Consider the following 40,822-nt stretch of genomic DNA (forward strand, 5'->3'; position numbering starts at 1 on the left):
GAAGAAGTTAAAGCCTTTGGCATCAAAGTAACTATTATAGAGCCAGGCGCTTATGCTACTGATTTTGGAAGTAAGGATTCATTGAAATTTGCAGAAGGAATGGAAATTTATACAGAATTTAAAACAGCTTTTTTTGAAAGCCTAAGCACTATGGAAAGGGGCGATCCGAATGCGACACCCGAGGCGCTATTCAAAATTGTAGATTCAGAAAATCCTCCGCTGCGGTTCTTCCTCGGCAGCCAATGTCTACCATTGGTGCGTAATACGTACAATGAGCGTTTAGCTGTCTGGGAAGAGTGGAAAGAAGTCTCTAACTCCGCACAGGGATTCTCAAAATAATGCAATCTAAAATAACATAGCTTGTTAAAACAGGAATGATAATCGATATTTAACCAACCATTGGTTATCATTTCAATTGGCGATGAAAAAGAAAGAAAACACTCCGCAGAAAATTGCTTCCTTAATAGATGCCCATCGTGCTTTTGGATTACCTAAGCCGAAACATCCTTTGGTGAGTTTGCTCAATGGTCCTCATTCGCAGATGGTAGTCAGACCTCTTCAAAACCATGCAATCGGTTTCTATAAAATATCATACAAACCCAGGCTTGGCGGGAGGTTAAAGTATGGACAGGGTTATTATGATTTTGATGAGGGTGGTTTATTGTTTGTTTCGCCCGGCCAGGTTATTGGCAGCGAAGATGATGACGATATTGTATGTTCTGCATATACTTTGCTGATCCATCCGGATTTCTTTTTAGGTTATCCACTGTCTAAGAACATAAAGCAGTACGGCTTTTTCTCTTATTCAACAAACGAGACCTTGCATCTTTCGGAAGAGGAAAAAGCAACAGTCATAGAGATTTTCAAAATGATTGAAAATGAGCTGAACAGCCGGATCGACGACTTTAGTCAGGATGTGGTGATTTCTCAGATTGAATTACTGCTAAACTATGCCAATCGTTTTCATAAACGCCAATTCATTACCAGAAAAGCAGTAAACAGCGATTTGTTACAACAATTAGAAAAAACATTAGACACTTATTTCGAGGATGAAAGATCTTTAAGCGAGGGTATCCCTACTGTTCAACATCTTGCAGAAACACTAAATCTGTCGCCCAGTTATTTAAGCGACATGCTACGTTCCCTTACCGGACAAAATGCACAGCAGCATATCCATCAAAAGCTCATCGAAAAAGCGAAGGAAAAACTATCTACCTCCAGTTTATCAGTAAGTGAAGTTGCCTATGCCTTAGGTTTTGAGCATCCACAATCGTTTAGTAAGTTATTCAAAATAAAAACCAACCTCTCGCCATTAGAATTTAGAAAGTCGTTTATATTATGAACATTCAGCTAACATCAAAAAATGCACTGGTTGGTGCAAGTACTCAGGGTATCGGACGTGCTATAGCAGAGGAACTGGCTAAGTGCGGGGCCAATGTAACCTTAGTGGCCCGTAATGAGGCTAAGCTAGTTGAGATCACTTCTCTTTTACCTATGGTACACGAAAAACAGGTGCATCAATATCTTGTCGCCGACTTTTCAGATTTTGAAAAATATCAAATAATCATTTCTGATTTTTTCAAGAACCATACGGTCGATATTTTGGTGAACAACACCAACGGTCCGAAAGCGGGCACGGCACTAAATCAAGACACCAATTCCTATCAGCAGGCCTTTGACCTCGTATTCAAAACAGTTTGTGAAACAACATCGCTGGCGTTACCACACATGATTAAACAAAAACATGGTCGTATTATAAATGTGTCTTCCATTTCTGTAATAGAACCTATAGATAATCTGGTGCTTTCAAATGCTATTCGATCTGCAACTGCATCCTGGGCCAAAACACTATCTAATGAAGTTGCAAAACACAATATTACGGTCAATAATATTCTGACAGGCTATTTCGATACCGAAAGGATAAATGATCTTATTGATAAGCAAGCAACCTCAAGTGGTCAAACGGTTTCTGAAATCAGGAAAGTAAGAGAAAATGAAGTTCCGATGAAAAGGCTTGGTAAACCTGAAGAATATGGTTATTTGGTGGCTTTTTTGGCATCTGAATATGCTTCATATCTCACAGGAACAAGCATACCTCTTGATGGTGGCCTTGCTAAGTCACATTAACAACCCTAATAAAAAACAACATTGAGAATTAATAACAAATAAAATGGATAACACAAGAGTATATAAAATGTCTTTTGCGAGCGTTTATCCGCATTACATTCAAAAAGCGGAGAAAAAAGGGCGTACAAAAGAGGAATTAGATGAGGTCATATTTTGGCTGACAGGATATAACAAGCAATCATTGCAACAACTCATCGACAACAAAACCAATTTTGAAACCTTTTTTGCTCAGGCACCACAAATAAATCCAAATGTTTCAAAAATCACGGGTGTAATTTGCGGTTATCGTGTGGAAGAAATCGAAGACCAACTCATGCAAAAGATACGTTATTTGGATAAGTTGGTTGATGAATTGGCAAAAGGAAAGGTTATGGAAAAGATTTTAAGGAAGTAGATTATCGACCCATCCTACTATTTCAAATGGACTAGCCATAGAGAAAGATCTCGCTGAGCGCGTGTATGCATTCCAAACCCACAGTCCCTTATTATCTGTTACAAAGTACTTATTTGAAGTATAATTCTTATAATAAGACTTTACCTGTCCGATTTCAACACCCTTATATTTTAAAGTGTGCTCCATGGAATTTTCTTTGATTTCTATTGAAAAGCCGTGCTGTAAGACGGTGCAAGAATACGGGGTAAATGTTCGATTTTCAAGGTTTAGTCGGTAATAAGCACCGTTTGTTGAAGTGTAGATCAATTGGTTTTTGCCATCAACATTAAATGGGCCTCTTCGATAGCTATTTGTCACGGAATCTACAATTCTTCGCGCTACAGCACAAGCTACGGTACTAAAGCAGGCGAATTTGCAGTTGCAAATTTTAGTACACGTGTTAAAGGCTACCGCTGGATTTCTATTGAGGCAGGCATGAACAACGCTTTTGATAAAAATTATGCAATTAGCGAAGGTTTTCCGGAAGCAGGCAGAAATTACTTTGTAAATTTAGTATTAAATAATCTTTAATATGAAACCCTATAAGTTAATATTCCTTACTTCCCTATTTATTGCCTCACTGGGGTCAAATAAGTTATTTGCTCAAACTGATACAAAGCAGGCCTCGGCAGTCATCGAAGGTGAGGTCAAAACCAAACTGGCATTAACCCCCGCTGATGTGGATAAACTACCTAAAACCACTATTACGCAGAACGACCGGGCAGAAAAAGAACATACCTATACCGGCGTTGAACTTAGCTTGGTACTTAAAAATGCAGGGGTAACTTTAGCAGAAGAATTAAAAGGTGAAAACCTCACCAAATATCTACTAATAGAAGCCAGCGATGGTTATCAGGTACTTTTTTCATTACCTGAAGTTGATCCTGCATTCTCTTCGCGTAAAATTATTCTGGCCAACAGAAAGGACGGCGCCTTATTATCAGCCGATGAGGGTCCGTTCCATATCATCATTGAGGGCGAAAAAAGGAAACCGAGAAACGCGAGACAGGTTATTTCAATAAAGGTTAAATTTGCCAATTAACGAAATGAAAAAGCTATTCCTATTTCTGCTTTTAGTATTGTCTTTAGCTACACATGCGCAACCGCTCAGGGTGGCAGTTGCTGCTAATGCACAATTTGTTATAAAAGCCCTACAGGCAGATTTTAGAGAGAGAACAGGAATTGAAATAGAGGTTATTACAGGTTCTTCTGGAAAACTAACTACTCAAATAAAGAACGGCGCTCCTTACGATGTTTTTCTTTCTGCTGATATGGATTTCCCAAATGCACTTTATAAGGAAGGTTTTGGAATTAACCCGCCTAAAGTATATGCCTTAGGCAGTTTAATTGTATGCAGCACTTCTGACCTTGAACTGAAAAACTGGCGAAACTTACTAACTACCAACAAAGTAAACAAGATGGCCGTTGCCAATCCTGTACTAGCTCCTTACGGAAAGGCGGCAGAACAGGCTTTGCGTCATTATGGATTATGGAACAAAATCAATTCTAAAATGGTATTAGGCGAAAGTATCTCGCAGGTGAACACCTACATTTCCACAGGAGTAGCTAGTTTAGGTTTTACAACGGAAGCACTGATATACGAAAGTCCTGATGCTGCAAAACTCAAATGGGTGAAGGTTGATCATAAAGTTTATGATGAAATAAAACAGGGAATGCTCATTCTGACTTACGCTAAAAAGCGCAATTACGATAAAGCGTTGAAGTTTTTCAATTACCTTCAATCGCCGGCAGCTAAACAGCTTTTTAAGAAGAATGGGTATAGAATTCCGTAAGTTTAAAAAGAATGGATTTAACACCTATATTCCTTAGCCTGAAACTTGCCTGTGTGACAACGTTAATCCTTTTTGTGATTGGCTTGCCTATCGCTTATTGGTTATCTGGCCGTAGTTCCATACCTAAGCTAATCATAGAGGCAATAATTACCATGCCATTGGTGTTGCCACCTTCTGTGCTTGGATTTTACTTATTATTGGCTTTTAGCCCTAAAAATGCTTTGGGAAAATGGCTGCAGGAACACTTTGATATACACCTGGTATTTTCATTTGAGGGCTTAATCCTAGCTTCGGTTATCTACAGCTTGCCCTTTATGGTGAGCCCCGTGAAATCGGCTTTCATACATTTACCAGTCTCGATTAAAGAGGTATCCTATACTATGGGTAAGTCAAAATTTGAAACCCTATGGCATGTATTGTTACCCAATATCAAATCCTCATTATTAACAGCGGCTGTCCTTACTTTTGCGCATACATTAGGAGAATTTGGAGTTGTTTTGATGATTGGTGGAAATATTCCAGGTGTAACCAAGGTCGCCTCGATTGCCATTTATGATTCGGTAGAAAGTATGGACTATGCCAATGCCAATTACTACTCGTTGATTCTGTTTTCAATCACCTTTGTAATAGTCCTGGCTGTTTTTATCTTAAATAGAAAATCTGCAAAAAGCCCGCTTGAATGATAGAAATTAATATAAAAAAAAGAGTTAGGACCTACAATGGCACTAATCTGATTGAGATAAAGGCTTCGTTTCATCTTCAGCATATTACCCAGATTATTGGCCCTTCGGGTTCCGGCAAAACAACGCTCTTAAAAGTTATTGCCGGCTTGGTTAAACCTGAAGAAGGAAAGATAACTGTGAACCAGAATGTGTGGCTTGATACCAAAGCCAAGGTGAATCTGGAACCTCAGAAACGTGGTGTAGGCTTTGTATTTCAGGATTATGCCTTGTTTCCCAATATGACCGTTATAGAACACCTTGAGTATGGTTCAAACGATGCTCATTATATTGACCGGTTAATAGCTATAGGCAGGCTTGATGCTTTTAAATCACATAAGCCCAAACATCTTTCAGGTGGGCAGCAGCAACGCCTGGCTATTTTAAGAGCTTTATCTACACAACCTGGTCTATTACTAATGGATGAGCCATTTTCAGCTTTAGATAATGTGCTTAAAAACGATGTAATGGCCGACCTGAAAGTTTTATTTGATGAGTTARAWCTTASCTNTCTGGTTGTAACCCACCATCCCCTGGAAACGGCAGGCTTCGCTGAGTATTGTTTTTCGCTCTAAAAAACCTTATTCATCTTCTTGCAGTTCACTCATTCGATCTTTGATCACCTCTGCATGTTCCATTCCCCACTGATCTATTTTGGAAAGAATGGGCAATAAGGTTTCTCCCAGGATGGTGAGTTTATATTCAGTTCTTTTAGGATAAACATCTTCAGCGCATTTTTCAACCATCCCGTAAAAAAGTAGTTCTGCTAATTGCATTTCGATAACACGTGTGGATGCCTCAGTGATGTATCTGGCAATTTCACTGGGCCTCGAAATCCCCCTGCTGATCGCATCCAGGATACAACATTTCCATTTACCACCTAATACTTTCATCGCTAAATAGATACCACAATCTGGATCTTCTTGTATTTTCCTTGTATACATGCTTTTATTATTGCTGGTTAAAATTACTCAATACATTCCAAAGCTCACAATAACCCCATACCGAATCTTTTATCGGTTATTGTTCACCTGATATCTTTCAGGGAACTTTGTGTTATCGTTTATCGTGATTAAATAAAATCAAAAAGGAATCGGAAATGCAAAAAAAACAAAATGTAAAGGCCCAATTTAAACTTAGCTGGATAGACATCCTGCCCTTACTAATATGGATAACTGTTTTTTTTATGACCTGGTTATTCATGCATGGGGCAGATCATTACCTGCAAATGACGCCAGAAGCATTAGGCAGATACTTCCCTCAACGGTGGTTCCTCATAGCCCATATTACAGCTGGTGGTGGAGCATTAATTTCCGGTATTATTCAATTCTGGCCTAAATTACGCACCTATAGCTGGAAAATACACCGTGTGATTGGTTATTTGTACCTGTTATCGATCCTGGTAAGCAGTATCAGCGCCCTTGTGCTTGCTTCAACAACGGCACATGCAGTGAATTGGGCTTACGCATTCACTTTGCAGATCTGGGCCAGTGTTTGGATCAGTACTACTTTTATTGCGTTCTATACTGCTATGAAGAAACAATTTAAACTTCACAAAGAATGGATGATCAGAAGTTACCTGGTCACAGTAGCCTTCCTGATCTCAGGTTTTATCTACAAAATTCCATTAGTACAGCAATTGGGCAGTTTTGAAGAAGTTACAGTTCCTCTTTTTTGGATGGGTTGGGCAGTGCCGCTTTATACTTATGAAGTAATCCGCAGCACCTATTCCAGTAATAAACTTAAACATTGAACTGCCTTAAGTGATGATCTGAATGCTTATAAACAAATATGCCAATCTGCTCTCTTGTCATTTTTCCAAAGAAATCATGAATGAACCCATCGTTTGAAAAGTTTTCGAAATCAGCTAATAGGTTCATCAGGGTTTTCTTTTGAGCTTCCAGATCACATTCTTTTTGTTTTATGGTGAATGCTTTTCCTGCTGGCATATTTTTACCGATTGGCTTATCGTTTTTAGTATTGCTTTTGAGTGCCATTTTACCGAAGATTTTACCCAAAAATTCTTGCCCGTTAACGGGATTGGTGATTCCTAAAACCCATTCGTTCCATTTTGTACAATGCATAGTCATTTGATAAACGTTCATCTTACCCCAAAGTGGCTTGCTGTTTTCATCGAGTGCATTCACCCTTGCCGTCAGTTCATCTATTGTTGACTTGTCAAATATTGTTTTCATTGTCAAAATTGTTTATAGGTTGCAATGAAAAATAATTACCAGAATCATCTTTAAATAAAGCATCTGTTCCGTAAAACTCCTTGGTTGGCGGTTTTATAAATTCAACGCCCTTGGCTTTAAGTTCCTCGTAAGTAGCATGAATATCTTTACAGGTTAAAACCCCACAGCCAAATATCCCTTTTTTGATAAGGTCTATTAGGTTTTCCGCTATTTCTTTAGGAAACATTTTACTCACCGTAACCGGAAACAAAACAAGTTGCAAGTCGGGTTGTTCGGGAGGTGAAACGGTAAGCCAGCGGGTTCCAGGCCCCATTGGGAAATCGTCAACCAGTTTGAATCCTAATTTGTTTACATAGAAGTCATAGGCACTATCCTGGTCTATAACGTGAATGTTTGTAATGGTCATTTTTGTGATCATAGCTATTTACTTTAGATGTTAAACTCACTACAAACTTGAGCAATAAATCAAATATCAGTTTCTTCAAAATTGCTATTTTCGAGCCAACCATGTTGGTAGGCATAACAGCCTGGCACAAAGGCAAGAGGTGTTAAACTGATCTTCTTTTGGATTTCCTGATAATGTTTCAGGAAAGCTGACGGAGATTTGCCAACTACCTTTGAAAATAGTCCGCTGAATGATGAAAGGCTGTCGAAACCCACTAAAAAACAAGCCTCAGAAACAGGAATATCACTTTTGAGCAGCTCCTTTGCCTTTTCAATTCTCACGTATTTTAAATACTGATGGGGCGTTTTTCCGTAAGCAGATTTGAACAGTCGAATAAAATGAAACTTCGAAAAATAAGCCTCGTTAGAAATATTATTGAGGTCTATTTTGTCGGCATAGTTGTTATCGATGAATAGTTTTGCCTGAACTATTCTTCTATATAAATAAACCTTCGGATATTGCTCGGTTGTCATTTGATTTTATTTCTGCTCCATTCGCTCCAGCTCCCCACATACAATTTCGGGATTTCTAAACCGGCATAATCTATTGCCAAAAGCGTATGACAAGCTGTTACGCCAGAACCACAATGCACAATCACATTTTCAGTTTTATAATCGGCTAACGCTTTTGAATATTTCTCCTTTAGTATTTCAGGAGCTAAAAAAGCTCCGTTAGCATCCAGATTTTCAGTAAAAGGAATATTTATTGCGCCAGGAATATGGCCTGCAATTAAATCAATTGGTTCAGTTAACCCTGCATAACGATTAGCGTCGCGAACATCAATAACCACATGATGACCACTATTGCCAGCAACTTCAACTTCATTTATATCTGCTAATGGTAACTGCCATTCATTAATTTGGTATGGTTCAGCCGTTTTGGAAGTTGGAACCTCTGAACTTACTGCAAACCCAGCTTTAATAGCAGCATCGTAACCGCCATTTAAAACCTGAACCTTTTGATGTCCTATTGACTTTAACATCCACCAGAATCTGGCAGCAGCATTAGAGCCATTCTTATCGTCGTAAACAATTACATGGCTATCTTTTGTAACCCCATACTTTGTTAAAACTTCAGAAAAATGCTCAAACGTGGGTAAAGGGTGCCTGCCTCCAACAGCAAAATCCTTAATATCGGCCAGATCTGTATTTAAATCAAGATAAAAGGCACTATCTAAGTGCTGTTCATCATATCTGGCTTTCGATCCGGCACTAACATCAAATAAAATAAAATCGCTTTTACCTAGTAAAATCAATTCCCGCGGCTGTATTATAGAAGAAAATTTCATGGCATTTAAAAACCATGAATATATGAAAACTATCCCAACATTACCCTTGGAAAAGTAATTGTAAAGGTTGAACCCTGCTTAACTATGGATGTAACCTGAATATCAATATTATGATATACTGCAATACTTTTAACTATTGAAAGTCCAAGCCCATAACCCACGTTTTCAGATAAATTGGCTTTTCTAAACCGATCGAAAATAAAGTCGATATCTTCACTGGCAATGCCAATACCAGTATCTTTAATGAAAACCTGATAGTCGCCCTGCTTGTTAACAGCATCAGTAACTGTTACGCTCCCCCCCTCAATATTGTATTTAATTGCATTATTTATCAGGTTGTAAAACAATTGAAAAAGAAGATCATGATTCACATTTTTTAGGGTAACCTTATCTTTAATATCAATGATAAAAGTAAGGTCTTTATCTTCTAACCTGTGACTAATCTCTTCTTTTATGTCTTCCAGTAAATCAACAAGTTTTACAGATGCCAATTTTACAAACTGATCGTTCTCAATTCTGGAAATGAACAGCAATGAAGAAGAGATTTTCTTCAACCGGTCCAGCGTTTTCATCATTCCCACAATGCGCATTGCCACATCTTCGGTGATCTGGTCATCAGCAAGCAGATTTTCCATCTTGTTTTGGAGGATGCTTATCGGTGTCATTAGCTCATGCGAAGCATTCGCTGTAAACTCTCGCTCTTTTTCAAAGTCAACATTGATCTGATCCATCAAACTTATGAGCGACTCATCTAAATATTTAAAATCCTGGGTGGTGGTTTTTACAGGCTCACTTTGATCTTTAAAAGGAAATTTTCGGTTTAGCAGTTTGCTTTCTATGATTTTGCCAAGCGGCCTTATCAATACCCGGGTAAAAATAAGGTCTATTACAATAGTTAACGCGATTAGCCCCATCAGAACATATAAGGCTATGCGCTGCAAAGGCTTGTTATATTGATTGATACTACCTACAGTTTTTCCTATCTCCAGCAGGTAGTTTTTGTCTTTGGCTTTAAAAGTATGGTTAAGTACGCGGTAACTCAATGTATCCCCCTCTACAATACGTTCTACTGTTTTTATGGTGTCAATAAGTAGCTCCGGTGCAGCAGGCTCAATGGCAACGTATTCCTCCTTAAGCATAGTATAACTTCCATAGCTGTCATCACCCTGCAGGTAATAGTCTATACCAGCTTTATGCACTTTATCTAACGCCTTCCTCTGCTGATCTCTTAATGAATAATTGGTATATTCTGAAGCAATACTTGCTACCAAAAAAGGCATAGAAAGTATAAACAACAGAACTATTGCAAGTTTAGATCCGGTAATGAAGTAAATGAGCTTTGCAGATAGTTTCACGTTTATTTCTTTATTCTATAGCCCACACCGCGTACTGTCTCGAGCCACTCAGTAGGGGCCCATAAATTTAATTTTTTTCTGATGTTTTTTATGTGTGCATCAATGTAGTTCGAGTCATAGTCATCATCGGCAAAAGTACCCCAGATGTGTTCACTTAGCTGCATTCTTGTTAAAACACGGTTTTTGTGCAGAAACAGATAGCTTAACAAATCGTATTCCTTACGCGACAGTTCAATTTGTTCTTCTTTGTATTGAACAAGGCGCTTTTGAAGATCAATGCTAAATTCTCCAAGCGGGACAGCTTCTTCCTTAACATTAAACTTACGACGGGCAATTGCCTGCATTCTTGATTGGAGTTCCAGCAACGAAAAAGGTTTGGCAAGGTAATCATCAGCCCCAAGATCTAATCCTGTTATCCTATCCTCCAAATTGCCCCGGGCAGTTAAAATAATATATGCAGCTTCTGGATTGTGTTTTTTTGCTTTTGGCAGCAGTGATAGTCCATCGCCATCTGGCAAACCAAGATCAAGCAGAATAAAGTCGTAACTATTTATTTCAATTTTTTCTAATCCTTGTGCTACGGTATGTGCCAGGTCGCACAAGTAAAATGCCTTCTTTAAAAAGGTTTCCATTTCGTAGGCAAGTGTTTTTTCATCTTCAACTATGAGTACCTTCATTTATGCAATTAAAATTGATAATAAAAACCAAGACTAATAAAAGATTGCTGCCTTTTAGCTTCAGTAATGGCATTTGCACCTAAAATAGAAAACTGATAGCTAACCTCAGCCATGTAACTAGCTCTACTATAACTCAATGGTATTTTAAAATTGTACGACAAAAGTTCAAAATTTGTTGCCGGCAAAGTAGTGGTTATTGTAGTATTGCCATTTCCGTTCCCATTACCGTTGCTGTTGCCATTACCTTTGTTCTTTTTGTTCTTCTGTTCTGTATACGTTTTTAGAAAGTGTTGTGTACCCGCCACTATTTCTATGGAAGGTTCTATGGATAAGAGAKCTWMCTTATTAAATAGCGTACCTAGTTCTATTAGTTTTGAATTTGTTAAGCCTGCAAACACATCACTTTCTTGTCCAAAAGCATAATCAACAGATAAAGAACTCTTAAACCATGGCCAATGATAATCGGCTGTTACATTCAGATTATTCTCATTAGATGCTTGTAATAATGGAGAACTTTTTGGGTAGAATGATCGGCTATAACCTATTCCGGCTGTAAATCTTTCGTTAAAATCATGATCATAACCAACTCCTAAATCTGTTTCGGAAACGCCTGATCCAACATTTAAAAGTTTATATGTACCCGCAGAAAAGTATAGTCCAACAGGCAATCTTACCGTTGCATTTGCCAGCACATAAGGCAGCTGTTCGGCCGTTGTTTGTCCATAATAACTAACATTATTGCTATATAAAGCGGCTAGAGTCACTGTAGTTTTCTTTGTTTCGGTAGAGTCGGTATCTTTTTGAGCCTTAACTTTTATACTTAGCAAGCAAATCATTACACTAAGGGATAGTAATCTCATACAGGCTAGTGCTTTTTAATTTTGGGGCGGTTTACTTTGATGGGTTTAACATCTGGCCTCCCCTTGGGCTTAACAACCTCAGGTTTTGGTTGTTTTCTTGATTTTGGCACTTCCTTAACCTCTTGTCTTTGCCTGTCTCCTTTGGAACGATCTGCCGGTTCAGATTTACCTTTCTTTTTCTGATAATAAGATTTCAGAGATGAGGTTCCCAAAGTATTTGATAATGCGGGCGAGACAAGTAAACAGATGGCTACTGTTACAGTTAATAAGCGTCTGACCATTGTTTGTAAATATATTGAAATGCTCATCATGTAAATATAAAGAAAGTTTACCTCTTTCGAGGCAAACTTTCAACCCCTCCTAAAACATATTCATGTTCATCTGCGCCACTCAATATCTATAACAAAGGTTGTTAGCTAACATGAAATTCAGATGAAATTTGAAAAGAATTAAATTATTTTTTGAATTTCATGTTGTTTTCATGTTCAGAATTGAGCTTTGAGTTATTAATTGAAGAATTTAAAACTCTACTACTATGAAAAACAAAACAATCTACGCAACCCTGATGGTATTGGTTATTGCAATAGCATCATTTATAGGTTGTAAAAAAGACAGTCAGGCTTCTGGCACTACTAAGGTAGAAATCAGGATGACTGATGCTCCGGGAGATTTTGACGCTATCAATTTAAATGTAAAACAGGTAATTCTGCTTTCGGGTGGTAAACCTTACACCTTTGATGTAGATCATGGAATATTCAATATCCTTGATTTCCGCATTGGAACCAGTAAACCAGATATTTTAGTTGCCTCTGGCGAGATGCCATCAGGTGAAATCACTGAGATCAGACTTGTACTTTATGATAATAACACCATCGTCGTTGATGGTCAGGTACAGGATTTAAAAACGCCTAGTGCACAAAGCTCTGGATGGAAAGTAAAACTTACAGAAAATCCTGAATTGGTACCAGGGGTTACTTATTCTCTGCTTCTTGACTTTGATGCTGCTAAATCTATTGTTGAAACAGGAAATGGAAAATATATACTTAAACCTGTTGTCAGAGGTGTTACCGTTGCAACATCTGGTTTAATTTCTGGAGTAGTATTACCATTAACAGGTCACCCTGAAGTTTTGGTTATTGCCGGAACTGATACCGTTGGAACGGTAACAGATGCTACAGGGATGTTTACTGTTGGAGGCTTAGCCACAGGAAACTATACTGTAAAAATATTACCTGTTGAAGGTTTTGCAGAAACTACTATTCCTAATGTTGCTGTCACAGCTGGTCAGAATWYSWRTMTWGGNASNGTWANCNTKYACAATAATTATTATTACCATTTTTTAACACACACTTAAAACATTTGGTTATGAAAAAGCTACTATTTTTAACATTACTTGGGGCAATCGGGTTTTTGCCTAACAAATCAAAGGCTCAGGTTAGCCTTAGCGTAAACATCGGTTCTCAGCCTGCCTGGGGGCCATCTGGTTATGATCATGCCGATTATTATTATATGCCAGATATTGAAAGTTACTATTATGTTCCTACCAGACAGTTTATTTACTTAAGCAATGGGAACTGGACTTTCTCTGCAGGTTTACCTCCAAGATACAGAGACTATGATTTATACCATGGATATAAGGTGGTTATTAATTCACCTGAGCCATATCGATATTATAGAGACCACAGGGTAAGATATGCCAGATACAGATCATATCATTCTCAACCGGTTCGTTACAGCCGTCAGGTACGTTATGTAGATAGAGGTTATGACAGACACGATTCTTACAAGTATAAAAAATACAAAGGCAATGACAGAGGCTGGAAAGGTGATCGTGGAAGAGGACACGGAAACGGTCATGGACACGGAAAACATTAGAGTTCCATTTTTTAGTTAAAAGGCTTTAAACCGGATGGTTCAGAGCCTTTTTTGTTTCAACATGCTAATTCGGCTGATTATTGTGCTAAGTACACAGAGTAAAAAACCCTCAATTATTGCTCAATTGCATGTGTACTATTAACAATAAGCACCAGCAATATTAAAAAATGAGCAGCAACAAAAACATATTAAATGCATTCTATCTTATTCTGATAAGCTCTTGTTTGTTTATCTACCCCATTATTATTTCTTTTAAAAATGACCATGCTTTTTGGAAGTCAAAATTTCTTACCATAAACAAAGATGGCAGCATTACTTATATCCCTGATGAAAAAGGAAATACCATCCCCGATTTCAGTAATGTTGGCTATCATCATGGATTAATAGAAATACCCAATATAAGAATAGTTAAAACGCTTAATCCTGTTCAAGGTGATGCTGGCAAAATAATTCAACAGGTGATAGATGAAGTCGCGGCTCTAGCTCCTGATAAAGACGGATACCGAGGCGCCATCTTACTAAAAAAGGGCACCTACTCTATTGCCGGGACTATTTCTATACAAACAAGTGGCATCGTTTTACGTGGAGAGGGAGATGCTACAAAGCTTATTGCAGCCGGAAAAGGTCAAAGATCTTTAATTAAAGTAGGTGGAAAAGGAAAGGTTACAGAAGTAAAAAACAGCAGGACAAAAATTGTAGACGATTATGTACCTACAGGTGCAAAGTCTTTCGATATAGTATCATCAGAAGGCTTAAAAAAGGGCGACCGTATAATAGTTTTCAGGCCGGGAACCGAAGCATGGATTCATGATTTAAAGATGGATCAGATTATTGCCAGAGATGGCACGAAACAATGGACAGCACAAGAATACAACCTTAGTTATGAGCGACAAATAACAGCCATTGACGGAAATAAGATTTCTGTGGACAACCCGATTGTGATGTCTATGGATAAAAAATACGGTGGTGGTGAAATATTCAAATATCAATACGCAGGCAGATTAGCCGAAAACGGTATAGAAAACATACGTTTTGAATCGGAATTTGTGGGTGATACTGATGAAGACCATGCCTGGGTTGCAGTTGAATTTGATCATATTGAAAATGGATGGGTAAGGAATGTGAGTTCTTATTATTTTGGCAACTCTTGTGTAAGCCTTAGATCAGGCGCTAAAAACATAACTGTAACCAATTCTAAGTGCTTTGATGCAAAATCCATCATTACAGGTGGCAGAAGGTATTCTTTTAATAATGAAGGTCAACAAAACCTTTTCCAGAATCTGGAAACTACTGAAGGGCGCCATGATTATGTAACGGGAGCTCGCGTTAACGGACCTAACGTTTTTTACAACTGCAAATCCAGAAAAACACATGCTGATATTGGACCTCACCATAGGTGGGCTACAGGAACGTTATACGACAACATAGATACCGATGGAGAAATTAACGTACAAGATCGTGGCAATTGGGGCAGCGGACATGGTTGGTCGGGTGTAACTCAAGTATTATGGAACTGCCAGGTATCAGGCGCAGCCGTACAAAACCCATGGGTTTCAGGAAAGAACTACGCAATAGGTGTACGAGGCAAAAAGTTAAAAGGTCGCTTAGAAGGTAAAGAAAGCGGAGAATGGGAAGGCTTAAACCAATCCGGTTTAGAGCCTTCTTCTTTGTTTAAAGCACAGTTAAAAGCAAGAAGTGTAAACTAAGAATTAAACAAGTTAAATTGTACTATACTAGTACACCCTGCTTTCCTAAAAAATCACCTTCTTAGAGGAGACCTAGGAACTTTTGCCCTTTTAGCGAAGCGGGCAAAAGGTTCCAGACTCCGAAAAGAACGGTTATTTTTGCCTTTACTCTATTTTAAATACTTTGGTCATACCTTTTATCCAAGATGGGCCAATAACTTCTGTTTTCCAGAAAGGTTCATGCGCTAGTTCATCAGGCTTTAAGTATAATCCATTTTGATCCTTTTTTAGCTTAATGTCTTTAACTGTAAAGCCACTTGGAAGCTTACCAAAAGTACCATTACCAGCAATCAGGTTGTCTTTAAATTCAATTTCCACCTTATCATCGTTCCATTTTAGCGGTTCATGATCGGTTACAATAACATTTTTGGAGAAGATGGTATTTAACGGCGGCAAGTATCTGCCTGGATTATAACCAGCACTTATAGAAAAAGGCTCAACAGAATTAATGATCAGGTTGTTAATAATACTTGCGTTTTTAACCTGCCAATGGCTTTTAAGTTCTGGATTTGGTAATCCCGCCATAATAGAAATTGCTGCGCTAACACTTTTACCGGTAATACCCTGCAGGTAATTGTCATGCACGTTATGTCCTTCCGCAATTATCCTTATTCCGCCTGTACCTGGTTTATTGTTGCCTATAAAGTAGTTTCCATATACTTCTGAGTTATTGCCGTGACGCAAGGTAAGTGTTGCTTTACACTCGTAAAACAGGTTGTTGCGGATAATATTTTTGCAAGATTTTATAGATACAGCTTCCAATTCTCCATCACAATGTTCAAATATGTTGTTTTCAATAGTAGTTTTTGAATCATGAAGCGACCGGGTGCTATTTCCTATCCTTAAAGTCTCCCCGCCATTGCCTCCCAATTCAGGTCGTTCCCCAAAATAGTTGTGGTCTATTCTGTGATAATTAGGCTTGTCCGACAGCCATACCGTAAGGGTAACGCCCTGATGGCTTTTACCTTTGATAAAGCAGTGATCTACCCTGTTGTTAAAACCATTCATAGATATCCATCGGTAATCAGCTGTTTTATCGGGGTTGTTATACTCAACAATAGCAGTCTTTGTTAACCTGCACCAGATTGATTTGGTCGAGAATAATACTACATCACCCTTGTCAATGTATCCATTGGCAAAAGAAAGACCATCAACAACCAGCCATGTACCATCAATTTTAAGAGTAGAATTTCCACTTAACACAATGCCGCCTGGTTTTGCGCTGATAAGTGTAATAGGCTTATTTTTTGTGCCCGTTCCTTTAAATACCAGTTGCTGATCTTTCCATTCCCCCGCTTGCATAATTACCTTATCGCCTGGCTTTAAATTCAACACTGCCAGATCTTTGGCCGATTTTATTTGGTATTCTTTTGCGATTAAAGAGGGGTTAATCCCCAAAAAAAGAATCAGTCCTAAAATTATGGTTTTCTTCATCGCAATTAATCTAATGCACCTGTTTTCATTGCCTCTTTAGGTTTTGCCTGCATCTGATTTTCAACCAGGCCTTCAAACTCAACTCTTACCACACTCGCAGTTGAATCGGGTGCTGCCGAAGGTAATGTTATGGTTAAAGCACCGTTTTCTGTTGTAGTTTTCAACTTAGCTTTTGTGGCCAATATTGTAGCTGAAAGCACTTTATTTTTAAGATTAGGAATAACCAGTTTACCAGCTGATGGCCAGTTAAATACAGAAAAATAAAGTGTAGTACCTTTGGCTGTTTCTTTTCTGGTGCAGCGTCCCCATTCTACTGGTGGTATCGGACTGGCTTTGGTCCCGTAAATTGCTTCGCTATTTACCTTCATCCAATCACCAATGGCTTTTAACCTGTCTATACTTTCCTGCGGAAATGTCCCATCGGGTTTAGGGCCAATATTTAACAGATAGTTGCCACCTTTAGATGCAATATCCGCAAGGTTTCTGATTAATGTTTCTGTCGACTTCCATTTGTTATCTGAAGTTCTAAAGCCCCAGGTTCCGTTCATGGTCATACAGGTTTCCCAATCCATTCCGTCCAACTCTGCCTGATTGGGTATTTTTTGTTCGGGGGTTTTAGTATCTCCTGGAAAATTAGGACGTTTTAAACGGTCGTTGGTGATAATCTGAGGTTGGGTTTTTATGGCATCCTGTAATTTCAACGCGGCTTCATCTGTCATGTTTGTTGGCGTATCCCACCAAAGTACCGCTATATCGCCATAGTTGGTCATCAGTTCTTTAACCTGAGGTACCGATACTTCATCAATATACTGAGCAAAGGATTTGGTTTCCTGTGCAGGATCCCAATGTCCATGATGGGCTTCAGTATAGGCATCAACCTTTGCTGAGTCCGGATTTAGCCAGCCTTCTGTCATTACTTTTCTTGCTGCAGATCCTCCTGGGTTATTCCAATCCTGAGCCTGCGAGTAGTAAAAGCCAAGTTTCATTCCTTGCTTTTTACACGCTTCAGCTAAAGGTTTTAACAGATCTTTACCGTATGGTGTGGCATCAGTTATGTCCCACTTGCTGGCTTTTGAGTTAAACAAGGCAAATCCATCATGATGTTTTGCTGTGATGATGATATATTTCATACCTGCATCTTTGGCCATCTTTACCCAGGCATCCGGATCGTATTTTACAGGGTTAAAACTCTTGGCCATTTCCTGATATTCAGCTACCGGGATTTTAGAGCGGTTCATGATCCATTCGGCCCCACCCCTGCGTTGCTCATGACCTTTATAAATCCCTGCAAACTGCGCATAAACACCCCAGTGAATGAACATTCCAAACTTAGCCTCTCGCCACCATTTCATGCGTTCATCTTTAGACAATTGTTTTTGACTGTAGCCGGTTTGAACCAGAAAGAGAAGCGCTAATGATATTGAAAATAGTACTTTACGCATGTTGTGTTTCTTGATAAATGTAATTGAGTGATGCCTAAATTAGGGAGTAATAACTGGCAAATGATCTTTGCTTTTGGCTTATCACTCAGCCTAATTGGCCTATTTACTTAATGCTTTATATCTTAAAAGTGCTTCCAGATAATAGTAATCCGCATAAGAAATCGGCACATCAACTTCACTGTTTGATGGCTTTGAACCTGTGCTGTGCAATAAAATAAAACCCTTATTTTCTCCTTTCGGTGAAATATATTTTGTACTTAAACTCTGCAGCATCAGGTCGGCCTTACTTTTATACAGGTCCTTGTTGCTGCTGTATCCGGTTAGTTCATAAAGACCAGACGCAATTACTGCTGCAGCAGATGCATCCCGAGGCTCATTAGGAATACCAGGCGCATCAAAATCCCAATAAGGCACCAGGTCTTTTGGCATGTTCTTGTGATTAAGAATAAAGGCCGCAACATGCTCTGCCTGATTTAAATATGCTGGATCTTTGGTATAGCGATAACACATGGTATAACCATAAAGCGCCCATGCCTGTCCTCTTGCCCAAGCTGATTCATGACTAAAGCCCTGATGCGTATTCTTTTTTAAAACTGCCCCGGTGTTTGGGTCATAATCGATTACGTGATAAGAACTATAATCTGCACGGAAATGATTTTTCATAGTAGTATTGGCATGGCTTACCGCAATTTTATATAATGATGAATCGCCTGTAAGCTTAGTAGCTTCAAAAAGCAATTCCAGATTCATCATATTGTCTATAATTACCGGATTTACCCACTTATCGGTACTGTGATCCCATGATCGGATTACTCCTGTTTTAGGGTTAAATCTTTTACTCAATGTCTGTGCAGATTCGATGATCACTTCTTTATAGTGTGGGTCTTTGGTAAGCCTGTAACCCGTCCCAATGCTGCAGTACACTTTAAAACCCATATCATGGGTTACACCATTTTGCTTTTCCTTTTCTATGTCTGCAGAGAATTTCTTTGCCTGTATTAGCCAGTTTTCTTTACCGGTGTATTCGTATAAAAACCATAATTCYYMYRRNGMAMNAAACCACTTGTCCAGTCTTTGGAGGCTACCAGTTTTAAATTACCGTGGTCTAAAGTTCTTGGCGAAACCAATTCTGGTTTACCCGAAGCTGCCTTTGCCTGATCTACCTCTTTAAGTATCAACTCTGTTTGTTGTGATGCCTGCTCAAATGCCTTTTTTACATTGATCTTTTGCGCAAAGGATGGTAATTGAAATGCAGATAAAATAAGTACTGTAGAAAGATATTTGTTCATATTTGGTTAGTGCTTTATAGGTTTTATGGAACAGGAATTAGCTGTATCTCTAATAGTTTCATTAGTTCAGCTCCTTTAATTTGTGTTGGTTTAATGGTAAGCATTTGTATACCTGCCGGTGCCGAAATAACGCCTGCATCCTGTGCGGTTACCATTCCATCGGCCGGAGTAAGCACTGACGCGTTAATTTTAGCAGTACCTAATTGGATTTCATAAGCAGCTCCCGAGGTTGAGCCCGCAATATACCTGACCACTATTTTATATTTTGCAGCTTGAAGTGATTTTAATGTCCACGATAAGTATTGGTCCTTTAATTTCCACCCGTCTACATAATAGCGATCTGTTTTACCATCGCCAAAAGTAAATTTCTTACCATGCAACTGGGCATCAAAAGCCAGCAGTCTGTTAGTTGTGTTTTTAGCTAAGCGCCTTACCGTATCAGCAAGTACATTACCTTTTACTTCCAGTACAATAACAGCATCAGTAGCATCTGGTGTTTTTTGAGGTAAAGTAATTGCAACATCTTCAGGCGTTAAACGTTTGGTTGTCAATTTCTTTTTTGAATTATCTGCTAAAAGATAAGCACTCGWWRCAYTGNCKCKTTAAKYYNASCANAYAAKTNANRRWWGMMATYGRCARSCMANNGTTWAAMRCMTGMAGATRWWGCARNTTANCTTTWYSWSWAATAACACCCCATCCAGGGACAGGCAAGGCTGAACGTTTTGTACCTTTAATACTGGCTGAATTGGTTTTCATCCATACCCCTATTTCATCCAGAATCCTGGTATCCTTTTCATCAAAACTACCATCCCCTTTTGGACCAATATTCATTAAAAGGTTACCACCCCTTGAAGCACTATTTGCCAAAAGTTGTATAAAGAATTTGGGAGATTTATGACTGTTGTCATGTTTGGAGTAACCATACGACTCATTAGTTGTAGGAATTGCTTCTGAGTCGCCCTCTACCGTGCGCAATTCAGCTGGTCTGTCGCCAGTGTTTAGGTAATCACCAAAGCCGCCATAGTTACTTCTGGCAAGTCTGCCGTTAACAACGATATTTGGGTCCGTTTCTCGGATGGCTTCCAATATCCTCAGATTTTCTGAAAGCGGTAGTTTATGTGGGGTATCAAACCAAAGTATATCTGGATGATACTTATTAATTAACTCTTTTATTTGAGGAATGGCCTTTTGATTTACATATTTAACCGCTTTAGGAAGCCATTCTGGGTGACTATCGAACCAGTTTGCACCACCCAATAGTTTATCACCTCCTGGATTTTGATATTCCCAGTCGTTTCCGGGTGCATCGGGATGTTCCCAGTCAAAAGCATGAGAATAGTAAAATCCAAACTTCATGTTGTGCTTTTTCGCTGCTGCTGCCAGTTCTGCCATTGGATCTCGCTTAAAAGGGGTTTGCTGCACGACGTTGAAATCCGAGACCTTACTATCGTACATTGCAAAGCCATCATGGTGTTTAGCGGTAATGATAAAATATCCCATACCAGCATTCTTTGCTTTTAGAATCCACTCTTCTGCATTGAATTTTAATGGATTAAATTCATGAGCCAGATAAAGATATGCAGCCCTTGTGATCTTTTCCTTCCGCATTAAATGTTCCGAATACCCGTTTACCTTTTTACCTTTCCACTCTCCTGCAGGGTTTGAGTAAAGCCCCCAATGGATGAACATTCCAAAGCGTGCCTCGCGCCACCATGCAATGCGCTGATTATGCGTTTTCATAGATTTGCGCCACCATCCTGCCATTGCCGTATCTATGGCTTTCTGATCTCTTTGCAACGCCTGATTAAACATATTTACATCCTCATCTCCCGAAACCTGGCTCTGTGCGGTGCTGCACAACAGCAGAAGTAAGAGAAATAAAGAAATGCTTTTATAGTTTAGTTTAGCCATATCAAAGGGTTTCTTACAGGTAGGTTTCTGATTACTTCTTCTACTTTTGGGTCATGCTCCAGCTTAAACCAGGTGTTTAACCATTCTGTTTTATGAAATGCCTGTGCCCCGAATATCAAAGCTGGCTGTGCAACGGGCCAGTTTTCCCAATACATCACATCAGGTTTTAAAGTCCACTTACTCTTATCAGCCAGATAAGGATAAAGGTAACTAATCCCCTTCTCAATAGATTTGCCGTCGGCAGTTTTAAACTCCCATAAATTGTCGGCTTTAGTAGAAAGTATCTGGCAAAGTGTAGTCATGGCATCTAAATTAAAAATAGAATAACCATAAGGTTTTGTTCTCGACAGCTCTCTTGGAAAGCTTCCATCTACCCCCATTTGACCTGGCAACAACACCGTTTTATACCTTTCTCTGCAAAAATTAAGCAATTTTTCATCTCCGGTAAGTTTAGCAAAGGATGCCACCTGCATGGTAAAGCAGGTTCCATGATTGTTCTGGGCATTCATTTCTGCTTTGCCATAAGGATGGCTCATTAACCAGCCAAGGTATGCTGTAAACCATTTTTTGGTTCCAGACAAAACCTTTGGATCTAATGCCTCTTGCATCACAATAACCCCCTGTGCAACCTCCAATAGCTGAATGGTATCTATAATTCCTATCCCTCTGCCTGTAAACCTGCCTTTAATTGCCTGCGCATATTGCAGGTTCGCATTCACTAAAGTAGCAGGATTTATAAACCAGGCTTCTAAATGAACCATTGCCTGTTTTACATATTTATCATCTCCTGTTATTTTATAAGCCGATGCAAGTGCACCAATGATCTTGCTGAACCGGATCATCGCCAACCGATGGGCAACAAAATTATCCGGATTGGTCATCCCATCTTTTTGAATATAAGGCGCGTTTGCATCTTTAGGATCAGGCCACCAATAGTCGCCCTCCGAATAGAAATCGTGTTTATCACCCGCACTTCTTGAAGAAGTTTTCGCTGTAACAGTAACTGGTTGCTGCTGCATAGCCCAGTTTGCCTGCTCTATCACCTGCTTTTTTAATGCACTAACAGGCGCCTTTTTTATGGAGCAGGATTGCTGTACCATCATTACCACAATGGCCATAAAAAAAGTAAATATGTATTTTCTAATCATCACTGTTAATTGGTCATAGCTTTAAATGTAATCTTGTCAATTGTATTTGGTTTACCGTTTTCGGCTTTAGATATACTTGTTTTCAGTTTACCACCTGTTGTTTTAGAGATGTTGATCTCTCTAAAGCTATATGCTCCTTTTTCATAATTAAATGTCTCACCATCATCATCATAAAGCTGATATTTTGCAGGCTTGCTACCATAATACCTGATTTCTAGATTTACTTTTTCATTAGGTTTAGGTGCATGCAGTAAGGCAGGCCCCATTGGGATAATGCCACCATCTTTTACGTAAACAGGTATTTTATCCAGTCCCGGTGTAACAGTGATCACCTCTCCATCACCTGCATATTTACCGGTATAGAAATCGAACCATTTGCCTTTAGGAAGTATTACGGTACGCGTTTGCTTTCCGGTAAACATAGGAGCAACTAATAGATACTCACCTGCCATGTACTGGTCTTTAACTTCTTTACTCACTGCCTCCACATAAGGATTATCTTCAAGATTGGTACTTTTTACTTCTTTTTTAACATCAGATTGATAACCTTCTTCCAGGTTCATTGCCCTAAATGGGGGGATACCTTGAAAGTGGTATTTCGCAAATTCGCTGTACCAATAAGGCATCATTTGCATACGCAGAATTGCCATATCTTTTACCTGCTGTTCTACTTCCGGGTACGACCAAGGTTTTGTACCGCTAGACCACGCATTGATCATCGCCATTGGCGAGAAAACTACCGACTGCATACGACGCAACCATTCCTCTCCGGTTTTAGATGCCCTCGCTTCAGGAGTCCACAATACCCCTGCAAAACTGCTGTTTATTAAGGCAGTAATAAAATCTTCATGGTTATAGTAGTCGTTGTAAATTACATAAGGCAACGAACTGCCTCCACCATTAGAAGCCCTTACCAACCCGTAAGTACGTTGGTTACGCTCATGATATAAAGCCGCGCTGTAACGCTGAATAAGCAGGCCATAAGTTTGGCGCAATTGCTCTGCGCTTTTACCCGATGGGAATATCGTTACATCAGGCCATAAATAATGATCATATCCATCTACCTCATCAAATTTATATCCGCTTATGCCAATATCTACCTGGCTCTTTTTAAGCTGTCCGAAGAAAATATCGCGGGCCTCGGGCATGGTTAGATCAGGAACTGCCCCTACCCAAACCGTATGATCAGCAGTATAGGGTTTAATTGCCTTATAAATTGATGCTTCCGGCGAAACATAAGGATTAGTCCATAGGTTAAGTCTGATGCCCTTGCCCAGCATTTTTTTTACAAAAGCAGCAGGTTCTGGATAACGCTTGATATCCCATTCAAATGTACATGGATAAGCTCTGCTTTGCCATCCCGGCTCCAGTCCGATAAAGTCTAAGGGGAAGCCTTTGTCTTGAAATGCTTTAGCTTCGTCTTCCACATCCTTAGAAGTAAATAAGGTTTTAACACGCTGCGTAAAGCCTAAACCCCAACGCGGGGGCAACACTCCACCTCCATTAAGCAGGTTATATCTGCGAACGGCATCTAATGGTTTTGGGCCTGCAAAAACATAAAACTCTACACCTTCAGCTGGTACAAGGATCTCCACACCATCAGAATAAGGGCGGGCCGACCAGCTTTTATCGGTATTACGATCTTTGGCTTCCGGCACATTTGCACCATCTCTTTTAACAGAGGAACCTGCAAATACTTTTAAATAACGTGCTGAATTTACAAAAACGCCATATCCATTAGATGAAACGTAAAATGGCGTTGGTGCATGGGTGCGTCCATTATCTTTACCTCCATAATGATCTACGTGGAGTTCAAGGATTTTACCGCGCTGGTGTACCGTTTGGAAGTTTAGTCCAAAGCCATAAAGCTGCTCCTTTTTATCTAATGGAAAACGCACATAGGTTTTACCATCTGATAGTTTTCCGGTGATTTCACTTTTTTCAAATGGAAATGGAGCATCACCCATATTTTTTAGTCCATCGGCAGATGGTGTAGCACCAGAAGCGGTTAATAAGTTATAAGCTTCTGGTTTCCCAACACTGCCTTTCCATACACCTGGAGCTACTACTTCCCATTTAATATCTTGTGCGGCCAAATCAGTAGTTAAAAGTAAGAGCAACAGATATATTGGGTATTTAAATATTTTGTTCATGAAGGCAATTTTATAGGGTAATTATTTTATAGGTTTTTCCTTTTTCCGTTTTAAAGTCTACTACATAGCCTTGCTGCATTGGAACAGATTGCAAAGGAGATTTAGCATTGTTTTTATATTGAGGTTTGTACGGCAGTTGTGTAAGTGGATTTGGGTTTGATCCGTTTACAGGCTTTGCATCTGCTTCCACCACCTTTATTTTTTGCAGGGTTCTTAGCCTGCAGTTACCACCAATTTCTGATTTTATAAGTGCTTGTGCAAGCTTTCCGTTCTTCCAGTCCAGGTTTACCACAAAATTGCCTCTGGCTTTAATTCCTTTTATGCTCCCCTCTTTCCAGGCATCTGGTAAGGCCGGTAATAAGCTTAGCATACCATCCTGGCTTTGCAAAAGCATTTCGGTCATGCCTGCCGTTGCACCAAAGTTTCCATCAATCTGAAATGGAGGATGTGCATCGAATAGATTAGGATAAGTTCCACCTCCGCTCATCTGTTCTTTTTCTTTTGTAGGATCGATATAGGCAAAAGCATCTTCCAGTATTTTATAAGCATGATTGCCATCTTGTAACCTGGCCCACCAGTTTATTTTCCAGGCCATAGACCATCCTGTGCTTACATCACCTCTGTATATCATAGATTGTTTTGCAGCGCTTGCCAGTTCAGGTGTTTCAAATACAGAAATCTGATTCCCGGGATATAAACTGAACAAATGAGAGATGTGACGGTGGGTATCTTTTGGATCATCCCAGTCCTGAAACCATTCCTGCAGTTGGCCATACTGACCAATATGAAACGGATACAGTTTCTCACGCGCAGCGATCAGCTCCGCTCTAAAATCCGCATCCTCATTTAAGGCTTCCGAAGAGGCAATAATATCTGTGAAAAGTTGCCTCAGAATAGACATATCCATGGTCGAGGCCATAGAGAGCTGGTATTCTTTCCCTTTTATTTTAACTGTATTTTCTGGAGAGGTAGATGGGTTTGTGATTAAATAATTGCTGTTAGGATCTTTAATCAGCCATTGCAGCATAAACTCAGCAGCTCCCTTCATTAATGGATAGGCCATATTTTTTAAGAAAACTTTGTCGCCCGTAAACTGATAATGCTCATATAGATGGGTACTAAACCAGGCTCCACTCATAGGCCATGCAGACCATCTTGGCATCCCCTTGGGGTCTGAATCGTAACCGCCCGGAGGGGAACTCTTAGCCCAAAGATCAGAGTTGTGGTGTACCACCCAGCCCTTGTTTATATTATAGTTAACCCTGGCTGTTTTAGCCCCATTTACCGCAAGCTCCTTCATAAAATTAAACAGCGGCTCGTGACATTCAGATAGGTTTGTGTTTTCTGCCAGCCAGTAATTCATCTCGGTATTAATGTTCGTGGTATAATTACTGCCCCATGGCGGTTGGACCATATCATTCCAGATTCCCTGTAAATTGGAAGGTCGTGAACCTGGTCTGGATGCTGCAATCATTAAATACCTGCCAAACTGATAATACAATGTTTGTAATCCCTGATCGTTTTTGTTTTTAGCATATTGCAGCAAACGCTCATCTGTAGGTTGTTGTTCTGCTTCTGGGTTTGCTTTTAGCTGAAATCCAACTCTTTTAAACAGTTGCTGATAATCTGTAACATGCTTAGCTTTTAAATCATTGTATGCTTTTGCATAAACCTTATCCAGATTTGCTTTGGCTTCAACGGAAGGGTCCTTGCCTTTTAAACCAGGAGACTTATCAAAACCGTTAAAACTGGTGGCCTCTGATAAGTATATCGTCACTGCATTTGCATTGGCTACCTCTACCTGCTGGTTACTGATTTTTACAGTACCCCCTTCATTTTTCACTTTGATACGAATCTCGAAGTTCATCCCCTCTCCCGATCGCTCATCGTATTCTATTTGTTTTGGATCGTAATCTCTGTTTGCTACATATTTTGGTGCCTTACCTGTAAGGGTAAGCCCGTTCTGACCTGCACCATTAACATTAAACCGCAGCTTACTTACCAATCCGGCTTTAAAATTTAAAGCACCTGGCTGGCTTGAAGTTATCCTAACCAGCAGTGCTTTATCCGGATGGCTGGTAAAAACTTCCCTTTTGTATGTTACCCCCTCTATGGTATAATTCACTGCAGAAATGGCGGTATTGATATCCAGTTCTCTTTTGTACGATGTGGTTACACTATCCTTCCGGTTATCCAGAATGTAAAGTTCGCCTAAGGGCAGGTACCTTGCCGAATATGGGCCTTGCATTTTTTTCCAAAGTAGGGCTGCCTGATCGTAATTACCTTCAAAAATTGCTTTACGAACCTGAGGCAAAACCTGAGGACCGTTGACATTGTTACCATCATCTGGAAAACCAGACCAAAGTGTATTGTCGTTTAACTGAATGCGCTCGCGGTTTACGCGACCGTAAACCATTGCACCGGTTTTACCATTGCCCAAAGGCAGTGCCTCTTCCCATGCCTTTGCAGGTTTATTATACCACAGTTTAAGGTTATTTGTTTGTGCCTCTGCACCAATACTCATTACGATAGCGCCTGATAATAAAGCCTGCTTTAATTTCATTATACTCATTTAAAGTTCTATAAATGCAGAAGGTATTCCAGTTGCCTTAACACTGGCTACGCTTTTTCCGCCATTTAGTTTTACACTAATAATTGCATGCCCATTACTTAGCTGCACTTTTCTTGAACCGCTGGAAGTTCCCTGATCGTCTACCAGGCTTCCATCTCCTGTTAAGCCAAATGTGATGTAATTTACTGCATCCAGACACAATATACCTTTATCATCAGTCAATTTTACCTGAATTGTTGCAACTCCTTTTTTTTCTGACACTTTTTCTAATACCATTTTAGCCGGTTTAGTCCATTTTGCAGTTTGATATTGCTGACTGATCTCATCTGTCACAGTCTTGCCATCCTTAGTAGCCACTACTTTAAAGTTATTGGTTCCTTCGTTTAATTTTACCATCCACCTTAAACCCAGCGCAGGGAAACTTTTAATGTTTCGCTTTTTCTTACCCACACTTTTACCATTTACAAAAAGCTCGGCTTCATCGCAATTAGAATATACTTTAACCATTTTCTCCTCTCCCGCATCTCCCCATCTTACCGGCCATGAATGTCCATAGATATGTACCATCGGCGTTTTTGTCCAATAGGCCTGAAAAACATAATAAGATTCTTTTTTGGTAAAGTCTCTCTCTACAACCCCTTTTTGATTTACATAAGGAACCGGATTATCCGGACGAATTGGTGTAGAAAAATCTTTAAATGGCCAGTACGCTGTACCTGTTAACCAAGGCATAGATTCCTGCTCTTTTAAATGCCAGTCTATCAGGTTCACAATATAGCTTTCGCTCCAATCGCCATCCTTAGATACCCTTGCACTTCCTCCATATAATGAAGCATCGCCCTCTCTTTCATCCGCTCCTACACCTGTTTTAACCAGACTTAGCGCTTTATCCGGACTTTCAGAATGACGGCCGGCATGACTATCGCCACCCCATTCAACATGCAGAAAACGATCTACACTCTCAAATTCCTTTCTGGAAGCTTCCTTATACTCGGTATAAATACCACGATACCAGCCTGCCCAAATAGAAGGCGAATAAACATCAACAATGTCCTTACAGAAATCGCATCGCCTGATGGCTGTTTTCCTTGATGGATCCAGCTTATGTGAAAGGTCGTTTAACTCTTTCATAAAAGCCCTGATCTTGTCTTTGTCAAATTCAGTAAAATCGCCTGGCCAGTCGTTTTCATTACCAAGCCCCCAGATAATTACTGAAGCGTGATTGTAATGCTGCTCAATCATATTTGTCAACATTCTGAGTGCCTGATCTTTATAAGTATCGCCACCTAAACCACCGCGGCACCATGGAATTTCCTCCCATACCAATATTCCTAAGCTGTCGCACAGATCAAGCACTATTCTCGATTGTTGATAATGCCCCAGGCGGATAAAGTTTACCCCCATTTCTTTCATCATCAACATTTCCTGCTTTATCATATCCTCAGTCATAGCCTGTGCTACACCAGCATGATCCTCGTGCCGGTGTGTTCCTCTTAATAGCAATCTTTTGCCGTTGAGCATAAAGGGGCCTTTTTTTACGAATTCGAAATTTCTGAAGCCGATCTTTTCCTGATGAACACTTATATCGTTCTTAGCGCTCACTGTAGTTTCAATGGTGTAGAGGTTGGGTTGATCAGTAGACCAGAGTTTTGGATTTTTAACCACAGTATCCCAAAGCATCTTATCGCCTTTAAAAGCCTTGATCTCCTTTTTCCAGCTCGAGATTACATTACCCTGCGGATCTTTAAGATCGATCTTTACAGAAATCGTATCAATCCCATCCGGATTTAATAATCTGGCCGCCACCGATAGTCTGCCTACACCTCCCTTTGCATCAACACTTGCATTGGCAAATACTTTATCTAAAGATACCTGTGGGGTATAAACCAGGTTTACATAGCGGTACAAACCGCCATACACATTAAAATCGGACAGACTGGAAGGGATCATTTCCAGATCCCTTGAATTGTCGCAGCGTATTTCTACAGGAATTTTACCGTTAAATTCCTTTTGAAAGACTTCATTTTTTTTGAAGGCCTCCACCTCATCGGTTATATCAATAGTGAATTCATCGTAGCCGCCAACATGTTCACCTACCTTTTTATTGTAGATGTAAACCTGCGTTTTTTGTCCGGCTCCCTCAAAGTGAAGCAAAGTTCTCCCCTTTTGGTAGGGGTTCGCAATTGTTAGCTGCGTACGATACCAACCTGGTCCCTGATAGTAATTCACATCAGGATCTACCGCATCAGTAGCATTAAAACAATGCGGCAATGTAACCTTATGCCAAAACGGAACACTTTCCGGATTGCCTTCCTTAACTGGCCTTACAGCTTCCCAAACGCCTCCCAGATCGCCTTTTAAATATTCCCAGTTTCCGATTAAACGTTGTTTTTGTTGTGCAAATAAGTAGTGGTTGCAAATCAGCAATCCTAAAAGAAGTATCAGTTTGTATTTTTTCACTTTTATCAATATAATTTATGGGTATAATAGGTTTCTAAGGCTTACTCAGGAATAGTTGTAGTTAATACGCCTCCAATTACATGTATAGAGCCATTTGTAGCCTGTATGCTACTGGTTCTAACATTCAATACCTCATTCAATACAATCGGATAATCAGAGGTATTAGATGGAGATGAATTAAGTACCTTAATGGTCATAATAGAATTAGGGTTAGGTATAAAAACACTGGTTGAAGTAATACCTGCCGGTAACTGATTCCAGTAACCTTTAGGTGCCAGTGTACTACCTTCTATTGTTTGAAGTGCTGGAATAGTAAAATGATCATGCTGTCCCTCCACTATAAGGTACAAAAGGTAATTTTTCACGAACTCTTTAGGATAATCATCCCACTTGGTGGCAACCTTGCCATTTATTTTATAAGTACCCCAAAAGTTTGCACCGGTAACAGCCCCATTATTTAATAGTATAAATGTTCGGTTAGGTTTTTTGTACTCGTTTGTATCTATTTCGGAATACTCAATAGCTTCCATCATCCTGTCAAATATCCTTGCCTCGCTATTAGTCCCTCTGGATCTGTCCTTAAGGTATTGCCATGTACTTTTATAAATCTTTGGGTCTACAGTATGCGGAACCCTATCGTAGTTTTCCTGCAAGTCCAGACCTGCAAGAGAACATCCGGAAATTAAAGTAGCAATAGTGGCTACCGTTAATATGTTTCTAAATAAATTCTTCATTTTCCTGATCATTAATTGTAAGTTGGATTTTGAACTAATTGCCTATTATCTTCCAGAACAAAGCGGTTTATTGGCCACAACAGCTTTTCTTTTAGTGGTCCGAAACCACCAGTAGCAGGTATTCCACCTTGCAGCCTGGTTAGCCTTCTGTTAATTACAGGATCCATTATTTTGTTCACATGGTTTGTACGAACCAGGTCAAACCATCTTTTACCTTCTCCAAAAAGCTCATATCTTCTTTCCTGAAGGATGGCATCTTCCATCGCAGTTTCATTTGCAACCGAAGGATCATCAGCAGCCAGCGCGGCCAAACCAGCACGCACCCTAATAAAATTCAGGTATTTTAAGGCTCCTGCGCGGTCGCCTGTTTTATTTAGCGCTTCAGCATAAGAAAGATAAACATCACCTAAACGGTACATCACCAGGTAAACATTGTATTCTTTAGCAGGCTTGCCACTTCCCGGGAAACCAGAACCTGGAACATCATAATACTTAAGCAGCCTATCGAAATGCGCAAGCGTTTTCAACGTATCAAGTGTTTTGGTTACCCTGGTATCAGCTTTATTCAATTTCCAATCGTTGTGAATTACAGAATCTAGTCGAATGGTAGTATTAGACTCTCCAATTGAAACAGGAATACATGCACAGCCGTTATTTACATTATCCCAGTAAATACTCCAGATCGCCTCTTTAGAACCTGTAGGATCAAGAAACAATTTTGGTTTCCAATCTGCCTGGCTCTCAAGATCTGTGATCTCGTTACCACCGTATACCTTGCCCGAAGGTGCTTTTGCAGCAAAAACCCTTTTGATCCATATTATTGCATTCTCATAATCCTGAGGCTGGTTATTTGCACCTGCATTCCACATATAAGCGTCTGCCGCAATTGCAGCAATACCAGCCTCTCCAATTAACCATACATTAGGGGTTTGAAGTTTCTGTGTTAATGAATATGCTTTTTCCAGATCGGCAAGAATGATTTCTTTCATGATTTTGTCTTTAGATTCTCTTGGCCTCTCATCTTCCTGAGTGAAATCGTCATACGGTTCAGTCCATATTGGCGCATCACCCCAAAGTCTGATGATGTAGAAATAGCACATTGCCCTCATTGCATAACATTCTGCCAAATTCTTATCCCTTATCGCCGGTGTAATCTGATTATCCAAAGAAGCCGCTTGTGGAATGTATTTAATTGCGGTATTTGCTCTTCCAATAGTTCTGTACAACTCGGCCCACGATGATTGTGCATTTCCCGAGGTAAGGTTGTTTAATGAAAGCTCCTGCATGGTAATGTTGTTATAACCAGGGTGCAGATCAAAATTATCTGAGCGGGCCTCTCCCCAATAATGGTACTTACCACTAAAATTTGCCCCTGTACCTGTCATTATTTGTTGAAAGGATCCGTATACACCGGCCATTGCAGCATTTACATCTTTTAACGATTTAAAATAATTCTTAGCAGATACCTGCGTTAATGGCTCTTCAGTTAGGAACTTCTTGCAGCTACCTAAGAAAAGAATAACACTAAAAACCGCGCTTATATATAATATTTTCTTCATGATTTCTGATTTTAAAATGTAAGGTTAACGCCCAAACCAAATTCTCTTATTTTAGGGTAGCGACCAGAATCGTTACCCGGTTGTAACTGATTTGAGGTACTGAACTCCGGATCGAACAGACTGTAATTTGTCCAGGTTAAAAGGTTCTGTCCAAAAACATAAACCGTTGCCGATTTCATTTTAGCCTTTGCAGCTATTTTAGGATCAAGCGTAAAAGCCAATCTCGCACTGCTTAACCTGATAAATGCACCATCTTCCAGATAAAGACTGTTTTGTTCATAACGCATGTTCCCTCTTGTATCCTTGCGTGATGCCATAGGATACTTGGTTACATCACCTTGTTTATACCATGAGGTGAGTGCTGCATCTGGTGTTGGTGGAGAATAAGTAGAGTTAAATCTGTTCTGATCAGCAGCTACCCTGTTATAGATTTTATTACCAAACTGGCCATTAAATAAAAAGCTCAATGAAAACCTCTTATATCTGAAGGTATTGCTTAGTCCGAAATAATAGGTTGGCAAACCATTTCCGGCAATGATCTTATCATTGTCATCAATATTTCCATCATTATTAGCGTCAAGCCATTCAGTATCCCCACCCTGCAGTTTTACATTGTTGTAGTATTTGCTTTTAACAGTTCCGGTGTATGGTTGCCCGTCTAATGTATATCCTCCAAAACTGGTTACTGTGCTTCCATCTTCACTAACCACCACGTTTACAGGAGTAAGTCTTTTACCCTCTGGTGTATATGCATTGGATACATCGTATTGGTAAACACCAAGGTTTTTAAAAATAAAGAAGTCGCCAATTTTTCCCCCTTCCTGTATCAACCATTTATTGCCCGATAAGAATGCTGTACCATCGGCCAGTTTTTTCACTCTTGCTTTCGGGAAGGTGATGTTTGCATTTACATCCCAGCCAAATTTCTCTGTTTTAATTGGAGTACCCACAACGGTAAACTCCAAACCGGTATTTTCTATGTTCCCTAAATTTACCGCAACCTGGGTTTTTCCTGTTTCTTTAGCCAGCTCACTTTGATAAAGCAAGTCTTTAGTGGTTTTGTTATAATACTCTGCTGTAAAAGTTAACCTTCCTTTGATCATGGTAAGGTCTATTCCATAATTGGCAGACGTAGCTGTTTCCCATTGGATCAGGGAGTTTCCTAAAATTACATTTTCTGCCGCGCCGCTTAATCCATTATAATAGTTACCACCAAAGTTTATAGTAGTATACGATTGATAATCGCCAATAGCATCATTTCCTGCGGAACCATAGCTATATCTTAACTTTGCATCATCAAGAAAGCTTTTGCTCCAATCCATAAATTTCTCATCAGAGAATCGCCATGCGGCCGACATAGATATGAAATTTCCCCATTTGTTGTTTTCTCCAAATCTCGAAGATCCATCTCTGCGGATAGTTCCCTGAACAATATATCTTCCTTTATAGCTATATGATCCCCTTGCCAGCAATGATACATTTGAATTTGCTGTTGCAAATGTTCCTGTATTTGTCGGGTCAATTATCCCCACATTTGAGGTAAAGATATCGTCACTTAACAACTCCTCTACCCTAATTCTGTACTCATCTCTGCGTCTTCTATCAGCAGTAAAACCAGCTACACCGGTTACTGTATGGTCTTTGCCAAAGGTTTTGTTATAGTTCATATAAGTCTGACTTTCCCAATAAACCTTTCTTTCGGTTGATCCTGTTCCTGTAGAAAATGCTGCGTTATTAATAATAGCCGGAGTTACATTTCTGTTGTTTTGGTTATCGAGCTGGGCATTGAACATGGTAGTAATGCTCAAATCTTTATAGATCTTATACTTAGCCTGGGTATTAAACTGGGCCAGATAGTCGTTGTCGATATTCTTGTCTAACAGGGCAAAAGCTACAGGATTTCTTTTTGATTCTGTAAAACCTGCAAGTGTTCCATCAGGCCGGTAAAGACTTGTCCACGGATTACGTTCAAATATCTGCCTTGCTGTATTCTGAATGTTCAGGATATTTCCCGTCTGATAAGCAAAAGCAAGGTTGTTGCTGATGGTAAGCTTATCTGATATAGCATATTCTACGTTTAATTTCGATTGTATTCTCTTAATCCAGCTGTTTAATGCGATGGCCTGATTGTCTACGTAGTTTAAACCTCCGTAATAAGTTACTCCTTTTGAACCGCCACTTAAACTCAAGTTAACAGTGTGCTTTTCTGATGTTCTGAACAATAGCTCCTGATAATCATTATCGGCATTCAGATAAGGGTTAATAGAATCCACATTTCCGCCAATTCCGGCACCACCACCTCTAATCATCCTGTAAAACCTAAGTTCATCAGCAGAGATCGTTCTTATTTTATTTGCGAGTTCACCTCTGTTATAAGTATACTGAACGCCAATAAGTGGTTTACCTTCTTTACCTCTTTTAGTGGTGATGATGATCACACCATTTGCACCTCTTGCACCATAAATAGCTGCAGATGCCACATCTTTAAGGATTTCAAATGATTCAATGTCTGACGGATTTATATAATTCCCATTTTCACTAATGATTCCATCGATTACATACAAAGGGCCAGTACCCGACGCATTTATTGAAGAAGCTCCACGGATCTGGATGGTTCCCTGTCCGGCCGGATCACCATTATCATTGGTAACCAATACGCCAGAGGCTTGCCCTTGTAATGCATCAAATAAAGTAAGTGGCTGGCGCTCTGCAATGTCTTTTGCAGTTACAGATGATATTGAACCGGTAAGGTCACGTTTTTTAACTTTTTCGCCGTATCCGGTTACTACAACCTCGTCCAATGCGGATTCATCTTCTTTCAGGGTAATATCAATTACCTTTTTATTGCCCACAACTGCTTCCTGCGAAACAAGGCCAATGTAAGAAAACACAAGTGTTGAATTGGCATCGGGAACTGTAATGCTGTAATTACCATTTGCATCAGTCTGTGTAGATACTTTGGCATTTTTTACCCTCACGCCTACACCGGGTATTGCTCCCCCTCCGCCGTCCTTTACTGTTCCCGTAATATTAATGGTTTGCCCAAAGGCTGCTGAACCGGTAAGTAAAAACCCAATTATCACCATCCGTAAGGATAGAAAACTGAATAATTTACATACAGAATAGCCATAACATGAAACTGTTTGAGTATCATTTTTCTTCATAGCGTTTAAAATATTTGGTTGGTTAATTCACGGGTTGCTCAGACCCGTAGTTTGTTAGGTTGGTTGGTTAGTTTATTGATTGTATGTTTAATATTTAACTGAAATTGGTAACAAATTCTTTTTGATAACATAGCGGACTTTTGCCTGTAATCTTTTTAAAGCATTTGTAAAAGCTTGCGAAGTTGTTAAAGCCGCAATCATAGCATACCTGTTTTAAATTAAGGCTATGTTCAATTAGCAGTTCACAGGCCCTGCCCACTTTAATCTCTATCAGAAACTGCGAATATGTTTTTCTGGTACGCGATTTAAAATACCTGCAAAATGAATTAGGACTGATCTTAGCTACATCAGCTATTTCTTCTAAAGTGATCTTGTTTTTAAAATTAGCATAAGAATAATCGTAGATATCATTTATGCGATCCTTTTCATGAGGCTCCATTTCATGCTGAAAACCAATTGATGAAAACGTTTCCAATTTTTCGCATTTAGCGATTTCAGCAAGCACTTGCATTAAAATAATTATCCTGTCTATTCCTTCTGCATTGGGCATTTCAGAAATCAGATCAGCAATATGCTGTTTGTTTTTACCCTTAATCTTTAACCCTCTTCTGGACTTTTCCAGAACAGATTTCAACAGCTTATTCTCGGGTAAATTCAGAAAAGAATCACCCCACATGTTTTCAGAAAAGTGAACCACTCTTACATCGGGATTAGCGGCCGGATTATTATTTCTAAAATAAACATCATCAAATCGCCAGTAGTGTGGCAACTGAGGACCAACAAGAACAATATCACCCTGATTAAACCTGCTAATATTGTCTCCGATAAATTGGGTACCTTTTCCTTTACTGAAATAAACTAATTCAAATTCTGGGTGGTAATGCCATTTGTTATTAACAGATGGAACCACGTCCTGCCGAACACTAAATGACTGAGCAGGCGACATTGAAACTTTTAGTAGTTGTGCTTTCATAGTTTAATTTATCTAAGTTAAAACCATAAGATGCGGGCGCACAAGAGTAACACTGCTTGAGATACCTCGTTCATACACTGGTGATTTTACATATTTGGTTTAGCTAATGTAAGCGCCAGTAAAATGCAAGAGGGGTTAAAATCTTAAAGAAAGAGGGTGATTTTCTTAAATTCAGAAAATAGGCTACTTTAAACTATACTCTGAGGGGGTTTGTCCGAATTGCTTTGCAAATTCTTTACTGAAATATTTGCTGTCGCTAAAGCCCACCATGTAGGCAACCTCATAAACTGTATAAACATCATGCTTTAGTAATTGAGCAGCTCGCTTTAAACGAACAGATTTGATGAAGTTATTTACAGTAAGATCCGTAAGCGCTTTAATTTTCTTATATAAAATTGGGGTACTCATCCCTACTTCGGCAGCAAGTGTATTTACACTAAAGTCTTCATTGTTAAAATTAGCTTCGATAAGTCCCATTATTTTACTCAGGAATTCCTCGTCGGCCGATTCTATTAAAATATTGGTTGGCTGAAGTGTGATCTGCTGACTAAACTTTCTACGCATATTGGCTTGCAAGGTTAGCAGGTTGTAAATATTAAGCTGCAAACTGTTAATGCTAAAAGGCTTCGTGATGTATGCCTCTGCTCCTGTTTTCAATCCGTTTACTTCGTGGATATTACCAGAACGTGCAGTAAGTAATATAATAGGGATATGACTTGTGCGTGGGTCTGTTTTAAGTGTACGGCAAAGCTCCAATCCATCCATAACCGGCATCATTACATCACTAACAATAATATCCGGGATCTTCTCAATCGCTATTTTCACACCTTCTTCGCCATTATTGGCTTCTATTACCTGGTACGATTGCTTTAAAGATTGTGTAATAAAACTCCTTACCTCAACATTATCTTCTACTATTAAAACAGTTATCCCGTCTTCTGTTTTCTCTGTCGGCTCATAACTCTTCACCGGTTCAATTTCCGATACCTGCTGATAAAGAATAGGATTTTCTATGCTAATGTACTGTTCAATAAGCTCATCCTCTTTAAAATGTTCCTTACCTAGCTTAAGTCTAAGGCTAAAACAAGTATGAACATCTTCGTCTTTAAGCTCATCATTATTTACCAATGATAAACGACCATGGTGCAGCCTGCTTATTTTTTCGGCCAAAGCCAAGCCAATTCCTGTACCTGTATTTCCTGAACGATGATCCCTTACCTGATAAAAATTGGTAAATATTTTATTCCTGCTTTCTTCCGGAATCCCTTTTCCATTATCAGCTACCCTTATTTCAACATAATTGTCATTCGTTTTTACAATGTCTAAACGAATAACCCCATGATCAGGGGTAAACTTAAACGCATTAGAAAGCAAATTAAACAGTACCTTCTCCAATTGTTCACTATCAAAATAGACTTCTATGATGTCCTCATCGCAATTAAAACGATAATCAATATGATTTTTAAGGGCTACATAAGTAAACGAAATATAAATCTCCTTGGCAAAGCTTACTATATTACCAGGCGCTACATTGAGTTCCATATTACCTGATTCTGCTTTTCTAAAATCCATGAGCTCATTCACCAATCTGGTTAGCCTGCCCGCATTTTTCTTTACCGTAAGTAACCTTCTGTTTAAAGCAGGTGATTCCTTTGTTTCATTTACCAAATGCTCCAATGGGCCTACAATAAGGGTTAATGGCGTTCTGATCTCATGAGATACGTTAGTGAAAAAATCAAGCTTCATTTGATAGATCTCGTGCTCCTTTCTTAGTAATGTTCTGATCCATAAAAACCTTAAAACAAGAAATATCAGACCTGAAAGCAAAAGTATATAGATCAGGTACGCCCACCATGTTTTCCAATAAGGAGGGTTTACATTGATGATCATCTCCTCAGGCTTGTTGGTCCACACTCCATCGTTATTTGCCCCTTTAATTAAAAGAACATATCTGCCAGCAGGTAAATTGGTAAACGTTGCTTGCGGAGTGGCTACATAATTCCATCCTTTCTCGAAGCCCTTAAGCTGATAAGCATACCTGTTTTTTTCAGATTTAATATAGTTCAGAATAGCAAAATCGATGGTAAAGATATTCTGATTATAAGAAAAGGTTAGCTCCTTTGTTAAGCCTATATTTTGAGTAAGCAATCCTGTTTTATCATTAATATTTACCGGTTTATTAAACAACCTTAATCTTGTAAATATTGCTTTTGGTATTTTTTTGTTATCTCTGATCTCATCGGGAAAGAAACTTACCATACCGTTATAGCCACCAAAGAACATCTCATTCTTACTGTCCTTAAAAGATGAGTTATAATTAAAAACATTTCCGGGCAGGCCATCATCAACTGTATAATTTTTAAATACTTTTCCATCAAATTTGGATAAACCATTAGAGGTACTTATCCATAAATTACCCTTGCTGTCTTCCAAAAAACCTACCGTATTATTACTAGGTAACCCATCATTAACCGTAAACCTGCTGGTATCTTTGTTTTTATCGAATTTAATTAATCCAGATTCATAGCTGCCTATCCAGATATTTCCTTTCGAATCTTCTTTAATAAAATTGATGTCGTCGAATTTAAAATCACTGCTCTTACTCTTAAACTCCTTAATCTGATTGGAGTTTGCCGAAGCTATATAGATACCGGAATTTGTAGCTATCCATATATTTTTGGCAGCATCTTCAAAAAAAGTCCTTACAAACTTTAATTCCTGATTATATACAGGGCTGCTGAGTACTGAAAAGTTATCCTTCGTTTCATTGTAAAGAAAAACACCTTGTGCGCGTGTTCCCACCCACAACCTACCTTGGCTGTCGTGTAATAGACAGACAATCCTGTTCGAATTTAAAGCATGCGGGTCTGCACTATTTGGTTTATAATGCTTAAACGTACCCGAAGAAGGTAAATATACATCAAGGTTCCCTTCGTATGTTGCTACCCATACCCTCCCCTTTTCATCAATAGAAATGGCCTTTACAAGGTTCGAGCTTAAAGAATTAGGGTTACCTATTTCATTTTTAACCGCCTTGAATTTTCCGGTTGTTCTGTTATAATAATTTAAACCTTCTGCCTCCGTTCCAATCCACAGATTATGGCTTTTATCTTCAACAATAGCACTGATTACATTACTGCTAATGCCATTACCGCCCAGACTGGTCTTGTATTCTCTGAAGGGTGTAGAGTTGGCATGGTACACATTAACACCACCGTAGTAAGTGCCTACCCACATGGAACCCGCTGCATCCTTCAAAATATCGTAAGTAGAGTTTTGGTTTAAGGTTAAAGGATCATTAGGGATGTGGTTAAGAACCGTAAATTTTCCTGTTTTAACATCAAATATGTCTATCCCATTTAGGGTAGAGATCCATAATTTGCCATCTTTATCGGCTTTGATTTTACGGATTACATTGCTGCTAAGCCCATTACTCTGTTCACTTTTTGCCGAGTAGTGTTTAAAGGTACCAGTAGCCCTGTCCATTAATTCGAGCCCATTATTATGCGTTCCTATCCATAAATTATGGTACTGGTCTTCAAAAATAGCGCTAAGATCATTATTAATTAAACTTGCTGATTTACTTGGGTCATGAAAATAAGACTGGAAAACATACTTTCCTTTTTCTTCTTTCATGCTGGTAAGCCCCTTTAAAGTAGCAATCCAGAGTACATTATTATGATCTTGATAAATGGCTTTTATTAGCGAATGCGCTAAACCTTGCCCCCTAACATTACTGTTATAAAAACGCTGAAATTTATCAGGTCCAATCAATTTGTTTAGCCCGTTGTCTGTTCCAACCCAAATATTTCCTTTTTTATCTTCAAAAAGGTTCCTTATAATATTATGACTGATGCTATTTTTATCCTTCGGATCATGAAGAAATCTCTTAAAAGAATTGCTTTTGGGCAAATAAAGATTTAGTCCTTTCTGTGTAGCCACCCATAAATTACCTTTTCTGTCTGTAAGCAGATAATTAATATTCTGACTACTACTTAAGGACGTATTATTGTTTTTATCGTGCTTAAAGACCTCGAATCTTTGGGTATTAAACTTGTTAAGACCATCTTTGGTTCCAAACCACATAAACCCCATACTATCCTGAGCGATAGACAGAACACTGCTTTGCGAAAGGCCATCTTCTACCGTAAGGTGATTAAAGCTTATATTGTTTTTTTGAGCACTGGCATCCACGCTGCAAAAAAGCAGCATTAACAATAATACACTGTTAATTAAGCGATACAATAATTTATTACGGCTCATATTTGGTGTTAATCCCTATCCTTTTTTTTAACGAAAGGTAAAACAAATAGATTTGCAATAAAAATACAATAGTTGAATTTATTAATTCAGCCTTAATCTCTGTTTTTGCTTTAGCAACTGAGCTTCTAATTTTTCGTAAGCAACCTGCTGAACATCTACCTGATCATCTATGGCTATTACAGCTGCCGTTGCTGCCGATTCACCAARG

34 protein-coding genes and 4 pseudogenes (1 of these 38 only partly in view) are annotated in these 40,822 nt (G+C 39.1%); 13 read left to right on the forward strand and 25 right to left on the reverse strand.

The window, feature by feature from the left end; translation table 11 throughout:
- The 4 genes and pseudogenes from N824_RS34365 to N824_RS16370 all read left to right on the forward strand — a co-directional run.
- A pseudogene (locus tag N824_RS34365) lies at positions 1–339 on the forward strand (short-chain dehydrogenase/reductase); the annotation flags it as partial.
- Between the two features lie 82 nt (positions 340–421).
- On the forward strand, positions 422–1,342 hold the full coding sequence (locus tag N824_RS16360; RefSeq protein ID WP_048906236.1) for an AraC family transcriptional regulator: 921 nt from the start codon (positions 422–424) through the stop codon (positions 1,340–1,342).
- Positions 1,339–2,127: an SDR family oxidoreductase gene (locus N824_RS16365; protein ID WP_048906237.1), complete on the forward strand. Its 789-nt coding sequence runs from the start codon at positions 1,339–1,341 to the stop codon at positions 2,125–2,127. The genes N824_RS16360 and N824_RS16365 overlap by 4 nt, the downstream gene beginning before the upstream one ends.
- Before the next feature lie 43 nt (positions 2,128–2,170).
- The gene (locus tag N824_RS16370; protein ID WP_048906238.1) at positions 2,171–2,521 is read left to right on the forward strand and encodes a DUF2200 domain-containing protein; all 351 of its coding nucleotides are present in this window, start codon (positions 2,171–2,173) and stop codon (positions 2,519–2,521) included.
- On the opposite strand, the gene N824_RS16375 is transcribed toward N824_RS16370, so the two are convergent.
- Positions 2,510–2,707: a hypothetical protein gene (locus tag N824_RS16375; protein ID WP_048906239.1), complete on the reverse strand. Its 198-nt coding sequence runs from the start codon at positions 2,705–2,707 to the stop codon at positions 2,510–2,512. The genes N824_RS16370 and N824_RS16375 overlap by 12 nt on opposite strands.
- 120 nt (positions 2,708–2,827) lie before the next feature.
- Between N824_RS16375 and N824_RS16380 the strand changes: the two genes are divergently transcribed.
- Genes N824_RS16380 through N824_RS16400 form a run of 5 tightly spaced genes read left to right on the forward strand, consistent with a single transcriptional unit; the run spans position 2,828 to position 5,647 of the window.
- Positions 2,828–3,091, forward strand: a complete 264-nt coding sequence (locus tag N824_RS16380) for a TonB-dependent receptor (protein ID WP_048906240.1) — start codon at positions 2,828–2,830, stop codon at positions 3,089–3,091.
- 1 nt (position 3,092) lies between these two features.
- Positions 3,093–3,602: a molybdopterin-binding protein gene (locus tag N824_RS16385; RefSeq protein WP_048906241.1), complete on the forward strand. Its 510-nt coding sequence runs from the start codon at positions 3,093–3,095 to the stop codon at positions 3,600–3,602.
- Between the two features lie 4 nt (positions 3,603–3,606).
- On the forward strand, positions 3,607–4,353 hold the full coding sequence (gene modA / locus N824_RS16390; protein ID WP_048906242.1) for a molybdate ABC transporter substrate-binding protein: 747 nt from the start codon (positions 3,607–3,609) through the stop codon (positions 4,351–4,353).
- A gap of 11 nt (positions 4,354–4,364) precedes the next feature.
- Positions 4,365–5,036, forward strand: coding sequence for a molybdate ABC transporter permease subunit (modB, locus tag N824_RS16395; protein ID WP_048906243.1), 672 nt, complete (start codon positions 4,365–4,367; stop codon positions 5,034–5,036).
- Positions 5,033–5,647 (forward strand): ATP-binding cassette domain-containing protein, encoded by a 615-nt coding sequence (locus N824_RS16400; protein ID WP_048906244.1) that lies wholly within the window; start codon positions 5,033–5,035, stop codon positions 5,645–5,647. The genes modB and N824_RS16400 overlap by 4 nt, the downstream gene beginning before the upstream one ends.
- A 6-nt stretch (positions 5,648–5,653) precedes the next feature.
- On the opposite strand, the gene N824_RS16405 is transcribed toward N824_RS16400, so the two are convergent.
- The gene (locus N824_RS16405) at positions 5,654–6,016 is read right to left on the reverse strand and encodes a helix-turn-helix domain-containing protein (RefSeq protein ID WP_048906245.1); all 363 of its coding nucleotides are present in this window, start codon (positions 6,014–6,016) and stop codon (positions 5,654–5,656) included.
- Between the two features lie 155 nt (positions 6,017–6,171).
- Here N824_RS16405 and N824_RS16410 point away from each other — a divergent pair, with 155 nt between their 5' ends.
- Positions 6,172–6,825, forward strand: a complete 654-nt coding sequence (locus N824_RS16410; RefSeq protein ID WP_048906246.1) for a DUF2306 domain-containing protein — start codon at positions 6,172–6,174, stop codon at positions 6,823–6,825.
- Here the strand turns inward: N824_RS16410 and N824_RS16415 are convergent.
- The 8 genes from N824_RS16415 to N824_RS16450 are packed head-to-tail and all read right to left on the reverse strand — an operon-like array spanning position 6,815 to position 12,173.
- Positions 6,815–7,267, reverse strand: a complete 453-nt coding sequence (locus N824_RS16415) for a DUF1569 domain-containing protein (RefSeq protein WP_048906247.1) — start codon at positions 7,265–7,267, stop codon at positions 6,815–6,817. The genes N824_RS16410 and N824_RS16415 overlap by 11 nt on opposite strands.
- Positions 7,251–7,685: a VOC family protein gene (locus tag N824_RS16420; protein ID WP_048906248.1), complete on the reverse strand. Its 435-nt coding sequence runs from the start codon at positions 7,683–7,685 to the stop codon at positions 7,251–7,253. Before N824_RS16420 ends, N824_RS16415 begins: the two co-directional genes overlap by 17 nt.
- Before the next feature lie 47 nt (positions 7,686–7,732).
- Positions 7,733–8,185 (reverse strand): AraC family transcriptional regulator, encoded by a 453-nt coding sequence (locus N824_RS16425; protein WP_048906249.1) that lies wholly within the window; start codon positions 8,183–8,185, stop codon positions 7,733–7,735.
- A complete protein-coding gene (locus N824_RS16430; RefSeq protein ID WP_048906250.1) occupies positions 8,182–9,000 on the reverse strand; it encodes a sulfurtransferase in 819 nt (272 codons plus the stop codon). The genes N824_RS16425 and N824_RS16430 overlap by 4 nt, the downstream gene beginning before the upstream one ends.
- A gap of 29 nt (positions 9,001–9,029) precedes the next feature.
- Positions 9,030–10,355 carry a cell wall metabolism sensor histidine kinase WalK gene (locus N824_RS16435; protein WP_048906251.1) on the reverse strand — a complete coding sequence of 442 codons (1,326 nt, stop codon included), beginning with the start codon at positions 10,353–10,355 and terminating at the stop codon, positions 9,030–9,032.
- Positions 10,356–10,357: 2 nt separating this feature from the next.
- On the reverse strand, positions 10,358–11,032 hold the full coding sequence (locus tag N824_RS16440) for a response regulator transcription factor (RefSeq protein ID WP_048906252.1): 675 nt from the start codon (positions 11,030–11,032) through the stop codon (positions 10,358–10,360).
- An 8-nt stretch (positions 11,033–11,040) separates the two neighbouring features.
- Entirely contained in the window at positions 11,041–11,892 is an 852-nt protein-coding gene (locus N824_RS16445) for a hypothetical protein (protein ID WP_048906253.1), read from the reverse strand.
- 5 nt (positions 11,893–11,897) lie between these two features.
- Entirely contained in the window at positions 11,898–12,173 is a 276-nt protein-coding gene (locus N824_RS16450) for a hypothetical protein (protein ID WP_152542338.1), read from the reverse strand.
- A 254-nt stretch (positions 12,174–12,427) separates the two neighbouring features.
- Between N824_RS16450 and N824_RS16455 the strand changes: the two genes are divergently transcribed.
- The 3 genes from N824_RS16455 (at position 12,428) to N824_RS16465 (ending at position 15,473) form a co-directional block, all read left to right on the forward strand.
- Entirely contained in the window at positions 12,428–13,246 is an 819-nt protein-coding gene (locus tag N824_RS16455) for a DUF4382 domain-containing protein (RefSeq protein WP_048906255.1), read from the forward strand.
- A gap of 11 nt (positions 13,247–13,257) precedes the next feature.
- Positions 13,258–13,767, forward strand: a complete 510-nt coding sequence (locus N824_RS16460; protein WP_048906256.1) for a hypothetical protein — start codon at positions 13,258–13,260, stop codon at positions 13,765–13,767.
- A 167-nt stretch (positions 13,768–13,934) separates the two neighbouring features.
- On the forward strand, positions 13,935–15,473 hold the full coding sequence (locus N824_RS16465) for a hypothetical protein (protein ID WP_052334167.1): 1,539 nt from the start codon (positions 13,935–13,937) through the stop codon (positions 15,471–15,473).
- A 144-nt stretch (positions 15,474–15,617) separates the two neighbouring features.
- On the opposite strand, the gene N824_RS16470 is transcribed toward N824_RS16465, so the two are convergent.
- The 15 genes and pseudogenes from N824_RS16470 to N824_RS16540 all read right to left on the reverse strand — a co-directional run.
- A complete protein-coding gene (locus N824_RS16470; protein ID WP_048906257.1) occupies positions 15,618–16,946 on the reverse strand; it encodes a polysaccharide lyase 6 family protein in 1,329 nt (442 codons plus the stop codon).
- Between the two features lie 5 nt (positions 16,947–16,951).
- Positions 16,952–18,388 (reverse strand): alpha-L-fucosidase, encoded by a 1,437-nt coding sequence (locus N824_RS16475; RefSeq protein WP_048906258.1) that lies wholly within the window; start codon positions 18,386–18,388, stop codon positions 16,952–16,954.
- 99 nt (positions 18,389–18,487) lie between these two features.
- Positions 18,488–19,459: pseudogene (locus tag N824_RS16480) on the reverse strand (glycoside hydrolase family 88 protein).
- 241 nt (positions 19,460–19,700) lie between these two features.
- Positions 19,701–20,228, reverse strand: a complete 528-nt coding sequence (locus N824_RS34370) for a hypothetical protein (RefSeq protein ID WP_048906259.1) — start codon at positions 20,226–20,228, stop codon at positions 19,701–19,703.
- A gap of 13 nt (positions 20,229–20,241) precedes the next feature.
- Positions 20,242–21,588: pseudogene (locus N824_RS28075) on the reverse strand (alpha-L-fucosidase).
- A complete protein-coding gene (locus N824_RS16495) occupies positions 21,576–22,736 on the reverse strand; it encodes an alginate lyase family protein (RefSeq protein ID WP_052334169.1) in 1,161 nt (386 codons plus the stop codon). Before N824_RS16495 ends, N824_RS28075 begins: the two are co-directional and overlap by 13 nt.
- Positions 22,737–22,741: 5 nt before the next feature.
- Entirely contained in the window at positions 22,742–24,889 is a 2,148-nt protein-coding gene (locus N824_RS16500; protein ID WP_048906260.1) for a TIM-barrel domain-containing protein, read from the reverse strand.
- A gap of 10 nt (positions 24,890–24,899) precedes the next feature.
- Positions 24,900–27,452 carry a glycoside hydrolase N-terminal domain-containing protein gene (locus N824_RS16505; RefSeq protein WP_052334179.1) on the reverse strand — a complete coding sequence of 851 codons (2,553 nt, stop codon included), beginning with the start codon at positions 27,450–27,452 and terminating at the stop codon, positions 24,900–24,902.
- Positions 27,453–27,461: 9 nt separating this feature from the next.
- Positions 27,462–29,921, reverse strand: coding sequence for a glycoside hydrolase family 2 TIM barrel-domain containing protein (locus tag N824_RS16510; RefSeq protein WP_048906261.1), 2,460 nt, complete (start codon positions 29,919–29,921; stop codon positions 27,462–27,464).
- A gap of 41 nt (positions 29,922–29,962) precedes the next feature.
- Positions 29,963–30,655, reverse strand: a complete 693-nt coding sequence (locus tag N824_RS16515) for a hypothetical protein (protein WP_048906357.1) — start codon at positions 30,653–30,655, stop codon at positions 29,963–29,965.
- An 11-nt stretch (positions 30,656–30,666) separates the two neighbouring features.
- A complete protein-coding gene (locus tag N824_RS16520; protein WP_048906262.1) occupies positions 30,667–32,214 on the reverse strand; it encodes a RagB/SusD family nutrient uptake outer membrane protein in 1,548 nt (515 codons plus the stop codon).
- An 11-nt stretch (positions 32,215–32,225) separates the two neighbouring features.
- On the reverse strand, positions 32,226–35,378 hold the full coding sequence (locus N824_RS16525; protein WP_235207154.1) for a TonB-dependent receptor: 3,153 nt from the start codon (positions 35,376–35,378) through the stop codon (positions 32,226–32,228).
- A 94-nt stretch (positions 35,379–35,472) separates the two neighbouring features.
- Positions 35,473–36,351 (reverse strand): AraC family transcriptional regulator, encoded by an 879-nt coding sequence (locus N824_RS16530; protein WP_048906264.1) that lies wholly within the window; start codon positions 36,349–36,351, stop codon positions 35,473–35,475.
- A 183-nt stretch (positions 36,352–36,534) separates the two neighbouring features.
- A complete protein-coding gene (locus tag N824_RS16535; RefSeq protein ID WP_048906265.1) occupies positions 36,535–40,614 on the reverse strand; it encodes a hybrid sensor histidine kinase/response regulator transcription factor in 4,080 nt (1,359 codons plus the stop codon).
- Positions 40,615–40,695: 81 nt separating this feature from the next.
- Positions 40,696–40,822 (reverse strand): annotated as a pseudogene (locus tag N824_RS16540) (FAD-dependent oxidoreductase) (it continues 1,559 nt past the right edge of the window).

The sequence above is a fragment of the Pedobacter sp. V48 genome, from assembly GCF_000523515.1.
In the GTDB taxonomy this organism is placed as follows: Bacteria; Bacteroidota; Bacteroidia; order Sphingobacteriales; family Sphingobacteriaceae; genus Pedobacter.

What these genes read in the sequence shown, in the direction of transcription:
- N824_RS16360 (WP_048906236.1), top strand. Translation starts at nt 422, where the DNA reads ATGAAAAAGAAAGAAAACACTCCGCAGAAAATTGCTTCCTTAATAGAT.
- N824_RS16365 (WP_048906237.1), top strand. Translation starts at nt 1,339, where the DNA reads ATGAACATTCAGCTAACATCAAAAAATGCACTGGTTGGTGCAAGTACT.
- N824_RS16370 (WP_048906238.1), top strand. Translation starts at nt 2,171, where the DNA reads ATGGATAACACAAGAGTATATAAAATGTCTTTTGCGAGCGTTTATCCG.
- N824_RS16375 (WP_048906239.1), bottom strand. Translation starts at nt 2,707, where the DNA reads ATGGAGCACACTTTAAAATATAAGGGTGTTGAAATCGGACAGGTAAAG.
- N824_RS16385 (WP_048906241.1), top strand. Translation starts at nt 3,093, where the DNA reads ATGAAACCCTATAAGTTAATATTCCTTACTTCCCTATTTATTGCCTCA.
- modA (WP_048906242.1), top strand. Translation starts at nt 3,607, where the DNA reads ATGAAAAAGCTATTCCTATTTCTGCTTTTAGTATTGTCTTTAGCTACA.
- modB (WP_048906243.1), top strand. Translation starts at nt 4,365, where the DNA reads ATGGATTTAACACCTATATTCCTTAGCCTGAAACTTGCCTGTGTGACA.
- N824_RS16405 (WP_048906245.1), bottom strand. Translation starts at nt 6,016, where the DNA reads ATGTATACAAGGAAAATACAAGAAGATCCAGATTGTGGTATCTATTTA.
- N824_RS16410 (WP_048906246.1), top strand. Translation starts at nt 6,172, where the DNA reads ATGCAAAAAAAACAAAATGTAAAGGCCCAATTTAAACTTAGCTGGATA.
- N824_RS16415 (WP_048906247.1), bottom strand. Translation starts at nt 7,267, where the DNA reads ATGAAAACAATATTTGACAAGTCAACAATAGATGAACTGACGGCAAGG.
- N824_RS16420 (WP_048906248.1), bottom strand. Translation starts at nt 7,685, where the DNA reads ATGATCACAAAAATGACCATTACAAACATTCACGTTATAGACCAGGAT.
- N824_RS16425 (WP_048906249.1), bottom strand. Translation starts at nt 8,185, where the DNA reads ATGACAACCGAGCAATATCCGAAGGTTTATTTATATAGAAGAATAGTT.
- N824_RS16430 (WP_048906250.1), bottom strand. Translation starts at nt 9,000, where the DNA reads ATGAAATTTTCTTCTATAATACAGCCGCGGGAATTGATTTTACTAGGT.
- N824_RS16440 (WP_048906252.1), bottom strand. Translation starts at nt 11,032, where the DNA reads ATGAAGGTACTCATAGTTGAAGATGAAAAAACACTTGCCTACGAAATG.
- N824_RS16450 (WP_152542338.1), bottom strand. Translation starts at nt 12,173, where the DNA reads ATGGTCAGACGCTTATTAACTGTAACAGTAGCCATCTGTTTACTTGTC.
- N824_RS16460 (WP_048906256.1), top strand. Translation starts at nt 13,258, where the DNA reads ATGAAAAAGCTACTATTTTTAACATTACTTGGGGCAATCGGGTTTTTG.
- N824_RS16465 (WP_052334167.1), top strand. Translation starts at nt 13,935, where the DNA reads ATGAGCAGCAACAAAAACATATTAAATGCATTCTATCTTATTCTGATA.
- N824_RS16470 (WP_048906257.1), bottom strand. Translation starts at nt 16,946, where the DNA reads ATGAAGAAAACCATAATTTTAGGACTGATTCTTTTTTTGGGGATTAAC.
- N824_RS16475 (WP_048906258.1), bottom strand. Translation starts at nt 18,388, where the DNA reads ATGCGTAAAGTACTATTTTCAATATCATTAGCGCTTCTCTTTCTGGTT.
- N824_RS16495 (WP_052334169.1), bottom strand. Translation starts at nt 22,736, where the DNA reads ATGATTAGAAAATACATATTTACTTTTTTTATGGCCATTGTGGTAATG.
- N824_RS16500 (WP_048906260.1), bottom strand. Translation starts at nt 24,889, where the DNA reads ATGAACAAAATATTTAAATACCCAATATATCTGTTGCTCTTACTTTTA.
- N824_RS16505 (WP_052334179.1), bottom strand. Translation starts at nt 27,452, where the DNA reads ATGAAATTAAAGCAGGCTTTATTATCAGGCGCTATCGTAATGAGTATT.
- N824_RS16515 (WP_048906357.1), bottom strand. Translation starts at nt 30,655, where the DNA reads ATGAAGAATTTATTTAGAAACATATTAACGGTAGCCACTATTGCTACT.
- N824_RS16520 (WP_048906262.1), bottom strand. Translation starts at nt 32,214, where the DNA reads ATGAAGAAAATATTATATATAAGCGCGGTTTTTAGTGTTATTCTTTTC.
- N824_RS16525 (WP_235207154.1), bottom strand. Translation starts at nt 35,378, where the DNA reads ATGAAGAAAAATGATACTCAAACAGTTTCATGTTATGGCTATTCTGTA.
- N824_RS16530 (WP_048906264.1), bottom strand. Translation starts at nt 36,351, where the DNA reads ATGAAAGCACAACTACTAAAAGTTTCAATGTCGCCTGCTCAGTCATTT.
- N824_RS16535 (WP_048906265.1), bottom strand. Translation starts at nt 40,614, where the DNA reads ATGAGCCGTAATAAATTATTGTATCGCTTAATTAACAGTGTATTATTG.